This is a genomic window from Acidithiobacillus sp. IBUN Pt1247-S3, from assembly GCF_041146875.1.
Taxonomy (GTDB): Bacteria; Pseudomonadota; Gammaproteobacteria; order Acidithiobacillales; family Acidithiobacillaceae; genus Igneacidithiobacillus.
This window is the reverse complement of the sequence record NZ_JBFRXP010000005.1, coordinates 110219-159047: the sequence shown is the minus strand read 5'-3', so window position 1 is coordinate 159047 and position 48829 is coordinate 110219. Positions and strand designations below refer to the sequence as shown.

45 protein-coding genes (1 of these 45 only partly in view) are annotated in these 48829 nt (G+C 58.5%); 13 read left to right on the top strand and 32 right to left on the bottom strand.

All coding sequences use genetic code 11. From position 1 onward, the window contains the following. The first annotated feature begins 242 nt into the window (after positions 1-242). The gene (locus AB4090_RS05520; RefSeq protein WP_369572867.1) at positions 243-1664 is read left to right on the top strand and encodes a tyrosine-type recombinase/integrase; all 1422 of its coding nucleotides are present in this window, start codon (positions 243-245) and stop codon (positions 1662-1664) included. On the opposite strand, the gene AB4090_RS05515 is transcribed toward AB4090_RS05520, so the two are convergent. From AB4090_RS05515 to AB4090_RS05495, 5 genes are all read right to left on the bottom strand, one after another. Beyond that, on the bottom strand, positions 1642-2001 hold the full coding sequence (locus AB4090_RS05515; RefSeq protein WP_369572866.1) for an HU family DNA-binding protein: 360 nt from the start codon (positions 1999-2001) through the stop codon (positions 1642-1644). The two genes, AB4090_RS05520 and AB4090_RS05515, sit on opposite strands and share 23 nt — an antisense overlap. Before the next feature lie 48 nt (positions 2002-2049). Then, a complete protein-coding gene (locus AB4090_RS05510; protein ID WP_369572865.1) occupies positions 2050-4239 on the bottom strand; it encodes a DNA topoisomerase 3 in 2190 nt (729 codons plus the stop codon). 3 nt (positions 4240-4242) lie between these two features. Further along, positions 4243-5892, bottom strand: coding sequence for a hypothetical protein (locus AB4090_RS05505; RefSeq protein WP_369572864.1), 1650 nt, complete (start codon positions 5890-5892; stop codon positions 4243-4245). A 9-nt stretch (positions 5893-5901) separates the two neighbouring features. Then, positions 5902-6456, bottom strand: coding sequence for a hypothetical protein (locus AB4090_RS05500; RefSeq protein ID WP_369572863.1), 555 nt, complete (start codon positions 6454-6456; stop codon positions 5902-5904). Positions 6457-6628: 172 nt separating this feature from the next. Next, a complete protein-coding gene (locus tag AB4090_RS05495; RefSeq protein ID WP_369572862.1) occupies positions 6629-6856 on the bottom strand; it encodes a hypothetical protein in 228 nt (75 codons plus the stop codon). A 208-nt stretch (positions 6857-7064) separates the two neighbouring features. Here AB4090_RS05495 and AB4090_RS05490 point away from each other — a divergent pair, with 208 nt between their 5' ends. The 5 genes from AB4090_RS05490 to AB4090_RS05470 all read left to right on the top strand — a co-directional run bounded on the left by AB4090_RS05490 (position 7065) and on the right by AB4090_RS05470 (position 12774). Beyond that, on the top strand, positions 7065-7586 hold the full coding sequence (locus AB4090_RS05490; protein ID WP_369572861.1) for a hypothetical protein: 522 nt from the start codon (positions 7065-7067) through the stop codon (positions 7584-7586). Positions 7587-7589: 3 nt separating this feature from the next. Then, a complete protein-coding gene (locus AB4090_RS05485) occupies positions 7590-8123 on the top strand; it encodes a hypothetical protein (RefSeq protein ID WP_369572860.1) in 534 nt (177 codons plus the stop codon). 12 nt (positions 8124-8135) lie between these two features. Continuing rightward, entirely contained in the window at positions 8136-8591 is a 456-nt protein-coding gene (locus AB4090_RS05480) for a hypothetical protein (protein ID WP_369572859.1), read from the top strand. Further along, a complete protein-coding gene (locus AB4090_RS05475; RefSeq protein WP_369572858.1) occupies positions 8575-9861 on the top strand; it encodes a hypothetical protein in 1287 nt (428 codons plus the stop codon). The genes AB4090_RS05480 and AB4090_RS05475 overlap by 17 nt, the downstream gene beginning before the upstream one ends. 111 nt (positions 9862-9972) lie before the next feature. Then, positions 9973-12774, top strand: a complete 2802-nt coding sequence (locus tag AB4090_RS05470) for a type IV secretion system DNA-binding domain-containing protein (protein WP_369572857.1) — start codon at positions 9973-9975, stop codon at positions 12772-12774. Here the strand turns inward: AB4090_RS05470 and AB4090_RS05465 are convergent. Then, the gene (locus AB4090_RS05465) at positions 12771-15965 is read right to left on the bottom strand and encodes an LPD1 domain-containing protein (protein WP_369572856.1); all 3195 of its coding nucleotides are present in this window, start codon (positions 15963-15965) and stop codon (positions 12771-12773) included. The genes AB4090_RS05470 and AB4090_RS05465 overlap by 4 nt on opposite strands. Beyond that, positions 15949-16245, bottom strand: coding sequence for a hypothetical protein (locus AB4090_RS05460; protein WP_369572855.1), 297 nt, complete (start codon positions 16243-16245; stop codon positions 15949-15951). The genes AB4090_RS05465 and AB4090_RS05460 overlap by 17 nt, the downstream gene beginning before the upstream one ends. Before the next feature lie 236 nt (positions 16246-16481). Here AB4090_RS05460 and AB4090_RS05455 point away from each other — a divergent pair, with 236 nt between their 5' ends. The 4 genes from AB4090_RS05455 to AB4090_RS05440 are packed head-to-tail and all read left to right on the top strand — an operon-like array spanning position 16482 to position 20124. Next, on the top strand, positions 16482-16790 hold the full coding sequence (locus AB4090_RS05455) for a hypothetical protein (RefSeq protein ID WP_369572854.1): 309 nt from the start codon (positions 16482-16484) through the stop codon (positions 16788-16790). Next, a complete protein-coding gene (locus AB4090_RS05450) occupies positions 16790-18703 on the top strand; it encodes an AAA family ATPase (RefSeq protein WP_369572853.1) in 1914 nt (637 codons plus the stop codon). Before AB4090_RS05455 ends, AB4090_RS05450 begins: the two co-directional genes overlap by 1 nt. Beyond that, the gene (locus AB4090_RS05445) at positions 18703-19692 is read left to right on the top strand and encodes an exonuclease SbcCD subunit D (protein ID WP_369572852.1); all 990 of its coding nucleotides are present in this window, start codon (positions 18703-18705) and stop codon (positions 19690-19692) included. Before AB4090_RS05450 ends, AB4090_RS05445 begins: the two co-directional genes overlap by 1 nt. A gap of 18 nt (positions 19693-19710) precedes the next feature. After that, on the top strand, positions 19711-20124 hold the full coding sequence (locus AB4090_RS05440) for a hypothetical protein (protein ID WP_369572851.1): 414 nt from the start codon (positions 19711-19713) through the stop codon (positions 20122-20124). Here AB4090_RS05440 and AB4090_RS05435 read toward each other — a convergent pair. Together AB4090_RS05435 and AB4090_RS05430 are read right to left on the bottom strand one after the other, a co-directional pair. Then, positions 20116-21294, bottom strand: coding sequence for a phosphoribosyltransferase (locus AB4090_RS05435; protein ID WP_369572850.1), 1179 nt, complete (start codon positions 21292-21294; stop codon positions 20116-20118). The genes AB4090_RS05440 and AB4090_RS05435 overlap by 9 nt on opposite strands. Before the next feature lie 14 nt (positions 21295-21308). After that, a complete protein-coding gene (locus AB4090_RS05430) occupies positions 21309-23672 on the bottom strand; it encodes an ATP-dependent helicase (protein ID WP_369572849.1) in 2364 nt (787 codons plus the stop codon). Between the two features lie 220 nt (positions 23673-23892). Here AB4090_RS05430 and AB4090_RS05425 point away from each other — a divergent pair, with 220 nt between their 5' ends. After that, positions 23893-24336, top strand: a complete 444-nt coding sequence (locus AB4090_RS05425; protein WP_369572848.1) for a hypothetical protein — start codon at positions 23893-23895, stop codon at positions 24334-24336. A 72-nt stretch (positions 24337-24408) separates the two neighbouring features. On the opposite strand, the gene AB4090_RS05420 is transcribed toward AB4090_RS05425, so the two are convergent. From AB4090_RS05420 to AB4090_RS05310, 23 genes are all read right to left on the bottom strand, one after another. Further along, complete coding sequence (locus AB4090_RS05420; protein WP_369572847.1) at positions 24409-25278, bottom strand: hypothetical protein; 870 nt, start codon at positions 25276-25278, stop codon at positions 24409-24411. After that, the gene (locus tag AB4090_RS05415; RefSeq protein WP_369572846.1) at positions 25236-25814 is read right to left on the bottom strand and encodes a hypothetical protein; all 579 of its coding nucleotides are present in this window, start codon (positions 25812-25814) and stop codon (positions 25236-25238) included. The genes AB4090_RS05420 and AB4090_RS05415 overlap by 43 nt, the downstream gene beginning before the upstream one ends. A 186-nt stretch (positions 25815-26000) precedes the next feature. Continuing rightward, entirely contained in the window at positions 26001-26876 is an 876-nt protein-coding gene (locus AB4090_RS05410) for a hypothetical protein (RefSeq protein WP_369572845.1), read from the bottom strand. A 51-nt stretch (positions 26877-26927) separates the two neighbouring features. Next, a complete protein-coding gene (locus AB4090_RS05405; RefSeq protein ID WP_369572844.1) occupies positions 26928-27134 on the bottom strand; it encodes a DUF1289 domain-containing protein in 207 nt (68 codons plus the stop codon). A 14-nt stretch (positions 27135-27148) separates the two neighbouring features. Next, positions 27149-27619, bottom strand: coding sequence for a hypothetical protein (locus AB4090_RS05400; protein ID WP_369572843.1), 471 nt, complete (start codon positions 27617-27619; stop codon positions 27149-27151). After that, the gene (locus tag AB4090_RS05395) at positions 27616-27756 is read right to left on the bottom strand and encodes a hypothetical protein (protein ID WP_369572842.1); all 141 of its coding nucleotides are present in this window, start codon (positions 27754-27756) and stop codon (positions 27616-27618) included. Before AB4090_RS05395 ends, AB4090_RS05400 begins: the two co-directional genes overlap by 4 nt. An 18-nt stretch (positions 27757-27774) precedes the next feature. Then, the gene (locus AB4090_RS05390; protein ID WP_369572841.1) at positions 27775-28320 is read right to left on the bottom strand and encodes a hypothetical protein; all 546 of its coding nucleotides are present in this window, start codon (positions 28318-28320) and stop codon (positions 27775-27777) included. A gap of 107 nt (positions 28321-28427) precedes the next feature. Then, complete coding sequence (locus AB4090_RS05385; protein ID WP_369572840.1) at positions 28428-29999, bottom strand: Fic family protein; 1572 nt, start codon at positions 29997-29999, stop codon at positions 28428-28430. 65 nt (positions 30000-30064) lie between these two features. Beyond that, positions 30065-31462 (bottom strand): metallophosphoesterase, encoded by a 1398-nt coding sequence (locus AB4090_RS05380; protein WP_369572839.1) that lies wholly within the window; start codon positions 31460-31462, stop codon positions 30065-30067. Beyond that, positions 31453-31776 (bottom strand): helix-turn-helix transcriptional regulator, encoded by a 324-nt coding sequence (locus AB4090_RS05375; protein WP_369572838.1) that lies wholly within the window; start codon positions 31774-31776, stop codon positions 31453-31455. The genes AB4090_RS05380 and AB4090_RS05375 overlap by 10 nt, the downstream gene beginning before the upstream one ends. A gap of 73 nt (positions 31777-31849) precedes the next feature. After that, positions 31850-32884: a hypothetical protein gene (locus AB4090_RS05370; RefSeq protein ID WP_369572837.1), complete on the bottom strand. Its 1035-nt coding sequence runs from the start codon at positions 32882-32884 to the stop codon at positions 31850-31852. Positions 32885-33033: 149 nt separating this feature from the next. Further along, complete coding sequence (locus AB4090_RS05365; protein ID WP_369572836.1) at positions 33034-33300, bottom strand: hypothetical protein; 267 nt, start codon at positions 33298-33300, stop codon at positions 33034-33036. Beyond that, positions 33294-33620, bottom strand: a complete 327-nt coding sequence (locus AB4090_RS05360; protein ID WP_369572835.1) for a hypothetical protein — start codon at positions 33618-33620, stop codon at positions 33294-33296. The genes AB4090_RS05365 and AB4090_RS05360 overlap by 7 nt, the downstream gene beginning before the upstream one ends. Further along, a complete protein-coding gene (dnaB, locus tag AB4090_RS05355; protein ID WP_369572834.1) occupies positions 33607-35046 on the bottom strand; it encodes a replicative DNA helicase in 1440 nt (479 codons plus the stop codon). The genes AB4090_RS05360 and dnaB overlap by 14 nt, the downstream gene beginning before the upstream one ends. Before the next feature lie 2 nt (positions 35047-35048). Continuing rightward, positions 35049-36878, bottom strand: a complete 1830-nt coding sequence (gene recJ, locus AB4090_RS05350; protein WP_369572833.1) for a single-stranded-DNA-specific exonuclease RecJ — start codon at positions 36876-36878, stop codon at positions 35049-35051. Positions 36879-36907: 29 nt separating this feature from the next. Then, positions 36908-37507, bottom strand: coding sequence for a hypothetical protein (locus tag AB4090_RS05345; RefSeq protein ID WP_369572832.1), 600 nt, complete (start codon positions 37505-37507; stop codon positions 36908-36910). A gap of 2 nt (positions 37508-37509) precedes the next feature. Next, the gene (locus tag AB4090_RS05340) at positions 37510-37698 is read right to left on the bottom strand and encodes a hypothetical protein (RefSeq protein ID WP_369572831.1); all 189 of its coding nucleotides are present in this window, start codon (positions 37696-37698) and stop codon (positions 37510-37512) included. A gap of 33 nt (positions 37699-37731) precedes the next feature. Next, positions 37732-38208 carry an endonuclease domain-containing protein gene (locus AB4090_RS05335; protein ID WP_369572830.1) on the bottom strand — a complete coding sequence of 159 codons (477 nt, stop codon included), beginning with the start codon at positions 38206-38208 and terminating at the stop codon, positions 37732-37734. Further along, on the bottom strand, positions 38208-38666 hold the full coding sequence (locus AB4090_RS05330; RefSeq protein WP_369572829.1) for a hypothetical protein: 459 nt from the start codon (positions 38664-38666) through the stop codon (positions 38208-38210). The genes AB4090_RS05335 and AB4090_RS05330 overlap by 1 nt, the downstream gene beginning before the upstream one ends. A 48-nt stretch (positions 38667-38714) precedes the next feature. Then, complete coding sequence (locus tag AB4090_RS05325) at positions 38715-45425, bottom strand: N-6 DNA methylase (protein ID WP_369572828.1); 6711 nt, start codon at positions 45423-45425, stop codon at positions 38715-38717. A 302-nt stretch (positions 45426-45727) separates the two neighbouring features. After that, complete coding sequence (locus AB4090_RS05320) at positions 45728-46549, bottom strand: hypothetical protein (protein ID WP_369572827.1); 822 nt, start codon at positions 46547-46549, stop codon at positions 45728-45730. Then, positions 46546-47232, bottom strand: coding sequence for an EAL domain-containing protein (locus tag AB4090_RS05315; RefSeq protein ID WP_369572826.1), 687 nt, complete (start codon positions 47230-47232; stop codon positions 46546-46548). Before AB4090_RS05315 ends, AB4090_RS05320 begins: the two co-directional genes overlap by 4 nt. Next, complete coding sequence (locus tag AB4090_RS05310) at positions 47229-48068, bottom strand: hypothetical protein (RefSeq protein WP_369572825.1); 840 nt, start codon at positions 48066-48068, stop codon at positions 47229-47231. Before AB4090_RS05310 ends, AB4090_RS05315 begins: the two co-directional genes overlap by 4 nt. A gap of 250 nt (positions 48069-48318) precedes the next feature. On the opposite strand from AB4090_RS05310, the gene AB4090_RS05305 reads away from it, so the two are divergent. Then, on the top strand, positions 48319-48621 hold the full coding sequence (locus AB4090_RS05305; protein WP_369572824.1) for a hypothetical protein: 303 nt from the start codon (positions 48319-48321) through the stop codon (positions 48619-48621). Then, positions 48618-48829: the beginning of a hypothetical protein gene (locus AB4090_RS05300; protein ID WP_369572823.1), read on the top strand. The gene runs 544 nt beyond the window's last position; the window shows 212 of its 756 coding nt (coding positions 1-212); it begins with the start codon at positions 48618-48620; the stop codon falls past the right edge of the window. Before AB4090_RS05305 ends, AB4090_RS05300 begins: the two co-directional genes overlap by 4 nt.

Here is a 48829-nt window from a genome sequence, read left to right as displayed (position 1 = left end):
GTCCAATCCATCATCGGGGCAATAGAGAGAGTTTTTTTCATACTTTCCCTTTATTTTCTCAGCAGATAACAAAACACCTGCTCATCCTCTGAGGCAACGCGGATAACGCCATGCTGTATTGCATCTTGACGCGATTGGCAACGTGGGATACCGTCACGTTGCCACGTTGCAGCGGTTTGGCAACGGCGCTGCAATTTTTGGCAACGTGACCTCGCGCTTCACAACACCCAGGGAGAGCTTTCATGGCGTCCATTATGCAACGGAAAAAAAAGGATGGAACCCCGTACTACACGGCCACGGTTCGTGCCCGCCACCAGGGCGAAGTGGTCCATTCCGAGTCACGCAGCTTTCCGCACCGATATGAAGCGGAAACCTGGGCTGCGCAACGCGAGCGGGAACTGGCGTATCTGCCTTCCAGCGCGCCCACCAACCAACCGGCGACCCACTCTCCGGTGCATGGCAGACAGAGAACGGCAACGTCCTTGCGGACGGCGACGTCTTCGCAGACGGCAACGCCCTCGCAAGTGGCGCCCAGATGGGGAATGGAACAGGCGGAGCATGCCACACGGGGAACCTCCAGCGCTGCCAGCACACGAAAAAAGCCCAGGGCATCGATGGGCTCGCCATCCGCACACATCCTGCATCACGTCCCCCTGCTGGAAGACCTCATTCACCGGTATATCGTGGAATACGATCAGACGGCTCCCCTGGGGCGCACCAAGCGATACGACCTCGTCAGCCTGTCACGCTCCAGGCTGGCGCAGATTCCTGCCGATCTGATTCGCACCGATCATGTCATCGCCCACGTTCGCGAACGCCGTGCCTTGTCGGTTTCCGGCGCTACGGTGAAAAATGACCTGATCTGGCTGAACGCCATCTTTCGCTATGCCCGCTTTGCCTGGAATGTTCCGGTAGACCCCCAGGTCATCCAGCAATCCATGGAAATCTGCCGGGTTGAACGCCTGACGCACCGGGCCAAAAAGCGGTATCGCCGGCCATCGCGGGAAGAAATGGAAATCCTTGGCTCCGATTTTCTGCAGCAGGCTGCCAGAAGAGGCGGTACCCCTCTGTATCTTCTGACGTGGTTTGCGATTTACTCCTGTCGCAGGCTGTCGGAAATCTGCCGTATGCGCCTGCCGGACTTTGATGAAGAGAATCTGGTATGGAAGGTGGACGACCTGAAACATCCGGAAGGGTCAGCCGGAAACGAAAAATGGGCCTGGATCACCCCGGAAGCCTTGCCGGTCATTCATGCGGCCATTCGGGACATTCCCAGGAAAGGACAGGAGGATCGCCTGTTCCCGGTAGACTCCAAAACCGTTTCGACCCTATGGACGAAGAAAATGCGAATGCTGGGGATAGAAGACCTGCACTTCCACGATCTGCGCCATGAAGGCTGTTCGCGCCTGGCCGATGCCGGATGGACCATTCCCGAGATCCAGAAAGTCAGCCTGCATGAGTCCTGGGCCAGCCTGCAGATCTATGTGAACACTTCCCAAACCTCGCCCAGAAACAGCAAGGCGCTGGGAAAGCCGAAACCTCTTGCCGATATTCCGCACTTCGACCCTGCGGCCTGGGAAGCCGCGATATCCACAAGGGCGGGCCGGGAAAGCACGCCGGCGGCAGAACGGATCCTCCGCTTCACGCGGAAGGAGAACCGCTAGCCGGGGTTTCTTCCGCTTCCGCATCCATCGGTGACAGCGGCTCGTCCGGCACAAACTTGATCCGCCAGGAGGACGGAATCAGCACCGTCTCTTCGCGATATCGGTTGTACCCCAGGCGAGGCTTCCAGAGTTTCCACCGGAAAACCCCCATCCCCGGAATCTGCACGGATTTTCTGCCAATCAGGGCCGTGATGACCGCAACCACCCCGGTGTGAAAACCGGATAAAACCGACTCCACATCCAGATGGTTTTTCTGGCAGTATTCACGGATGATGTCCTCCGCATGCACGAGCCGATGCACTTGCATCGATGCGCTTTTCCCCTTTTTTTTCTCCATCAACAAAACGATGCTCCTTTACTGTACGTTATAGGATATGCTATCACGTTATTTTTTATCAGACCAAAGTGCGCCCAGCTTTTCCGGGTTTTCCCGATCCGCCCACCAGTTTTTCCGGCATTTCTGGCAGGAGAAATAGGGATGATCGTTCTTCGTGAACTTCCGCAAGGTTGCCGCGGAGCACTTCGGACAGGCAGGTCCGTCCCCCGCGATACCAGGAGTGGCCGGTGAATCTCCGAACGGCTGTCCCGGATGCCCCTCCCGGTCGGAGAGCAGCCCGTGCTTTTCCTCTGGATTGTCACAACGCCAGTAGAATTTTCCCCGGTTCTTCTGCGACTCCAGGCGCCGCACCCGGAAGGAGTCCGCACAGAGGGGGCAGGGTTCGACACGCTGATCGGGAAACACGTCATCCCGCACCACCCCCAGTTGTTTTTTCACGAAAACCCGGATGCCTTTCTCGAAGTCTTCCAGACTGATTTTCCCCTGGGCAATCTGGTTCAGAATCTCTTCCCAACGGGCAGTGGTCACGGGGTCGGAAAGATCCGGGCTCATCCGGTCAATCAGGGATCGTCCCATGGGCGTCGAGATCAACTGTTTCCCCTTCCGCTGCAGGTATTGCTGTTCCAGCAGCTTTTCCACGATGGCCGCGCGCGTCGCCTCCGTGCCAATGCCCGCGTTCTCTTTCAACAGGGCGCGCATTCGCTCATCGGTCACAAACCGATGCACCTGGCTCATCGCCTCGATCAGCGTGCCATCGGTGAAGCGGGACGGCGGGCGGGTCTGCTGCGCCCGCAGTGCAAAGCGGGATACCGGCACCTGCATCCCCGCTTTCCAGTCCGGGAGTGATCCTGCGGTGTCCTCCTCGTCCTCTGCCGCATCGGAGCCCGCACCATGCAAGACTTTCCAGCCCTCTTCCCGCACCTTTCGTCCGGATGCCTTCCAGACCCCGTCCACCTCACGATGCCGCAGAACCGCGCTTTGCGCCTGATACTGGAAGGACGGAAGAAACAGTCCCAGATACGATTGCACCACCAGATCGTAAACCTTCCCCTCATCCGGGCTGAGAGATGCCTGTGCGCCCGTAGGCGCAATGGCATGGTGCGCCGTGACCTTTCCGGTATTCCAGGCGACATGCTTTTGCTGCGGGAGCAACCGGGATTGGGCGATATCCGGAATCCGTCCCTGCTTTTTCAGAGAATCGAGAACCCGTTGCGCATCCCCCAACTGCTCTTCCGGCAGATATCGGCAATCTGTGCGCGGGTAGCTCGTCATCTTTTTTTCATATAACGCCTGCGCGATGTCCAGCACCTGTTTTGCGGAAAACCCGAACCGTGCAGAGGCCGCTTTCTGCAGGGACGACAGGTTGTAGGGCAATGGCGCCGCCTGCGATTTTTCCTGGTTCTCGAATCGTTCCACCTGCAGATGCAGATCCCGCCCCGCCTGTTGCACCGTCTTTTCCGCCAGCGCAGGGTCCACCAGCCGTCCTTCCGCATCGAAAGACGGGGTTTCGCGCAAGGCATCCGGCGCCTGCCAGACTGCCTTCCAGGCGTCTTTCTCCCCCAGGCCCTCTACCGCGTAGAAATCCTGTGGGCGAAACTGTTCAATCTCCCGATCCCGGCGCACCACAAGGGATAGAGTGGGCGTCTGCACGCGGCCCACGGACAGCGTATGATAATTGCGCAGGCTCCATGCACGGGTCAGGTTCATGCCCACGAGCCAGTCTGCGCGGGAGCGCGCCTCCGCCGCCTGCGACAGGAGATGATATTCGCCATTGTCACGCAGATTCGCGAACGCCTTGCGCACGGATTCCCCATCCATGGATGCGAGCCAGACCCGCTCCACCTTCCCGGTATACCCAAAATGCTGCAGGATTTCATCGATGATGATCTGCCCTTCCCGGTCCGGGTCTCCCGCATGGACCACCAGCGTTGCCTGACGCAACAGCTTGCCGATTTTGGACAATTGCTCCTTGACCTTGCCAACCGGGTGCTTTTTCCAGTCCTGCGGGAAAATCGGCAGATCTTCCCAGCGCCAGCCTTTTTGCTCCTTGCCATTTTCGTCAACCCGTTTGGGCAGATACTCGTCCGGTTCCGCCTGCTCCAGAATATGGCCAACCGCATAGGTGATGGTGTACCCGCCGGATACCCAGCTTCCCTCCGGTCCCCGTCTGGGGTCTGCAGCCACTCCTTCGGCAATGGCTTTTGCCAAGGAAGGTTTTTCCGCGATGACCAGGCGCATCGTTTATACCGCCTCCTGTTCGCAGGTTTTTTCACTAACCCGATGCTGGTGCTCTTCTTCCAGGAAATCCGGCATTGGCGGGAAATCCGCCCGGAAGGATTTACGTAACCCTGTCTCTTCCCGCAGCAATTGTTCAGGCTGGATGATCTTGCCTGCGATGACCAGGGTTTCTTCCGCTACGGAGTGCATTGCCGCATCGATCTGCGAGACGGTTTTTGCCTGAAGCACGATGTCCGGTAACGCCTGCCGCGCGACTTCGCGCAACAGGCTCTCTGTAACGGCATTCTGCATGGGATTTTCCTGAAGCCCGGAAAACAGCACCTTTCCGGCACCCCATCTGGCTTGCTGGTGCATCTGCCGCGCCTGCGCATCCACCCAGGCACGCAGCCCGCCAGGACGCTCCCGCAGTCTGTCCAGCAAGTCGAGCTTCGCCCCGCCCCAGACCGGCGCCAGCCCCTGCAGAATCGCGGTGCGGGTCTTGATTGCCACACTTTTCCCCATGCCACTTTCTCCAGGAGACGGGTCTTCCTGCAAAAGGATCTCCCGCTGCTGACGGACACGCAGTTTCGCCAACCGCACGTTCTCCACGGTTTTCGGGTGCGCCCAGAAATCCTCCATGGCCTGGTTCATCGCAGGGTTTTCAGGGTCGCCGTCCGAACGGTACGGGCGAGTCGCCCGCAGCAGGTTATCCGACAGCTTCCGAATGCCTTCCCGCAGCAAATCTCCGCTTTCCCGCAGCACCGTTGACACCACTTGCGCGAATTCCGTCGGGTCTTTTGGCGAATTCCCCTCCGGGAACCAGGAGGCGACCGTGCCGACCTGTTGTTTCCAGATTTCCTGCTGATGCTGCAGGAATTTTTGCGGGTCCGGGAGTACCCATTGGCGAATCTTCGGTGATTCGTCCTCCAGCCTGTTGATATACTGGTGCAGAAGGGCAAACTGCGTGGCGACAGCGAAATGCAGCATTTCCCGTGCTTTCCGTCCTTCCGGGGCACGGTCCCAAAAAGCAAGCTCCACAGGAGCGTGCTCCTTATCCATCCACTGGTCCGCCAGCTTCCATGAAATCGCCAATTGCTGCGGACTGATCCCCGATAACCTGGACAGGAAGTATGGTTTGCCGGAAGAGTCGGAATTTTCCGGCAGCAGTGCCTGGAATGCCCGATCCAGGTGAGCGCAACGACGACCGGCGCCTTCCGGATCTTCCAGCAGATCCTTCGCCAGATACCGGAGATTTTCCACCGGAATCATGGCCTGTTCCGTGTTCGTCGAGAAACGGGAAAGCGCTGTGGAAGCCGCGCCGGTTTCCTGCCATTCCGGGTGGTCCTGCAAGGCGGGAAACAGTCCCGCCACAGCCTCGATGGAAAAACTTTGTGATATGCTCAATGTTTTCTGAACCAGCGACGCTTCCCGCACGATCAGGCTGGAAGCGTCGTTGACCGCACGCAACACTTCGTCAGACTGCGCAAGGAAGCCTGGCTTCTTCGCGATCGACGACAGCACGGGAATCAGGATGCGCACGCCGTTCCATGCGGTGCCGTGAACCGGTGCCCTGTTTTCCTGTGGAGCCTGCACTGCCGCGGGCAACGCTGCCGCCGGATCCTCCATGGAGGTGGATTCATCGGCAACGATGCGGGTTTTTGCGGTATACGCCATGATGCACTCCTAGTGTATGCGAAAATCGGAATCCGGCCCCAGAGATCCCGGCTCCGGAGAGTCCGGTTGGCGGTCTTCTTCCGGATACAGGAATTCTGACGGGGTATCGTCGAACAGATGACTGACGCGCAGCCCGCGGAACATCTCCGGCAGTTGCCCGGAATCCAGCAGGGCAAGCGGGTCGGCAGGATGCTCCCAGGCATCCAGGATATTTTCCTGGCGGTCCAGCAAAGGGAGGGATGCCTGCAGAATGGACAGCAACAGCATCTTTTTGTGCAGATCCATCGGCAGGATTTCGGCGCGCACTCCCAGGATGCCGTGGTCGTCCGGATGAATGCGGACACTTTCCCGGTACAGGTCTTCCCGACCCAGGGCGCGGGCCAGCTCGAACCCCTGCCGGAGGATGACCGGCAACAGCCCGTCCCGCAGCGCAACGAAATCCGCCGGAACCGGATCGCCGTCCGCCTTCCAGGGCGCAGCCCCCTCCTGCAGGCGAACGAGATACATCGCCTGCAAAAGGTTGGGGATATCATGCACCTGCAATGCTGCCTGTTCTGTCTCCATCCGGGTTCACCCTGCAATACGTCAATGGATATACGATAGCAGTTTTACCGCCGACACCAAAACGGACAGAACATCAGGCACGGCGGGGGACTTCCCCGGGATCTGGTTTGCGTGGGAAGTCCCGCCGTTCAGGGCGGCTTGAGCACCACGCCGGTCAGTCTTGTCGTGCGGATCATGATTGCAAATCCTTATTTGCAGTGATCTTCACATAATGCGTCCAAACATAATAGAGCGCGTCGTCGAGATTATCGCAGGTTGCCGCCGTGCGCGGTGAACCGGACATCAACTTTTCCTGAACGAGCCAGCCTGCCTCATTTTTAGTCACCCACACCTTTTCATTCGGTTCGTCGATCAGCTTCATGCTGATGACATCCACTGCTTCGCGTTTCTGCTTCTTCATCTCTCATCTCCAGAGAAGCGCGGCAGGCACCTTCGCCTGCCGCTTCTTGCCTTCTCAACAGCTAGCAGCAGATTGTCAAAAAAACGGAGAAAGGCAGTGGCAACGGGAACAGGAAAGACCTCCCGCAGGCTTTTCGCGGTTTCGTCTGTTGCCGTGCAATCTGTTATAGTATCTTTGTTTCCGTTCTTTGCAGAGAAGAGAGTGCCCTATGGAAATCCAGTCCGCCGTTTCCCCGCTGGGGAGTCCCTTATCGATCCCCGATCCCTTTCCCCGTGCGGAATCCCAGGCTCCGGGCGCGGAACGCTCGCAGGACCTGAACCTTTCCCCGACGCCAACCCTGCAGGAGGGAGAGATGGACCTGGAAGCCTTGCGCAAGAAGCGGGAGCAGGAGGAATCGCGCAAACGGCAGGAGCAGATGGTTGCCCTGTCGGCCCGCGAGGAGAAAGAGGAAGAGCGGACCCGGGAGAACCGTTTCCGCCTGCTTTCCGCGCAGGCGTTGCCGGAAGTGGCGCGGGTACTGCGGAATCGGGAGCAACAGGGCAACCCGATGGACAATATCGAGGAAAGCAAGCAGATGATGAGTTTCCTGCTGGACGGGGGGATCAGCGCCGGACTGGAGGGCGCCCTGACCTCTGGCGCGGAAGAGGAAGGACGGGAATCTCCCTCCTCTCCGGACTCCCAGCCGGAACCGGCGGCAGACCCGCTGCAACTGAACGTCCCTCGGAGGTAAGCCATGTTTTCCATCGAGCGGATACCGGAAACGCAATGGCCCATTTTCCACACCGCCGCACTGGTGGACGGACAGTCCTGGCTGCAATCCCTGCAGCGGGTGGAGGGTGTTGATGTCGTGCAGGAGGATGGGCGCGGACACTGGCGGTTGTCCCCCCGCATCGGCTCCCGGTATTTCGGGGTGATGGAAAGCACGGAGGGGGAAACGCTCTGGGCGGCGCAACATCCGGAATGGATACCGGAGGATGCGGAATCCGAGGAAACCCGTCTGGAACCCTGGGCTGCGTCCCTGCCGCTGTCCTGGTTTGCGCTGATTCCCTGGAAGGCGCAGTGGCTGGAGGCGCGGCGTCCCCTTTCTTTCCTTCGGCTCGCGCTGGAAGCCGTGCCGCTGTCAGACCATCGCTCTCCACGCTTCTCCCTGGAAATCCCGGTTGCCCGATCCGTTTTCGAGCATCTGCGGAATACCCCGTTGCAGGAAATCCGCAGTGCGGTAGGCAATCCCCTGCAGGTTCCCCTGCTGGGTTTTCATTTTCTCTGATCCGGAAAACCAATGTCTGGCACACGAAAAAAAACCCTGATTTCAGAAACGGTACGGCAGGCAAAAACCATCTTTCGCATCCTGTCCGGGTCCGCGGCATTCTCTTTCTTCTGGAAGGTAATCCGAAAGTCTTTTTCCGAAACCTGGAAACCGGCGGACGAGAAGGGATACTGGACTGCCGCGCTGCCGATGGAAACGCGCAAACGCATGGCTTCCCGTATCGTACTGGAAGGGTCGATCTATGCGGTCATTGGCGGCGTTCTGGGGTTGGACGCCATGGTGACGGCGGCGTTGCATCCCTCCACCCTGTTTTTCTGGATTCCCCTGGGGGTTCTCGCCTGGGTGATCGGTATTTCGGTTCTGCTGGTGGATCTCTGGAAACGGCACATTCTTCTGTCCGGGGACCGGGTGCCGTTCCGATCCTGGCTGCGCAAAGAGTTCGGGAGAAAAGATGCCGGCGGGAAGTAATGCGGGTGGCGCCGGCAGTCATGATTCCGAAAACAACGCCATCCTCATTGGCGTTGTGGTGGCCGCGCTGTTTTTTGGCATCCCGCTGTTCTATGCGTGGCACCGGGGCAGCATCAACCAGATCCTGTTCTGGGTGGCCCAGTTCGAGCTGCTGGCCGTAGCCGCGCCCTGGTGGAGCCATACCGGAGGTGAACTCTGGAATTTTCTGACGCACTCCCGCCCCCAGGCGGTTTCCTGGCAACAGATGGAAACGATCCTGACCATTGCCGGTGGATACTTCCGTTTCTTGCTGGTTCCTCTCCTGCTGTTGTCCGCGTGGCTGTTTTATCGCCGGGTTGGCTGGATCGAGAAGTACACCCGCATCTTCACCATGGAATCCCTGCTGGACCGCAACGCCAGAATCGTCCCCTCTCTACTTCCCGTCGCCCGAAGAAAGCGTCGCATTTCCGAAGAGCCTACCGGAAGTGGCCCCTGGCGGGTGGCGGAATCCCCCATGCTGTTTGCCCTGCGACACCAGATCATCGTGGACCGGGAGGAAAACCCGGTACCGGAATCCTGGTGTTACGGGCAGGATGGCATGCCGCGGGGCGTTCCGAAAATTCCGGATGGCGGCATGGTGTTCCTGGACCGGCGGGCCAAGGAGGTTCTGGTGTCCCGCATGGGACCACCGGCACCGACGAATCTGCGGGCTTTCCGGCAACTTCCCGCCTATTACCGCGGACTGGCTGGCGCGTTTTGCGCCTTTGGTCTGGGCAAGCGGGAAGAGGGACAGCAGATCCTGGACGCCATGAGCATCAGCTTCTCCGAGGAAGAAGCCCTGGAGGCGCAGGATGCGCATGGGGTTGCCGGGCATTTCCCGATCAACATCTCCACTGCGGATGCCTGGGTCATCCGTGCGCTGAAACCCCGTCCAGACGAGGAAAACAGCACGGAGGCCGATCTGTCCCGCCAGATTCGGCGGGCGATCGCAAAACACGAGTCCTTCCTGTACGTCTGGCTGGGTGCCCTGCTGGAAGTTGCCCGGTTCAACGGAGGGGTGCTTCCCGCATACGAATTTCTCTGGTTGCGTCCGACCAATCGGGAACTCTGGTATTTCCTGACTTCCCTGGGCGGCAACTCGGTGTTCACCGAGGGAGCGGCTGCCTGGGATCACTACCGTGCGGAAAATGTGGGGGGGAAAACCATTCTGTATACCGCTTTTGTGGACGAGTCCGTCAAGGCGCTGAAAGGCGCCATCATGGACGAAGGCTGGTTTGACGAAAATGAGTAAAAGATGACGCAAGTGCAAGTGCAAATGTATGCGGTGGATGTCATCGCACATGCTTTGGGGCCTCTGGATGAGGCAATAAGAATGGGCTGGATACCGGGGAAGCCATAACCGATGCCACAACCAGATTTCCGGGTACAGGGTGATGAGCAGTTCATCGAAGCGAAGAAGCTGCGTCGGCACATCACCCCCATGCACACCGAGGTTGCGAACCTGGTGCTGTCCCCACTGGGCGCCAGCGTTTCCGTCGCCATGCTGGGTGCGGTATCCGCCGTTTTCCCGATATTGTGCATGCCCTCCGCCCTGCTGAGCGTTGGGCTGATGGGAATCACCGCGCTGCGGCCTTCCGTGCGTCGGGCGACCTTGCCCCTGCGCCTGCCGGCGGAAGAGGCGGGGCGCACGGATTATAATGCGCCAACCGCGCAACATCGGGGGTTCCGGGAGGCGGATGGCAGCGTCATCCTGGGAAATGTCTGGGGGGCGAGAAAGGAAATCTGGGCATCCTTTGGTGATTTGCTGACGCATTGTCTGGTGTTGGGCGGAACGGGCGCGGGAAAGACGGAGCAGTTGTTGAGCATGGTCTACAACGCGCTGGCGATGGGGGGCGGTTCGGTGTATGTGGATCCCAAGGGCGGTCCGAAACTCTTGGCCCAGCACTGGACCATGCTGCGGCTTCTGGGGCGGGATGATGACCTGCGGGTGCTCAATTTTGCGCTGGGCACCAGTGATCTGAAAAAATCCCCGGTCATCCGTTCCAATACCATGCAGCCATTTGCTTTTGGCAAGGCATCGTCTCTCAAGGAGATTCCGCTGTCCCTCATGGCCAGTGGGGGCAGCGGCAACGGTGGAAGCATTTTCGAGAGCAACGCCAAAACGCTCATTACGGCGCTGGTCATGCTGTTGGTGGATCTTCGCAACATGGGAGAAATTTCATTTTCCATCAACGACATGCGTAAATATATCCAGCCTGACGCCTTCATTGAACTGGCGAAACGCAAGGACACCAGCAAGGAAACGCAGGAAGCCGCCATCAACTTTCTGTTGTCCATGGGCTGGAAGCCCAACGAAAAAGATCCGTCCAAATGGGGGGATTTCAGCCGGCAGTATTCCTATGCGCAGAATTACTTCCTGGATCTGCTGTCCACGCTGTCCGACACCTATCGTCACGTATTCAACGTCCCGGTCGGGGACATCCACATGCCGGATGTGATTTTCCAGCGGCGATGTCTTGTCGCCATCGTCCCAGCGCTGGAAAAGTCCAAGGCGGAACTCAACAGCCTGGGCAGGATCACCCTGATGCTGTTGCGGTTGGGTGTGGCTGCCGGCCTTGGCGAAGGCGATGTCATGGGCAGATGGCGCAAGCTGGTGGACCTTTCCCTTTCAGCCGCACGGGTTCCGGCATTCCTCTTCATCGATGAATATGCCGCCATCAACGTGGAGGGATTTGCCGAAGTGTTCACCCAGGGCCGCGGGCTGGGTGTCTCCGCGACAGTCGGGTCACAAGACTGGGCGGGCATCAAGAAGGCCAATGAGGCGGAAGCGCAACAGATCGTCGCAAACACAAAGTTCAAGTTCATCATGACGACGGATGACCCCAACGACACCCGGCAACTGGTCGAAAGCCTGTCTGGAGACGCGCTGGAAATGCAGTCGCAAGCGTATTCGCAACAGTTGCTGAACTATTACGATACGCAATCGGCCACCGCCCAACGGACCAAGCGTACCGACCAGAAAGATTTCGCTGCCCAGGTGGAAGGCGAGTGGCACCTGTTCTACAAAGAGAAAATTATCCGCGGGTTCAGCTTTTTCGCCGGCGGCGTTCCAAAGAACAAGGAATCCGCCAGTTTCGTGCATCATTTTCTCATGGCAAAACTGCCTGGCAAAAACGCCATCTCCCTGCGTTTCGGCGATCTGAAAAAGACCATGGACGAGTGGAAGCGGAAAATCCGGGAAGCCGGCAGCACCGCTTTCGAGATTCCGGAAAACCCGGCGGAACACCAGAAGGATTTTGCGGGCTTTCTGCCCATGGCCGCGCTCTTTTACTGGGTGCTGCGGAATCCGGACGCCGGCAGAGCCTGGGCCGAAAGGCAGCGGCGCGATCTGGCCTGCGCCGCCGTTTATGCCTGGATGCAGCAGGACGCCTTTGCCCTTTCCCGGCAGATGCTGGAAGAGAAAAAGGCGCAGATGGGCAAGGAGACCGCTGCGACACGGAAAAGTGACGCGACGCCTTCCGTTGAGGCATCCGCAAAGACAGTCACAGAGTCAGACAAAGCCGTTCCGGAAGGGGTCGAGCCGGAGTCCATCAACGAACCGTCCGCAGGGGTTGCCGAGAACGGGAGCACGCCACCACAGGAAGCCGCTCCCACACCCACGGCACAGGACAGAGCGGAGCCGGATGCGGAAGACGTGGACTGGGAGGATGACCCTCTGGCAGCGATGGAACGGCAATCCGGGCTGGTGACGACAGCGGAGGTTTCCGCGGAAACGGAAACCAGGGAGACGCAGGAGGAGGCGTCTCCCTCCGATGCGGGAGGCGAGGAGACGGTTCCTGTAGAGGGCGCAGATGCAAAAACCCGTCCAGAACCTGCTGTCAGCACGCCTTCGGAGCCTTCGGAGAAACATCCCGATCTCCCGGAAGAAGCCCCGAAAGAAGACGGGATTTCCGCCCTCTCCAGGGCGCTTTTCTCCACGGTGGAAGAGCAGGTGGAAAGTGGGGCGGAAACCTGGCAAAACGCCGCACGTATCCTGGGCGCCACGGAAGAGGATGCGCAGGCCCTGCCGAAACGCATGGTCGATGAAGTCAGGAAGTCCATGCAGCGCCCGCCGTACCCGGTTCCCCCCAAGCCCGAAAAGAAATCCGCCAGTGAACTGCGGCCACTGGCGGAGCGTTGGGTGCAGCGGATCAAGGGAACCTAAGACAGTAAGGCATCCTCCGCTGCCGCTTTTGCTGCGACGGGTTCCTCCTCTTCCGCGAAAGCTACCGGCATCTCCTGAACCGCGCGGGACAGATGTTCCCGCAGTTCCGGCATCACCTTTTCTTCCCAGACATCACGGAAGTTCTGCCTCTCAGCCCCCTGCGGGTCGGAATCAGCGCGGTATTTCTGCGTATCGGCATACAGTCCGGGAGCGTTTTTCGTCAGCCAGGTATTGGTGATCCCCGCCTCCTGCAGCCGGTCATACCCAAACGCCGCAACTGCACGCGCAATCAGCTCCTGTGGGCGCTTCCAGTATTCTCCCAAAACGCTGGCGTTCTGATAAAAAAGAGTGCCTTGCCGATCCCTCGCCTGAAAATGATGAGGCCGTATCGCAAGAGACAGATCGTCTTTATTGTTGAAGATTTCTTTTGTATACGATTTCCAGATGTTTCTCTGGATGGCTTTTGCCCAGGCGGCGGCAGCCCGTGTAGTCATCGATACGGACTCGCCTGACAGGTCGACAGAAGACAGGTTTCCGCGTTCCGGGGCTTCCACACCACCGGAAAGCGCCGTTTCGCACCAGCGCAAATCTTCTCCGTCTTTGGAAGGGTGGACTTTGTAGTTTGTCTTCAGATACTGAAATGGTTTGACGAAATTCCGGGAAGCCGTTTCCAGAACCTTGCTGGCGTCTTCCCGTGTCTGAACCTTTTCGATTTCCTGGTCCACTTCCGCCATTTTCTCCGATACCCATCTCGCGGCTTGCTCCATGAACACGCGACGCTCGCGCTGTGCCTGTTCTTCCCTCTTTTCACGCGGCAGGTCGCGATTCATGGTGAAAATCTGATTCTGGATCTGGTATTCCCACTCCGAAGCGGTGTCTTTCCCCAGCAATCCTTTCCAGATTTTTTCCCGCAACGCTTCCCATCCCGTCCGCAGGTCGAACATCACACCTTCCCGGCTTTCCCGCAGGGAAGCACTGGCGGCGTTTCCTTCCAGGGTTTTTGTGTACCGGCTCAACAGCGAACCGGCGATTTCGCTGGACAACAACAGGCTGCCAGGGGTGTCTTCCGCTGCGAGAAAGGCGTCCGCCGCGTGGGTCCATTCATGCAGGAAAGCTCCGGCGCCCTTGGTTTTCGTCATGTTGATGACATATTGGGCAGACTCGAAATGTGCGGCTGCACGGCCTTTTCCTCTGGCTCCCAACGCCAGCGCCAGGGGCTGGCGCGCCACATCCGCCAGAGGATCGTGGATCCTTCTGGGCAGAGACACCATCCTGGCGTCCGGCAAATCCCAGAGCGTCTGGAGATCCGCGCAAGCGTCGAAGGCGGCATTCAGGTGTACCTGGCGGTCTTTCTGGGTCATCCAGTTGCCATACTGCACCGCACGGAATCCGAAAGTATCACACAGTTCCGCTTCGCTGACGTCGCGGTCTCCGCGATCCGTCGGGGATGACGCGCTGCGGTAGGATTGGATATCGGATTCTTTGGGCAGATCCCGTAATCCAGGTTTCCAGCGCAGAAAATCCGGTTCTCTCGATACCCCTTCTTCCTCTCCGGGAGCCTCTGCCTCACCGGTTTCCGGCAAGACTTCCGGGATGCTGGTTTCCTGCACCGGAGATTCCGCCGCCCGCGCAAGGGCGACTTCTCCAGCGATATCGCAGCAATCCAGCATCATCTGGTATTGCAGCACCCGGATGCTCCGGCTTTTCTCCCGCCAGTCGTACTTTTCCGCCGCATCGGCAGAGACCTTGTACGGGAAAAGCGTCCAGGAATCCCAGGGTGCTCTCCAGCAATGCCAGGGATTTTTCACCCCTTCCGCAAGGTTGTCGATGATGTCCTCCGCTCTCCTTTTTGCCTCGGCCAGGAGTTCTTCGGTTTCCGGTCGCTTGACACGTATTTCCAGCGCCGCTTTCTCCATCTCGAAAAACTCCGGGAAATGCTGTTCCATACGGGTTTTGGCTGTCTTCAGATAGGTTTCCCTTGCATTCTCGTCAGGCAAGCGGCGCCAGGCCGTATTCCCCAACAGTGCGCGAAATTTGCCATCCATGCTGTGTTTCGACAGGTTTGCGTCAAACAGGGAGATGATTCCGGTATCCGGGTTGCGCAACCAATCCCGATCCTCCTCGTACAAAGGATGATATACGTCGTCATACCAGGAGGTTCTGGGAATGAGCCGTCTGGACACACTCGTTCCGGAAACCCCTTCCAGCGCGGAAAACAGGGCATCACCATCGGGATTTTCCGGCAACGCATCCACCCGCTTCCGGATTTCCTTCAGGATGTGCGCGTACCGGTCGATCCGGGTTGCCAATACCACTCCGGCGGGGCGATCGCTTTTCCGTCCATCCCAGGGGAGGGTTTTCACCGATGCCGGAAGGGTTTCCAGTAGCGTGGCGCGGAGCATCTGCCGGACGGTGGCCGGATACTCTGGCTGCGTCTTTTTCTCTTCCACCCAGTCCGCCAGAAACAGATCGCGGCGGGTTTCCTTTGCCAGGGCCTCCAGGGTTTCCCTGGAAAACTGAAACCGTCCATCATCCCCCATGGTATCCAGTATTGCGTTATAGTTTTCCTCCCATTTTTCATAGGCGGACTTCCGTGATCCCGGAACATATTCCCCGTAATCCTCCCGTTTTTCCGCGGACTGCCGCTCTTCCTGCTGCTGCTCCAGATCTTCCTGCAGCGCGCGCGGACTCATGGACAGGGCAAACAGGGGGAGGACCATACGTTCCTCGATCTCCCGCCCTTCACGCAGCATCGCCCGCGCATCCGAAGACTCGCCCGCCGCCTGATCTTCATTGGCATACACCTCTGCCGGATGATCGACAGGGCTGAACCCCCACGGAGAACGCAGGGGGAGCGAAAACAACGCCGCGGTATCCGGCACGAAGGGCAGGAAACTGGCGCTATTCCGATCCCGGAACAGGGCGTTGGGGAACGCCTCCAGCCATTCCCTCCGGCCCGGCAGGGATTCTGTCGCGAGATCCCTTTCCAGTATCCATCCTGGGATGCCACCCGATTGCGTGAATGATTCATCCTTGCGAAACTTCCGGGCAAACGGCTGGGATTCCCATTCCGGGTCGACCCCGACCTGCGGAAAGATGGGCAACAGCAGATAGCGCCGCTTCCCCTCCTCGTCCGGGCCAAAACGCCAGAAGGAAAGATTGTGTGCGGAGAGATCAACCCACTGTGCCATTGGCCACCTCCTGCAAGACGCGCTCCTGATCATCGAGCCGGAAGATCAGGCGATCCTGCCAGACCAGGCGGGCTACCCGGCCATCGAGATGAAATCCGGCATCCAGTTCTTTCGGGTCGTCCGCCTGCAGGTGAAACACCAGCCCTCTCCGGGCCTGCGGGTCGAATACCGCCAGCCAGTCGGGATGGTCCTCGCGGAACCCCCATTCCAGAGGGATGCCCAGCTTCGGGGAAAAGGATGCCGGCGCGTGAAACTGACGGAAGCGGTCTTCGATGCTCATGATGAAACTCCATGGAACGAACGCAATAACAAATATGATAGCAAGTATAGCATTGCTTCCATGCTCACCAAAACACCCTCTTGGGCACTCGGGCGTGCCTGAATGGAACCGCGCAAAATTCCACTGTATTTTGCAGATTGACACCCCACTGGAACGACATTCGGTTCCACGACAGTTGACATGCTTGCATAATAACGCTATATTATATTGTATCTTGATAGGAAAGAGGGTATCCCATGTCCACTCCGAAAATCTCCGAACTGCTGGAACAACACAAGTCGCTGGAACAACGTGCGGAAACTCTGCGCGTGCAGATAGCGAAGCTGGAAGCGCGGCGGGATGGAGAAAAGCGGCAGTACGAGGAACTGATGTCGCAACTGGAAGCGGAGTTCGGCACGCGCGACCTGGGGGAGATCAAGGAAAAGATCGATGCCGTCAAACAGTCCGTCGCGGCGGACCTCGCGCGGTTTGCACAGGAGTTGTCTGAAAAGGAGGCGCAGGTGCGGGCCACGCAACAGGCGCTGGACGAACTGGACGCCGCGTGATGATCGGCGTCGGACAGGTTTTGCAGCAGGCGCTGCGTCTGCATGGCCGTCGTGATGCGCTGTTGCAGGAAGATCGGCGTATCCGGCAGGAAGCCGGCATCTGCCGCGCCAGACAGGACAGAAAGGAATCGGTGGAAGCCGTGCTGGACGCGCTGGAGCAACGGTTCCACGAGAAAAGCATGGGGTTGCTGGAAACCCTGTTGACCGCCTTTCTGAACGACGTGCTGCCGCGCGATGCCGCGGATGACCAGAAAGTCACGATGGAACTGGAGCATCTGCGCGGACTCCCCGCCTTGCAGGTACAGGTGTGTCAGGGTGGCTTGCCGGAAGACGCGCTGCGCGGTCGTGGCGGGTCGGTGGCCAATGTTCTTTCCGCGGGTCTGCGCTTTATCGCCGTGGCCCGGTCTTCCGGGATGCGCGGATCGCTGTTGGGCATGCGCCCGTTTCTGGTGCTGGATGAAGCCGATTGCTGGCTGTCCCCCTCGCGGGTCGGAGACTTTGCGCGGGTCATCCAGCAGCTGTCCCGTGACCTGGGCCTCCAGGTGCTGATCATCAGCCATCACGACAGCCACCTGTTTTCGGGGTTTCCGATCTTCCTGTCCAGGGAAACGGGAACGGATGGGTATCCGTCCGCGCAGGTACAACATCCACCCCTCATGGCAAAGAAAAACGTCGAGACGCCGAAAGGCGAATGGGCGCCCGTGCGGGAAATCTCCCTGCGGAACTTCCTGTCCCACGAGGATACCGTCATTCCCCTGACCCCTGGGGTCACGGTGTTGACCGGGGAGAACGACGTGGGCAAGAGCGCCGTCACCCAGGCCATCCGGGCGGTGGCCTACAACGATGCCGGCGATGGCATGATTCGCCATGGCGCGGAGAAAGCCACGATCACGATCCGCTTTGCCGACGATACCGCCATTCAGTGGGAGCGGGTGCGCAAGGGTAGCCCCAAGGTCATCTATCGCAAGCTGAAAGGCGATCAGGTGGAACAGGAAACCCCATCCGCGCGGGAAGTGCCGGAATGGGTCACACAGATGCTGGGCATCCGCTTGCAGGACGATCTGGACGTACAGGTGAGCGACCAGAAATCTCCGGTGTTCCTCTTGCAGGAATCTCCGGCCAAACGGGCGCAGATTCTGGATATCGGACGCGAGTCGCAATACTTGCGCAAAATGCGGGAAAGCTGGAAACGCCAGGTGGATGAGGACCGGCGTACCATTCGTGCCGGAGAAAAGCGTCTGCAGGCGGTGGAAACGGCGTTGTCCCATCTGCAGGATCTCCCCGAACTCGTGGAACAGTTGACCGTACTGGAACGGCAGTCGCAGTCTTTGCAGAAGCAGCAGGAAGACCTGCTGCGGCGGGAGCGGCAATGGTTGCCCTGTGATCAGGCGCAGAAGCGGTTACAGGCTTTCTCCCTGCCAGACAGCCGGGTTGTCCTGCCCGCCGGGAAAGAGGAACTGCATCGTCTGCAGGCTTTCCTTCCACAACAGACGCAGGCGGCGCGGCTGCACAAGCGTCTGCGGGTAGGGATTCCCGATGCCAGCCTTTCCCGTCTGCCGGATGCCCAGACCATGGAAAACCTGCGCCGGTTGCCGGAATCCATTCGGATGGCCAAACAGATCCTCCAGTTGCAGGAGAAGCGCCGCCGGCTGAAGATTCCCCAGAGCCTGCGGACGGAATGTCTGAAAGAAGCACAAGGGAAGCTGCAGGAATTGTCCGGCATGTCCGGGCTGGGTCAGCAGGCTGCGGGGTTCCTGCAACGATTGCGGGAAACACGCGGAGCAGAACAGGAAGCCCGGCAGAAACTGTCCAGGATACAGCAGCAAAAGAAGTCTCTCCTGGGGAATCAGGAGAACTGCCCGGTTTGTGGCGGCTCCCTGCCGCCTGTCCATGACCATCCGGAGGTGGCCTGATGTTGTCGAATCCACAAGGTTTGCTGTTCATCGGTGATCCGCATCTGTCTTCCGTTCGCCCCGGGCGACGGCTGGACAATGATTTCGCCGGCACGGTGCTGGATGCGCTGGATCAGTCCCTGACCCTCGCGCGGGAGCACCAGTGGCAACCGATCATTCTGGGCGACCTGTTTGACCGGGCTCCAGACAATGGCCTGTCGATGTTGAGCCGGTTATTCTGGCTCCTGCGGCGTCACCTGCAAAAGGATGGCCTGCTGCCCTGGTGCCTGGTGGGCAATCATGACCTGCGTGACGGACTTCTGGGTGATGACACGGCACTGGGTTGCGTGCGGGCCTCCGGTCTGCTGCGGGTGCTGGAAACGCGGGAAGCCCCGGAACCGGTGCATCTTCCCGGTCTTGCGTGGGTGTTGCCGTTGTCCTACGCCTCCTCCATCGATACCCTGGCGCCGATGGCAACGCTTTGCAAACAGCAGGAAAACCTGCCGGTCATCGCGTTGACCCACCAGGATCTGGCGTTTCCTGGCATGTACCCGCAAGCGCAACCTCTGATTTCGATTCCCGGCGTGGACCTGGTGGTCAACGGACACATGCACAAGCCGCAACCCTGGGTGCGCAAGGAAAATACCCTGTGGTGCAATCCCGGCAACATCACGCGGATGAGCATCGATTGCGAGGAGCAGGAACCCGCTGTCTGGTCCTGGCCCGCAAAGAAAGAAGGTCTGGAGCGGCACGTCTTGCGTCACGAGAAAAAAATCTTCGACCGTACAGGAATGCGCACTCAGCCCGATGAGGGAGCGTTGCGGGAGGCTCTGGCAACACCAGCGGGAATCCCGGAAAGCCAGTTTTCCGACCTGTTGAAGCAGCAGGACTTCGGCGCCATGACCGAAGATGCGGCTATTCTGCAAGAAGAACTGGAAGCGGTCCTGCAGGAAAGAAAGGTGGACCCGGTCGTGTCAGAGATCCTTCGCCAGATGGCGCTTGGTCTCTGACGGTCAGGAAATCCGGGTATGGGATCGACGATTACCAGGGAAGGACTGGACGCCTGCTCCCTGGAAGAGTTCTCCGGGGAAATCCTGTCAGGTTCCCTTGTGGAGTTGCAGGCAGAAGCGCAGGCTGCACGGGAAGAGCGGGTCGAAGCGGAACGGGTGGATGCGGAACGCTGTGCCGCATGGCTGGCGGAAGCCTTTTCGGACCTGGCGCCGAAAAAGGCCCGTCCGCGCAGGTCTCCCGGCCCCAAGGTTCCCGTAACGCTGGAAAACGTAGGGAAATCATTGGACTATTCTGGTCCGATGTACGCCATGTCCCGAAAGCTGGGATTGCGTGATGAACGGGAAGTGCGGGAGTACCTCCGCGCGCATCCATATTGCCGGATGAAACAGATTTTCCGGGAAAGCATTCTGTCGTTACCGGAATCACTCTGAAAGAAACAGAAATTCTTCAGACGGGGTGCTGGACAGATCTCCCCGCAATGTCTGTTCCACCTGTTGCCGGATATCCCGGAATATCGTGCGGATCTGTGCAGGCTGCGCCTGCAGGGAATCGTCCATCTCCTCCAGCAAGGCGGAGAGGCAGGATACGGAGGAGCAGGACTCCAGGGTGGCCTGCCGGAAGGACGGATGCAGAAGAATGGCACCTACCTGCTGGATGTCCTGCATACAGCAGGGTGTATCACTGTCAAAGCGGGACAAAAAAGAAGCCGCATAGGAAAACATGCGGCTGTGTGGGTTGCTCTGCACCAGATGCTCGGCCCATCGATGAAAGGGGGAAAACTTCCCTCCTTCGTCCCGGTTTACCCGTGCTGCATATCCGCTTCCCGGTCCATCGGAAACCACTGGTCTTCCGGCACGTTCCGGTATGCGCGTGCTCCCCAGTCTATCGAAATACGCATCTCTTGCAGAAGCGAAGCGACTTCGGATCTCGTCAACCGATCGCGCTTTCCGGAGATGCCCGGCTTCGCCGTGGGTAATACAGTCGATTTCATACCCAAAATTCTCCATCCAGATTGTATCAATATCGGGAATCGCGTTTCGGATAGTATACACCCATTCCGGGTTCGGCGCAATGCGCAGCCCATCGGGATGAGCGGATAATGCCAGTATCCCGAACACTTGCGCGCCCTGCCCAATGCAATGCCCGCGCAGGTTCGCCAGGGTTGCGCCCATGGTAAAGGTGTCATCGATCAACAGATATTCCCGGCCCGCATCCACCTCTCCCGCATATTCCGGTTGAACCGTCAGACGATGATTGGCGCGCGACCCGGTGCGAAACGCTTTGTTTGCCTGATAGACACGGGTTTCCACCGGACAGCCGATGCGTGCGGCAATCGCGGCTGCGGCCATGGCCGGGATTTTGTTTGCCCCCTGCTCTTCCATCGCCAGTACCGGCAACAGGCAAGGGTTGCCAGCTCCCTGTACCCGTTTCTCGATCTCCTGCAGGAAGGACTTGCGCAGAATGCGCAGAACCAGTTCCCACGCAGCCTGATCATCTCCAGACTTCGCCGCCGCATATTCGGGGTTTTCCTTGACCGTACCCAGCCCGGCATTGGCAATGACGGACTGACTGCCAGCATCCCATGGAAATCTTTGTGGCACGGGGCTTCTCCTTTCTAGTTGGCAAGAAACAACGACTCTTCGTTATCCTCCGAAATCCATTCCGGCGCATTTTCCAGAAACGGTATCTCATCCAGATACCCAGGCATGCTTTTCATGTCCGGGACAGTGGTATCCAGCACATCCGCAGATTCCATCAGTCCATCGACGGATGCCGCAAAACCGGCACCGTCAGAGGGCAACCGCTTCCCCGGCGCCTCCCGTGTCTGTTTCGGATCCTGCCCCATGGGTCGCGCATCAGGCGAGGCGCCCAACGCGGATTCCGGTATCGCATCGACGAGCCTCTCCGGTCGGTCCTTTTCCAGCAGGGCCTCCGGTATTTCTTCCAGAAACCTGGTCAACGGGTAATCGCCGTCATACCCGGAGAAGGTCTGCCGCTGGCGGGCACCGGTCAGGAAGAGGGCCTGCTTCGCGCGGGTGGTCGCGACATAAAACAGACGACGCTCCTCTTCCAGATTTTCACAGTCTCCATCCGGATCCTGATCCTTGCGGGACGGGAAAATGCCCTCATTGCAGCCCAGCACGAACACGACCGGATACTCCAGACCCTTGGCCTTGTGAATGGTTAAAAAAGACACCTGATGCGGGACATCCGGGTCATCACTGTCGGTTCCGGCCAGCGCCACCTGGGAAAGGAACTCCCGCAAGGGATCGTTCTCTTCCAACCCATCGTCACTGGAAGGATCCTGTCCGGCCAGGCAGGATTCCGCCCAGCGCGCTTCCTGATTGACTGCCGCCTGCAACAAGGTTTCCAGATTCGCGATACGCGCCTCGCCATTCTCCTGGGATTCCGTCCAATCCCATAAGGACGGCTTTTGTTTGTCGCCAACCAGCAAGGGGCGCTGCAGAACCGCCTGCACGAAGTCCGGGAAAGGAATCTCGTCCTTCTCTGCCCGGAGCCGGTTCACTTTCGCCAGGAACGCCGTTGTCGCCGGAGTCGACGGCATCTGGCACAACGCTTCCCAACAGGAAACCCCGCGCAGGTCGGACTCCTCCTCCATGGCCTGAATTACCTTGGGACCGATACCGGAGGGTGGATGCTGCAGCGCGCGCAACAGCGCGCCATCATTGTCCGGGTTGTCGATGCAGCGTAACCAGGCCATGGCATCCCGGACCTCCGCGGTTTCCTGAAAACTGGTGTCTCCCACCATCCGGGCCGGAATGCCGCGACTTACCAGCTCCTGCAGGGTCTTTTGCGCAACGGATTTCGCCCGGTACAACACCGCGATGCCGGATGGGCTCCCCCGTCGCTTGCGGACCAGCGATTCCACCTGGTTGGCAACCCATCGAGCTTCCTCTTTCTCGGTGTCTCCCTGAAACACGCCAATGGGTAGCCGGTCCTCCCGTTGCGTGCGCAGCACTTTTTCTTCCCGGTCCGGATTGTTGCGAATAACGGCATTCGCTGCTTCCAGAATGACCGGCGAAGACCGGTAGTTATGCTCCAGCAGATACACGCCCATCTTTCGTTCCCGCCCGAAGGCCCGCATCAGATCCGGACGGGAGCCGCGCCAGCCATAGATGGACTGATCTTCATCCCCAACCAGAAACAGCCGTGCCTGCGCGCCATCTGCAGATGACCCGGCCAACAGGGAGATCCAGCGGACCTGCTCGGCATTCACATCCTGAAATTCATCTACCAGCAGATGCTGGATACGCCCCCGTTCCTTTTGCAACAGATCGGGGCGGTCCTGAAACAGGGTGTTGACACGAGTGATGAGGTCGTCGAAATCGAAAAGGCCCAGACGGGCCTTCTCCTTCTCGTACTGCCCGTATATGGCGAGGGCCTGCCGCACATCCGCCTTGACGTTGCCGGGAATCGGGTCCGGCGGAGGATACTTTCCCGCCTGTTTCCAGCCACCGATCTTGCGCAGGGCGAACCCTGCTAAGTCCCGTTCCGTCTGTCGCTGCCGCTGCAGGCGCTTACGGTTCTCCGGCGTTTTTCTCGCCTCGCCCAGGCGCTTCTCCAGCAACCGGCTGTCGTTCTCGCCATACAGTCTCTGCACGACCCGCAAGAGCAATCCTTCCTGTTCCTTGCGGTCGAGGATGGACAAGGTCGGCGGTAATCCCATTTCCTCCCGGTGTCGCAAGAGGATCCGGCGCCCCAGCGCATGAAAGGTGCCCATCTGAATCCGCCTGGCGGCATCTTCCCCCAGCAGATCAAAGAGACGGTTGCGCATCTCCTGCGCAGCCTTGTTGGTGAACGTCACCGCCAGGATCTTCCAGGGTTGCACCCCGTTTTGTACCAGGTAGGCGATCCGTTGCGTCAAAACGGTGGTTTTCCCGCTTCCCGCGCCGGCGATGATTTGCGCATCCTCGTTCAGCCAGGAAGTGACTGCGGCTTTCTGTTGCGAGTTGAGCATGTCCGAATCTCCTTGCATTACCCCAATACTATACCGATTGGCGTTTTTTCCGAAACTTCCAGAAACCGTTCACGGTTGCCTTTCTCGCGGAAAACCTGTATACTAACGCCATACTATACCGTATACCGTCTGATTGCGAATCAACCAGCAGGGTTCCGCAGGAACCAGATTTCAGCGATCCAGGTCAAACAGCAAAGCAAACAGGAAAAACCAGACTGTCATGCCTCAAAAGGTCAAAAAGATCCGTATTTTTCTCGGTCGCGTAATTCTCGTTTTTTCCCTGATGGGACCAGAGATCGCGCAGGCTTCTCCGCAATTCTCCTGTCTGGGAGCCACACTGGGCCAGACACAGGAAAACGGCATGGTCGCCGTTCATCTGAAGATGCAGGGAAAGAACCCTGAAGCCCACCCCATTCACCTGGAGTACGGAGTGCTGGACCTGCGTGTGGACCATGCCCCCTTCGGCAAGGCGCACCTGTCTTCACTGGTGTTCCCTGCCCATCATGTGATGGATTTTCCGGTGACGGTCCTGGTCCCGGCAGAACGGCTGTTCTCCCTGTCCTGGAAATTTCTCACCGGGCAACCTCTGCATTGGCATGCTACGGGGACCGTTCAGGTGGATCACCTTCCCCTACTGGTCAACCAACAGGGGAATACGGACTGAGGGGGAAATAACCGAACTGATGCGCTGTGGAATTGCGGCTGGAGAAATCGGTGCCTGAAGAGCCTGGACAGTTCAGCCCAGAGAGGACTGTTCCAGAATTCCGGTCATTTGCCGAAGGAATCCCCGCACCTTTTCCATGTTTTCCTGGCCCCGCAGCTTCTGGTTGATCCCGGACATTTCGGTTTCGACGCGCTGGATGCTTTCCCGTACTTCCCGAATGTCCGCCAGCATCGCAATCCGGTCTTCCTGCTGTTTTTCCTGCAGGGATAACAACCGCAACAGGAGATGCAGCATGCCCCCCGACTGTTCCGCAAATTCCTTCCGCAGGCCCTGAATTTCCGCCAGAACCTGCTGGGATTCCGTGACCTGCGCGATTTCCGGGCTGACGGCAGGCGTCTGGGCTTCCTCAACGGTTTCCCCGGATACCGGAGGCTCGTCTTTCCGTCCGCAAGAGTCCGCCGCTGGCAGGCTCTGGCTTTCCGCTGCTTCTTCCTGTGAGAAAAACCGGACTTTTCCAGCATTGCCCAGGACAAAGACGCTGTCGGGAATCGGATGATCGTCCGTCTTGCGCAGCAGGTTTTTGGCGACAGCCTTTGCCAGTCCGTCCATCAACTGCTTGCGGCTGAAACGTCCCTGAAAATGTTCCAGCAATGCAGAAAATGAAATTTTCTTCTGGTCATGAATGAGTTCCAGAATCTCCCGCGTCAAACCCGTGGAAGCGTAGGAGGCTTTTTCTTGCATGACCGCTTTCTCCTTTTTCCGGTTTCCTGTTGCACGCTTCCGTTCCGTGGTGGAACCGGAAGAATTGCCCAATAACACGGCCCAACTGTTCGCCGGGCGTGGCGGCGGTTCTTCCCCACGACGGCAGATCGGCGGCACCTTCTCAAACAGCCCGCCAATCACCTTCCCGTCAAATCGTGGCGCCTTGATTTCTTCTGCCATACGAAACGAAAACTCCTGATAACAAGACCTCTATAGTGTACGATATGGCGTTCTTTTTCGCAACAGCACAAGACACGGCGCCCGGATTGCATCGCCGGAGGTTGCCCGTGCCCAACGAGTTCCAGCATATTTTCTTCACCTGTTTCCCGACAACGTCCAGAGGATGCCTGGCTGGCGCCGGGAGAACGGGCGCAGGGGGCTTGTCGGTCATCAAACCGATCAAGGACAACGATGATGAGCAGCACCACTAATGGGACAACCATAAACAGCGCAAAGGGAGTCGCTTCATACCAATGCGCACTACCCAACATCAACGCCAGCGACAACAACAATCCCGGCCACATCATAGTAAACATTGCCGTAACAAAAAAATCCAGATCGTTCTCTTCCAGTTTGCAAAGACGCAAAAGCCTGTAGGTTACACGAACCTCAACCACATAGACGGCAAAGGTGAAAAGGACGGCCAGCACTGCTGTTTGAATAACTGTCGTACCCTCTGGCATAAGGTCATTCAATCGGGATAACAGAATCGTCACTGGAACACCTCACTTATCGGAAACCACGAACCACGTCTCTACATAGTGGCCGTATAAATTTCGCCAATCCGCCGTCCCGCTGGATGTTCCGGATCTCGGGCGATCTGGATCACCACGTCCACAGCTTCCCGAATCAAGCTCTGTGTCGCGGACCTCGCCCACCAGAATCCTGATAAAGCGACCGGACTAGATGCCGATGGCAGACAATACCTTGAACGGCTTATGCCGCTGGCTCAGAAACTGGGCTTCCCATACCAGACGAGCGAGATAGGGAGACCGGCAGGGACAGATTTTCACGCCATTCGCCGCTGCCAACAGGTCAAAAGAGACATCCACCATGACCCAAGCAAAATAGGCCATGGCAAGCCCGACGATCGCTGCCAATGCGGCAGGTTGCCCATCTGGATAAAAGTGGTGATATGCCCATCCCGCCGCAGGCAACAGCAGTCTCAGGTATCGCCAAAACGAGAACGGCAGAGGGGTGTTTCCGCAAAGAGTTCGCCACTCCCCGAGTAAAACTATTTCTCCGTGTAGATCTTCTTGAATGACCTCCTGAGCAGATTTGATGGGAACCCTGATTTCCTGCGGCACCTGAAAAACGGAAAAAAGAAAGAGCAGGAAGCCCACCGCCAACAATAACCACAAAAGCCAGTCCACCACGGTACGCGGCCATGTACTTTCCGGAAACAGGGCCTCTGCCTCAAAGGTCAGAAACGCCAGCAATGACAGGAATGCGAGGCCCAATCCAATCCAGCCAGCCAAAGCTGCCGCCTTTTTCGTACCCCAGCGGTCCAAAGTCCACTGCTCCGCGAGTGTTCGGGCGTGAATCAGGTACTTCCACGATGGCTCAGCATCCGAGTCCGCCCACACATCCGGACTTTCCTTCGCATCCGGACTTTCCTTCGCATCCGGACTTTCCTTGGACGGCCAAGGCCAAACCATTCCGGACCCCGTGGAAATGAGAGATAACAGAAAGACAACCCCGGCAATCAGCGCCACCCAAACACCGGCCCTGCCAGATTCCATACAGATTACCAAAACGATCAGAGCAAAAAGCCACATTTTCAATCTCCCCTGTATCGTCGCACAAGCGCGATATCCCAGTATATTTCTTCAGGCGGTTTCCGCCGGAGAAGGTCCGGTTCCCGGATTGTCGCCCGCTTTCTCCAGACGCTGCCAGACCGCCTGCTTCTGCTCCTCACTGAACTGGTTCCAGAAGGTGACCTCCTCAAAAGTCCGTCCACAGGATTTACATACATCATCGCCCAGGGCGGTAGTGCAGAATCCGCGACACGGAGAATCCTTGCGGGTTACAGACATCAAACATTCTCCTGTTACCAGAACAACTCTATCTCACCGTTGCCGGATGGCTCCTGCTGCGCTTTTCTGTCTACCGCTTCCGGGATGCGGGGAACCTCTGGCGGCACCTTTTCTTCCGGGTCTTCCGAAAGCCAGTCAGGTTCCTCCAGACCAGCGGAGTCCACCGGTGAGGAGGTTTCCTCCATTGGTGGCGTTTTCCCATTGCCGGTAACACCTAAGGCAACCGGTGGCGCAACGCCCCCATCCTGCAGATCCTGTGCGGGCGGACATCGAACGAGATCCACGTCTTCCGCCAGCCGCTGAATCTCTGCCAGGCGGGGATGGATATCCACGGGAAGCAAGGTGGCCTTGACCATCTTTCGGGACCATTCCTTGCCCAAAAAATCCCCGCGCGTCATCGCCAGGAAATGTGCATGCCACGCAGCCCAGGCGTCCACCCACTCCGAAAGAGGGGCGGACAGATCCGGACTTTCAGGTAACATCACCGGCGATATCGCATGGAGATGTCCGCCAGTTTCTGACGCTGGCGCTCTGCCGCATTCTGATAAAACGCCAGCGATTCGGCTTCCGCCTTGCACATTCCGGCCCATATCTCCTCCTGGGTTGCGATGCTGACCGCCACCGGTTCAGGTGTACGTTCCTAAAATGCCGCCAACCGCATCAAGAACGACCAGAAGCCGTTCGCCACCCGTTCCATGTGCGCTGGCCACAGTTCCTTGACCCGCTGATTGATCCATGCGTCGATATAATCCATCCACGAATCATCATCCACGGCACTATTGACTTCCCAGTGTTGCAACTGCGACGGCAATTGAAGCGCATCTTCCGGGAACGGTTCATGGCTTCCCCGATATTCTGCGATTCCAGCCTCATCAGCACTCATCAGATCGTCATCGCCGGTCTGGCAAACGAAAGTCGCATTGTAAGGATCCACCGAAAAGGCATACAGCCGGAAATAACCATCCGTGGCGTCGATTACCGCCCCCAGGCCCAGACGCTCCACGAGTTCCGCGCTCAAGGAAATGTCCCATACCGAACCGCCGTGCCGGATACCATACTTGACCGCCATATCCATGGCGTCCGTTACCATGGATATCCCCAACCCAATCACGCCGGTTTCCCGCGCCACCCGGCGCTTCAGCGTCGCCGGCAGGTCCAAATCGATGTCATACTGATATTCCGGCATGGTTGATTTCTCCTTTCAGGATTGTTTCATATATAATATAGCGTTACTTGTTGCGCATGTCAATCGCAACCCGCTGCCCACTCCCGCGGTGACAGATATGCGTTTACCTACTCGCAACATGGAGTCACGTTCCTTATTTTAACATCCTCTTCGCCTTCAGCCGATGGCTGCATCTCTGGAGAGCAGAGTGCATCGGATCCCGTCTCTCGCCACGCTTGTTCGATCACCGCGAACGCCTCTTCTGGAACCTGACCGGAAAACTGCTTTCTTCGATTGTTGGAGATCCTGCCGTTTTGCTCCAGACAATGCCGGATCAGAAAAGATTGCACTGACTGACGCAGGTCTATCTGCTCCCTGACAACCTTCTCCATAGCGTCATACCTGGACAAAAATCGCGCTTCCGACAACAGGTCATGATCCCAGGACTCTTGTCCCATCTCCAGGCCAAACTGCACGGCCTTCGTCGCATCCCAATACCGATACAACGAGTCATCTTCTGCCAAAAACCGGAAAGAGAACTGATCCCCGTCAATCCAGCAAACTTCCCACATCCCCCTCGAAGGCGCGGAAAAACTTTGCAGTGCTGACAAATACCGGTTTTCGTTACGCTCCATGGCAATGGAAACCGGGAGAATCCACCCTTTCTCCAGAGCTTCCGATTGCGCCAGCGTCCGATGAAACAGATACCTGGATATTCTGCCATTGCCATCCCAAAAAGGATGCGCGTAGACAAAAGCAAAAGAAACAATGGAAGCGGCCACCAATGGATCGGTACGATTCCCCAGAGTATCCGCCAGAACCCCGATGTCCTGCATCAGCCTGGGCAGATATTCTGGACCCGGCGGGACGTACTGGACTCCCAAAGCCCCGCGCAGCCCGTTCTGCAACCAGTTTTGCCCAGTTCGCCACCCAGTTGCCCGATCCATGGGATGGTTCAGCAACCCCGATTGCAAAGCGCAAAGGGCATCCTCAGACCAGGGGGCCAACGGCTTCTGCAGGGAGGCCCACAACAGTTGCGCATACGCCAGGGATTTTGGCTCTGGCAGCCGCTCCCGTTCAATGGCAAACGAATGTTTCGTGTCACTCAGGTATGCCCAGGAAACCGTGCGCTCCAGCAAAACCGGATTCATGTTTGCCAGTGCATCCCGAACTTCCTGCAGCAAGTCTCGTTGCAACAACGACTGAATTTCCGGCGTCAGACGAACGGTAACGAGATAATCCAGCGTACCCAATCCATTTTGCTGGATGCGCCAGCGGTTGGATGGCCTTTCCGGATCGGCGACAAGGTATCGTCCCGGATCAAACAAGGGCGCAGAGGATGTGGTGACTGGCGGAATGTCCGTCATCTTCTCCCGGGTACAGTGTTCCCACAACAAACCCAGAATCCGCAACGGGCGGCTGTTTGGCTTCTCTCGCAAGGCATCACGTAAACTTGCCGGCGCAATCTTCCGGATCGCTTGCGACAACACCGACAGGTCGATCCCCTCGTGCTTGATGGCAAACTGCAAGTGTTCCAGCGGATCTTCGGATTTTGGCGCTACCCAAGGCGGAATACTCTTTCCCGCAACAGTCTCCCGAATTTCTCTCGCGGACGGCGCAAGAAAAGCTGGAGCCTGCACAGGAAGTACGTGCAAGTTCAGGTGCTCCCGCAGAAAGGCATACCCCAGCAGATCACGCATAAAATTCGCACGGTTCGCAGAAAAGTTGCAGAATGTTAGAAATCTTGCATAAAATGCGCAGCCAGTCAATCCGCAATAGTCTTGGTCCCTCTCAGGACCGCAACCCGGTATTCCCGTGCCCGGCCTTCATCCGGATAGCCCCAGGGATTGCAGAGCACCCGCGTTGCCCCCTGCAAGGGGGGCTTGCCCAGGCGATAATCCATCGGATCATGCACATGACCGTGAATCCAGACATCGGGCTTCCAGCGTTCAACATGGCGATCCAGATTCGAGCAGAAACCGCCTGATATGGGGCTTCCGGCAAACCGGGGATGCTGGCTCTGAAAACTGGGTGCGTGATGGGTGATGACCTCAGTCGGTCCGTCATGTGGATGGTTGGTGAATTGGTCTTCCAGCCAGGCGATGCTTTCCTGGTGGACCTTGAGGATGGCATCGGGGGTTATCAGGCTTCCATTCTCCCCCTCCTGGATCACCGCGAAATCAGACATCATGTGCTGACAGTTGCGCATCTGCTTCCCACCGGCGAAATCCGTCCAGAGGGTGGCGCCCAGGAAACGGACGCCGCCCAGAACCACTGCTTCGTTTTCCAGCAGGAACGCCCGACAGTCGTGGGCGATGGCCTCCCGGTACTTCTGCCGGTCATCGGGAAAGACCCCGTTATAATATTCGTGGTTGCCCAGCACGAAAATCACGGGGCCGTCGTAAGCCAGGCGCAGTTTGCGCAAAAACTCCGTGTAATCCTCCGGCATGGTGTCCACGTCGCCGGCCAGGACCAGCACGTCCACACCGGATAGACCGGTCAGCGTCAAGGGTGAACCAAACTCCAGGTGGAGGTCGGAGGCATAGGCGATGCGCATGAAATATTCCTTCGCCGAACAGCGCAAGGCAAATTCCTCAGCCAGCGCAATACCGGAATATCGTGGCTGTTCCAGTTTCAGGATATGCTGGTCAAATACGAAAGGCCCATATCCATCCTGCGCATCCACCACCAGCTTTGGCATCGCGCCGGACACCCCCAGGTGCTCTGGAGATACCTGTTCCAGAATGTCCTGCATCCAGCACCGGTGATCTTCGTGCAAGATGGCATCCCGCAAGGCATCCTCCATACGCGCAGGCTTCCGGGCACCGCCAAAGGTTACCCGCCCGACCGGATTGCGGCCCGCAACCTTCAGCAAGGCGAACGGATCAGAAAGATCCACTGCCTTGCCATAGGCGGAAACCAGTTGTTTGTAGACCCACCCTTCCGGCAGGGACACCTGAAACGCGGGAGGTACGTCAAACAGCCGGTCATACCGACCTCCAACCGGCATCGCCAGGGAAACCAGATCTTCTTCCAACGCCGAATCGACATACTGGAAATCATAGAGAACCTGCAAGCCACGCGGGGTCATCTCTCCGGTTTTGCGAAGATGCCCGGCCAGGCGATCCTGGCAGTACACCGCCATTTCATCGATCACGCGCATCGGTCGGCAGCCGCCAGCAGCAGGAGTTCCTGCAGGACCGGGAATCGCTTTTTCCGCAAGGACTGCAGCGCAAGATCGGAAACCGGCGCGTCCTGCGCCTGTGCGGGCTCCGCAAAGTCACTTTCGACACAGGAAACCTCCAGGCCCAGCACCTGCGCCAACCGCGTGAATTTCTCCAGCGACAGTCCATTGCCGTTTTCCAGCGCAATCAACGTGGCGCGGGAAATCCCCACGGCCAACGCCACCTCCGCCTGCGTCTTTCCCAACGCCCTGCGACGATCCCGCAACTGCTTTCCCAACGTCTGGATATCCATGACCGCACCCTCTTCTCTCACCTGCCAAACAGGGTACCACAACATCAGGAGAATGTCAAATTTTCTTTACATTTCATCTTTCTGTTTCAGATGAACCCAGGACGGTCTTGAGCGTCGCCCTGATGACTTTCTTGATTCCCCGCTTGACGTTGCCTTTCCCTAGCTTCAGAATAAACTCATGAAGTTCGGCGAATTCTTTGGGCGCGTAATTCCCAATCGCCCCTGACGGATAGCCTGCGCTAAGCGCGGCTTTAACATTGGCACAACCTGACCCAACCTTGCCGAATGCATTAATAGATTGATCTCGGACGCCCACAGGAGTGCGCAGGTCTTCCAGCGCTACCATAGCAGCCTGTGCAAGTGGCTTGAGCGGATCATCGTCGTTCCAATCCTTCACGTCGGCTGGGCGCATATAATAGGCTGGCCATGGCTCGATCTGAGCATAATCGTCGTGTAGGTTCTTGCAGAACTGTACGACACGATTCGCTAGCTCGTATGGACGATATCCGTTTTCGCCATAGGGAAAACAGAAATTAACGGCCTGCCGCCAATTTTCAGCATAAGGAACGTTAGGAATTAAGTTTTCGCCATAGGGAAAACAGAAATTAACGGCCTGCCGCCAATTTTCAGCATAAGGAACGTTAGGAATTAATACCGTGCGGAATTCCGTGTTGAAGATGTTGACCCACTCAGGCATCCAGTCAGGAAGCCCCTGTTTTTCCGCATAATCCAAAGACCGACCTTCCCAGGCCACGCGATCACGCTTCGCATAAGCCTTAATAGCCATGAATGTTCCTCGCTCCACCAGAAATTGCAGACTGATGACAGAAGTGTTCCCAACATACGGCGTAATTCTCAACACCATGTCCGGATGCGGGGTCGTGAGGCAGTATGAAACCAGTTCCTTGTAACCATCCCAGCCCCGGTCTGGGTAACCAAACCGTCGAAAGCAATAAGCAAACAGCTTCCCATACTCGATCTCATCCCCACAAACACTGGTGATGATGGGGTCGGACAAGCCCACCGCAGACTTCCCAGAGTCCATATAAGTCCTGAATTGGAGACCAAACCAGTCCTTGCCCGCCATATCCGCCTGTTCCATAGCCATCATCAACCTCCAAAAACAAAAATCGGGTATATCACGTCACGACAATGAACCTGCCGGAGCCACTCGACTGCGCACCAGCGTCAGTTCTCCAGTACCCTCCCTGTTACAACCAGCAGGCCATTCCTGCCACTCCTTGCCGTTCAAAAGGATTACGTCTTGGGTCCATCAGGAAACCATGTTTTGATAATTGCCGTAAAGTCGGTACTAACCAGGCCCAAGGTCTTCTTTGCTTGGGAATGGTCTGGTTTCCGACAGATCGCCGGCAGTGAGAATGCGTGCCCGAGTGGGTCAATACCACACTCTTCCAGAATTTTCCTGGCATTTTTCGATGCCGGAAATTTCCCATCATCCTTCATCACGATATGGTGCGCCGCGCATCCTTTACCAGGCTTCGGCTCTCCGGCGGCAGTTAGCACTGATGCCTCTCCAGATAAGCCCTGGCTTCACCGTCCACAGCCATCGTCGCCACGGCTCCACCCGCCAGCGCCAGGAACTGGTGGTCCTTCACCTCGTGGACGGCCACGCCTTCCGCAGCGATTCCCGCCACGACACCAGCCACTCCAGCTGCAGGCTGCCCATCTTGCCTGGCCTTTTCCTCTTCGTGGTGAGCAATGGCGCCACCGATCAACGCGCCCAGCAGCCCAGCCTGGGCCATCGGCGCAACCGCCATGAGTCCGGCCAGAAGGCAGGCGGCAACCCATCTGGAAGGTTGCGCCCGTTGGTCAAAACCCCACATACCCACCCCCGCCATACGGCTCTTCGTTGCTGCCAGGGCCGTTGGAAAACCTCGAATACTCTCCCGCAAACTCCAGCCGGACACTGCCCGTTGCGCCATTGCGCTGCTTGGCGACGATCACCTCCGCCAGCCCCTTGACCTCCTCCTTGTCCCGGTTGTACACCTCATCACGGTACAGCAGGAAAATCATGTCGGCATCCTGCTCGATGGAACCGGACTCCCGCAGGTCCGATAACAGCGGACGCTTTTCCGTCCGGCTTTCCACTCCACGATTCAACTGGGATAACGCAATCACCGGAACCTGCAGATCTTTCGCCAGCACCTTCAGCCCCCGGCTGATTTCCGCAATCTCCGACACCCGGTTGCCACGATGCCGTGCGCCGGCATTCATCAACTGCAGATAGTCCACGACAACCAGGGACAACTCCATCTTGCGCCGCACCTGCCGGAGCTTGGCCCGCATCTCCCCGATGGTCAGACTGGAAGACGTGTCCAGATACAGCGGCGCCGGGTTCAACAGGCCAACCGCGGTGCCAATCCTGGGCCAGTCGTCCTGCCCCAGTTGCCCGGAACGGATCCGCCCCTGCGGAATCCGCCCCAAAGAAGCGATGTGTCGCAGCAGCAGCTCCCGAACTGGCATTTCCATGCTGAATACCGCAACCCCTTTCTTTCGCTCACAGACCACATGCTCCACGATGTTCATCGCAAAGGCGGTTTTCCCCATGGCCGGGCGCCCGGCAATCACCAGCAACTGCTCGGGATGCAACCCGGAAGTCATCTCGTCCAGTTCCACAAACCCGGTAGGCAACCCGGTAACGGTTTCCTTCCTGCGCGAGGACTCCTCCATCTCGTCGATGAAATCCGGCAGAAAATCCCGAACCGGCTTCAGATCATCCATCCCGACCGCCTGACGGTCCATCAGAGCGGAAATGCGGTCCCCGGCCACCAGCACCAGGTCTTTCGCCGTGCGCCCCGCGGGAGACTCCGGCAATCCGGCAATCTCCCGTCCCGTCTCCGTCAGCGCACGCAACAAGGCATATTCCCGCACCTTTTTTGCATACTCTACCGCAGGCAGGAGCACCATTCCCTCCTGGGCCACCTCAATCAGATAGGTCAGCCCACCGATATCCGCCAGCGTTTCTTCCCGCTCCAGATATTCTCCTACCGTGAGCACGTCCACCGGCTGCCCCTCATTCAGCAGAGCCTCCATGGCGTCGAACAGCACCCGGTGCCGCTTCTCGAAAAAATCTTCCGCCGCCATGTACGGACGGGCATCCTCCCACTGTTCCGGCTCCACCAGCAAAACGGAAAACAGACAACGCTCCGCCTGGCGATACAGCAATGACCGATCCAGGGATAATGGTTCCCCGCCTTCTTCCTGGAAAAAGAGCGGAATTTCTTCTGAAAAATATGAAGGCATATCCATCATCACTTGCACGCCTCAAATTCATCCAGTTCCAGAAACTCGCCGCCAACCGGCACCCCGTCTTCCGGACATGCCGCCACCAAAGGTTCAGACGGAATCTCTGGAGCGACCGCAGGACCGATCTTCTGCACGATCCGCTGCACGGTTTCCTGACCACGCCAACGGTTGATCTGCAACTGATACGCTACCGTGTACCAACTGCCTGCCTGCAATTCCGACGCATCCGGCTCTCCACAACGGAACTGCAGGGCCAGATGCGATTCCCCCTCCGCCGTAGCCAGCGTCATCTTGCGCGTCTGTTTGTCCGCGCCGATCCGCTCCAGCGTCACCAGCCGGAAGGTTCCCTGGAACAACGGATCAGGGAACCCTTGCCCCCAGGGGCCAGCAGCTTCCAGCAGGGAAACATTTTCCAGCGTGCCCCAACCCGCAGGGATCTCCCCATCGGTCCAGACCACCTCCGTCAGCGCGCTATCGTCCACGAACGATTCCGCCAACCGCGCCGCTTCCCGCCGGAACCGTTCCGCCTGCTCCGCACGCAACCCCAGACCCGCGGCCATGGCGTGCCCGCCAAATTTGTCGATCATGCCGGGGAACAGCCCGTCCAACCGTGCCAGAAAGTCCCGGATATGCACACCGGGAACCGAACGCGCGGAGCCCCGCCATGCGCGCCCTTCTTCCGCTGGGGCAAAAACGATGGCCGGACGGTGACGCGATTCCCGAATGGCGCCCGCCACCAGCCCGACCACCCCTTCATGTCCCTGTTCGTCGAAAACCACGAGGATCTTTTCTTCTTCCGGCAGGCTCAACGTCTCCAGAATCTCTTGCGCGGACTGCAGACCCTCATGCTGCACCTCGCGCCGTTCCCGGTTGATGGCATCCAGCGTCTTCGCCTTCTCCAGGGCACGTTCCCCGTCCCTCTCCAGCAGCAGTTCCACCCCGATGCGCATGTCGTCCAGCCGCCCCGCGGCATTCAGGCGTGGACCCAGGCGAAACCCGAAATCCTGCGCGCTGACCGATTCCACCGCGCACCCGGACACGGTCATCAGTGCCCCGATTCCCGGCCTGGCGTTACCCTTGCGAATCTGCCGCAACCCCGCCGCCACCAGCCGGCGGTTGTTCGTATCCAGAGGCACCAGATCCGCCACGGTCCCCAGAGCCACCAGATCCAGCCATTGCATCGGCAGACGGGGTTCCGCGGGCAAGACGCCCGTTTTCGTCAACGACCGCCAGAGCGCCGCCATCAGATACCAGACGACCCCCACTCCGCAGAGTGTCTTTGCCGGGAACGGGCAACCCGGCTGATGGGGATTCACGATCCAGGGGGTGTCCGGCACAGCGTCTCCCGGCAGATGATGGTCGGTGACGATGACCTCCATGCCGTACTTCTTTGCGCTGGCAACCCCGGCGATTGCCGCAATGCCGTTATCCACGGTCAACAACAGGGCAGGACGGGGGCGCATCGGCGCCAGCACCTCTTCCACCAGCAGGGGAGACAACCCGTATCCATGGGCGAAACGGTTGGGGAGACGGTATTCCACCACCGCGCCAAACGCCCGCAATGCGGTGACCGCCAACGCCGTGGAAGTGGCACCATCCACATCCCAGTCCCCGACGACACAGATCAACTCCTTCTCCTGGATGGCCCGCTGCAGGCGCGCGACGGATTCCCGCAACCCCAGCAGGGACGGCGTCAGCAGTTTACCTACCCCCAGATCCAGATCGTCCGGCGCACGAATGCCCCGGCTCGCATACAGACGCGCCAACACGGGGTCCAGCCGCAAAGGCTGCAGGGCGGCCAGCGCCTCTGGGGAAACCGGACGGGATTGCAACATGACAGACTCCTGTACAGAGGGCGGAAACTTCAGGATTGCCGGAACATCGACTCCAGCACCACAGGGAAATCCAGCAGATGATCGATGACGGATGCAGGGTGTTGCGCAACTCCACGGTCAGCATAATTCCGGTTCAGATGCACCGCGCATGGCAACACCGATACCGCCGCATTCACATTTTCCGGCAGGTCATCCAGAAACGCAGTGGCCCGTAACCGCCGCAGCACCTCTGCACGATCCGCAGCGGTGGCCTGCGCGCCCAGACAGACAATCCGCCCTTCCGGAATGGCGCCTCCCAGGGAGAGCGCCCGGGCATACCCCCACTGCGGGTCCACGTTGGTTACCGCCCAGAGGGAAACCCCGACACGGTCCATCTCCGCGATGAAATCCCAGACATCCGGTTGTGGCGGCACCCTTTCCCACCAGGCGTCCCCGTGAAATACCTCCCATACCCGCGAGGCTTCCGGTTTCGTGAGACCGTACCGGGAAGACAGGAGATAGGCATCCGACTGCCGGACCATCTCCTTTTGCAGAACCATGCCGGCGCAGTCCCGCCACGCCTGCTGGAAATCCAGCAAAACCTCGTCAAGGTCGACAACGACAACCGGAGCACGGCTTCCTGACCGCATGCTCAGGCAACCTTGCTCTGGCGGTTCCGGGAATCTTCTTTCGGGAAAGAGACCTTGAGAACCGGGCCGATACGGGAAATCATTTCCACAAAATCCACGATTCGGGTCGAAGATGGGACAGAATACTGGGTAGAAATGTTACCCGGATACGTTACCCGCACCACAATTTCTGGAGATTGCATCACGATCACCCTGCATGAATGGCAAACAGGTATAATATAGCGTTACTTTTGAGGTTTTGTCAAGCCTGTTTCGGACGCCCCAGGCGCAGGCGCCCTGGCCCCGGACAACAATTCCCGGACCTCCCGCACGATGCGACCGGTATCCCGCAGATCGAGAATGCTGTAACGCAATACCCGCCAGCCCAGCAGTACCAGGAGATTCTGGCGTCGAAGGCCATCCCGGAAGCCAGACAGGGAAATCCCGTGGCTGCGATACCCGTCAAACTCGATGGCCACCTTCTGTTGGGGGAAGGCGTAATCGATGCGATATCGTCGCTCCGGGTGAAAACGGTACTCCGGGACCAGGGCAAACTCGGAAAGCTCCGTCTTCAGCAAAAGACCCAGATGCTCCGCCGGAGAAGGAGTCTTGCGCGCCGCGGCATTCGCAGTGGTGTTGGCGACCCCCCCGATGCCTGCGCCACCACAGGAATCCTTGATCCGGTCGCGCAAGTGCTCCGGGAAATGCGCCCACGTCGCCATCAGGAGGGCGATGACAACAGCGCGGTGCCGTCCAGAACGGAAAACAGGCGATCGGAAAACCCCTGCAGCCCTTTGATCGGTTCCTGCGCTTCCGTAACCGTCGGGATGTCCATCAATCCGACCCGATCCGCGTTTTTCAGGATGGCTTGTCCAAACTCTATCGCTGTCATCGAGTCCTGCAACTGTGGAAACAAAACGGAAAAACACCAGGAAAGGGGAATCACCCCTTCTTCCGGGTGCAGAAACCAGTATTCCGCCGATCCGTGAACGTCCAGCCCCTCCACCCACCTGCCTGCCCGATGTTCACTGACATCCTTCGCGGCCTGGATGATCATTCCACAAAGCAGCATCCGATCCGGACGGGATGCACGATCGCCGCCACCCCCCCAGGCAAACAGATATCGCAACCCGTCTTCATCCGCCTCTACCGTATCCCCATCCCGTAAGTCAAAGGCCATGTTTTTCCCGATCCGGCAAATAGTAACGCTAACATATCTTATATGGCGTTACTGTGCAACCGCGAACAACCCATCCTCCTCCCGTTTTTCCGGGGCTTCTGCCGGATCTTCCAGAAAGCCGTCCGCATCCGGGACGAAGAGTTCTCCACCCGCGAATGCCAGCAGCGCCTTTTCCCGGTGTTCGGCCCAGCGGGACAGGGATTCCCGAATGGAAAGCAGGGTGTCCAGCTTCCATTCCGCGGACTGGTTCTGTACGGAAAGAGCACCTGGCTGGCCACCCTCCTCCTCCGTCTCCAGTTTCCCGTCCGTCTCCGGTTTGGCCGCCACGGCGACAATCGTCTGCAATGCGGCAATCCGATCGTCCACCTTTTCGTATTTCCGGACACCACAACGCAACGCTTTTTCCAGGTCGGCAAGAACCCCCTCCTTCTGCGTCAGCGCTTCCTCCCGCTTTTCCAGTTCAGGCTGCAGGTCTGCCAGACGGGCGATTTCTTTCTGTATGGACGACATCTTTTCCTTTTCCCGCCGCAGCAGATAGCCGACCTCCTCCAGGGCGCTCAGGATATTTCCCGGCGCGGAACATAGAGATTTCCCAATCCGGGTGTACTGCGCTTTCTGTTCCGCCTGTTCCGCCTCCCGATTGTTCGCCAGAGCCAGTTCCGGGCGGAGAACTTCCGGTGCCCAGAAATCCAGGCGAAGCACGGAATCTTTATACAGCAGGTTGGTCACATCCCCGGAAACCTCCTTCTCCCTCGCCAGGGATTCCGGCAGGTGCCAGTGAAAAATAAGGGTGACAGCGCGGTCATCAAACTTCTCTTTCCGCCAATCCCCAATCTTTATCTCCCCCAGATCCTGACCAGACGGAGATTCCAGACGAAACCATCTCCGGTCCAACAAAGCATCAGAACAACGATTTTCCCAGACAGGTTTTCCCGATTCATCAGATTGAATTTCCGAACGCAGGGCATCGACCAGATGCCGGTGAAACCGCTCGCCAATCTCCCGGACCGGCAGCGATTCCTTTTTCCACCCCCCATCATCCGCTGGGAAAAACACCTGGAATTCCTTGTCTTTCCGACTTTCCTTCTTCGGCTTTTTGTCTGGAACTCCCGCGTCTTCCAGGTTTCCCTGTGCAATCTCTTCACCGGGCACGTCCTCAGCGTCGCCCCTGGCGCCGGAACGGTTTTGCCACTTCCGGTATTCCTTCATCCAGGCTTCTGTCGGATCCTTCATGGTTTCCAGCGCGGACTCCCACCGGTTACCAGATTCCAGCCGTTGCCGGACGGTTCTTTCCTGACGCTGAACGTCCGCCAGCACCGATTTCCTGCCGGCCACGTCCAGGGATTCCTGTTTGCACATCTGCGCAATCCGCACGCGATCAATCAGAACCTGGCTCCCAGACGCTTCCGCCTTCACCTTTGCCGGATCGAATGCCTGCGCCCCCGGATCTTCCAGCGAGCGAAGTTCGGATGCGGCATCCAGCGGCGCCCGTGACTGGTCGATGAACTGCTTCTTGAACTCCAGAATCTGCCAGCGTCCGGCGTCACCGGAAGATTCCGTGACGTAATAGCAAACGTGTACCGCAAACTTCTCCTCTCCATACTTCTCCAGCAGCTTGTTCCCCTGCCGGATGCCACGCCCATTCCGCTGCTCCAGGTCCAGGGGACGGTACGGCGCATCCAGATGGTGCATGCCGACCAGTCGATCCTGGACGTTCATCCCGGCGCCCATCTTGCTGCTGGACCCCACCAGAAAACGAACCCGGCCACTGCGCACCTTGCTGAACAGATCCTGTTTCTTGTCATCGGCAACATCATGGATGAAGACGATCTCCTCCGCCGGAACGCCTTTCCGCACCAGCATGTCACGCAATTCCGCATAGGCCGTCCAGACTTGCCGATCCCCAACGTCCCGCAAATCCTCCAGTTCCGCTGACGAATACGATTCCAGAATCTCCTCATACGCATCCCGGTCGGACGCCTCTTCCTCTGTCAGATCCCGGCGTTGTTGCGTCTCCTCCAGAACCTGCAGGGCATCCATGGCTTCCAGCGCCTTGCGATCCTTCCCCTGCGGTCCTTTGCCGGATTTCGGCGTGGAGAAATCCAGGAACACCAGTTGCGTGCCCCGGTCCTCCATCCAGTCCTGGTAAATGGAGAACATGCGGTTTGCCGCGCTGATCAGCTTCTGACCGTTTTCCTCGCCATCCGCATTCTGCATCTTGGTCAACGCGCGGGCATCCAGCCCGACCTTCATCAGTTCGCTGGCGAGCGACAGAATGTTGTCCTCCCCTTTCTTCGGTCGACGCGGCAGATGATCCAGCCGGTACAGGATGGACCCCTCGTTGTAGACCGGAAGTCCACCCGGCGTTTCCCCGACCTCCCTGCCGATGAGATCCTGCTGAGTCAACGTGGGCTGCACGGAGATGATTTCCGGAGCACCACCAGCCACCCTGGGTATGGGCAGATTTCCCATGCCGGCTTCCTCCATCATCCGCTGTACGTCGGCGATGGTGACGCTGTCCTTGAACCGGTTCAGCAGGCGCAACAGTTCCGGCCAGTTCTCAAACCGGCCCAGATACGCCCGCTCCTTGTACTCCCCGGTCAGGGTGAAGCCAAATTCCCGGATCACCGAGGCAAACGTGTCCTTCCAGGCATCGAAGGTGCGCAGTCCCAGATCTTCCAGCATCGATTCATCCAGGTACCGTTGCCAGATATACATCTCCGCCAGGGTGTTGGACAGCAGCGTCCCCGTCAGGAACGCCACGCCATCCTCGCGACCCCGAATCCGGTTGATCCCCTTCACTTTCATGTACAAATCCATCGCTCTCGCGGAACCTTCCGGATTTCCCATGCCGGAGACATTTTTCAGGTTGGTGTTGAACGAAAGATTCTTGAATTCCTGCACCTCATCCACAACCAGAAGATCAAAGCCCACATTGCCCATGTGCAGCAATCCGGTATCGGCTTTCTGTCTCGCCATCTTTTTCTCCAGACGAGAACGGAACGTGGCGATTTTGCGCTCCATCTGCTTGACGCTGCGACCATCTCCGATCTCTTTGTACTGTTCCATCGACTCCACATACAGGTCGATCTCGGATTGCAGGTATCTGAATTCATCTTCCGGATCCGCGGGAATCCGGGAGAAGAGACTGTGCGGCACGATGACCGCATCCCAGTCCCCGAAAGCCGCCCGCGCCAGAAATTCCTGGCGGGACTTCTTGCTGCGATCCCCTTCACGGGCAACCAGAACCCTGGCGTTGGGGTACAGGGTGAGGAACGCTTCCTCCCATTGCTCCACCAGATGCGATAACACAGGGATCAACGGCTTCTTGGCCCGCCCCGTTCTGCGCATTTCCATCACATAAGCAATTCCGGCAAAGGTCTTTCCTGCACCCACCGCGTGATCCATGATGAGATTGTTGCCGGCCAACCCTCGCCAGATGACGTTTTTTTGCTGCGGGCGCAGGGAAATCGCCCCGGACATCCCCGGCAAATCCAGATGCGACCCATCATAACGGGGCAGCACCTCGCCATTGAAACGGTCGTTATAGGCGGACTCCAGGGTATCCTGCGCCTCTGGGTGCGCACTCACCCACCGTTCCCATTCCTTCCGCAAATCCTCGCAACGGGAACGCAGCAACTCGGAGTCTCCCTCGTCCACCAGGATGTTCCCGTTGCGGTCGGTATAGCGGACGACCGGAGGCTTGTCGTTCAGCAGGGTATCCAGGATCAGTCGCGAATCCACCTTCCCGGTTCTGGAGCCGGAAGACCAGCGCAAATCCTGACTGCCGGCAGAACGGCTCTGCACCACCCATTTTCCGGAATTTTCCATATAATGCGCATGAATATCCGATTCAAAGGCTTCCTGGAAGAACTCCTCCCGTACCGGGGAAGGAACCCATGGCGTCCTCATCCGGAAGGAAATCCGCGAGAATGGGATTCTTGCCGGAATCACCCCTTCCAGGGCGGTAATCGTTTTTTCCCATTCGGCATGTTCCGCCGTCTCGGGTACCGTCGTCTCCTGCCGGTTCCTCGCGAGACGAATCCGATCCTCGATGCGCCCGGACAGCACCAGATCCCGCAGCGCCAGTTCCCCGGTTTCCGGGTCCAGCAAGACGCTGTCTCCCAAATCTTCCCGAACCCGTTGCCAAGCGGTCTCGTTATCCAGATCGGAGGGGAACCAGCCACCCCGCAACAGATCCAGCAGATATTCCTTGTCCACGGACTGACGGAGGGAAAGTGATATCCGCAAGGCATCGACTGGCGTGCCCGCCATGGCAGGCGCCTCGCTGGGGAACATCGTTCTCTCCCGGAAGATGTCCGCCTTTTCCGCCTTTTCCGGAGCGCGAGACATGCCGGTGCGGCGGGCAACCGCAGCGGATACTTCCGGCTCGTAGTCCTTTTCCAGGGCACGCAGGGAACCTGCAGCAGGGTCCAGGGCAAACAGCCGCGCATTGATTCTTCGATGCAGTAACCCATGCTTTTTGACGAAAGCGTCATACGTCTGGTTCAACTGCTCGCGTTTCTCTTCCACCTCCGTATCCGTCGCCTGCAGGGAAACCTGCAAATCCAACAGGGATTTCAGGGCATCACGAACCTCGCACATACCCATGATCCGCCGAATCCGGGAAGCCTGCAGCGTCATGCCGGAGTCCGGCAATCCATCATTGTCCTCCTCCCCGACATTCTCCTTGGCACGGTTGGACGGGCTGTTCCCCGGCATGATCGACAAATTTGGCGGGCACGCCATGGCCGCCAGTTCCGCGCCAAAATAATGGGATGTCTTCCGCAGCGCGAGATGCCGCACCCCCTGATCATCGTCGAACACAAACCAGGAGTTTTCCCCATGCCAGCGGGCCGCATCCTGCATGTTTCGCAACAACCGGGACTGGGGAGCATCCGCTTCCAGAAAAAGATTTCTGTCCAGAGAAGGCAAGGGCGGAAATGGCGGCACATCAACCTGCAAAAGCCGTTCGACAAACGATTTTGTCAGGGTGTCGGAAATGGCGTGCGACAGGATCTCCTGGGTGTCACTGCGCTCGTCCGGCAGAACCGCAGGTTCATTTGCCTGATACATGCCGCGGATCAGGTCCACTTTCCCCAGAATGGCTTCCGGATGCGTCCGGTAATACCGGCTTCCCGGGATCGGACGGCCATCCTCCGTGTGCGCCATATCCTCCACGGAAAACACCCAGTCAGGATAATCGGCGTCCTGCAAATCCTCGATATTTTCCGCCAGGGGCTCTGCACGGCGGGCAAACAGCAGGACGTCGGTCATCACCTGTGTTCCCGCGTTTTTCAGGAAAGCGGTGCGCGGCAGGCGCACGGCCCCCAGCAATTCCGCCCGCAAGGCAAAGGATTTGCGCCAGTCTTCCTGCTCCTGCGTACTGGAATCCAGCAGGTAACGGGAAACGACCATGGCCATCATTCCACCCGGGCGCAATTGATACAGGCTTTTCTCGAAGAAATAACTGTGAATGTTCGGCGCCTGGGCAGACCATTCCGGGTGAACCCGGTCAAAAACCTTCTGATCCCCAAAAGGCGGGTTCCCCACCACCAGGTCGAATCCATGACGATTCGCATCTTCCCCGGTCGCTGTATCCCGCAACACCGGGAACGATTCATACGTCTGCTGGTGAATGGTGGCGCGACCATGGCACCAGGAGGCGATGGCGGCAGTAACTCCGTCGACCTCGCAGCCCATCACCACCGCATCGTCCCGGAAACGTTCCGGGATACGCCCCAGGAATACCCCGGACCCGACCGATGGTTCCAGAATCATCAGGTCATCCCGCGACACGAGCGCGCTGGACGCCAGGGTATTCCAGATGCCATCCACGACTCCCATCGCGGTATAGTGCGCATCGAGCGTGGTGCGCCGCGCCATCTGGTATTCTTCCGGAGACAGAAGAGCCTCCAGATCCTCGCCCAACTTCCCGAATCCCTGCCCGAATTCCCCGGAGGAATCACGGAACATCTGCGGCAGACCACCCCAGCCGACAAAGCGGCTCAGGGTCTCCTGCCAGGCGATGGGAATGCGGTGCGGCTTCGCTGACTGGCTTTCCAGCGCCTTGATCAGCCGGATGGCCGCGAGATTGTTGCGCACCTTCCCCTTGTCGCCCACATACGCCTGTTGCTCAAACGCCTGTGCATCCAGCACCAGGTTTTCCGCAGGCTCCAACCGGGAGGCGGACACTTCCTCCAGGAATTCCGGATGACTGGCGACTTCCTCAACCGTGCGGCCATCCGTCTGCAGCCAGGAAAGGAAGTCACCATCGTTGTCAGGAGAATCTTCCGAAACGGACGAAGATTCAGCCCTCTCTTCTGTTGGCTCTGGCTCGGGTTCCTGTCGGGCTGCGTCCGGCAGGACACCCGCACCTTCCGTATCCGGTTCTCCGGCGACAGAAGGCTCAACCGAAACTTCCGGGGCCGGAGTTTCCGGATCCGAAAGATCCTCTGGCTCTAGCTCTGGTCGCGATCCCGCAACATCCGCAACCTCTCGCGGCTCACCTCCATCGACAGCCCGTACCGTTGATGCAGCGTCCGGTGCAGATCCGGGTCGTTGTCCGCCTCCGTCCGGGGCGTCTCGGACATCCGGTGCTCGAATGCCATCATCTCCAGAAAGCTCTTCTTTTCCTTCTCGTTCATGATCCACCTCTCCTGCATATTCCCACAGTCCCAACCCTGCTTCCAGACGCTCCCGGGATACCCAGGTCAGCGACAGGTCTTCCTGCAAATCCGCCAGATTCGCCCGGAACATCGTCCGATCCCGATTCGCCCGAAACCGGATGGGAAAAGCGTTTTCCAGCGTTGCGACAGAATCCCCGGAGTCAGTATAAACGAAAAGAGAATCATTTGCAAGTACCAGCTTGCTGTTTTGCGCAACCTCATCCGGAAGCGTTGCAAACCACGAGGGGGAAGGGATGAACATGGATGCACCTCTGTCATAGAATACGGTATCGCGTTACTTCCTGCAGACAGCATATCAGAAGTCGCATCCCCAAAAGAAAAAACCCACAGGCACTTCGCAAGCCTGTGGGAATACGCGCCACAACAAACAATCTAATCCTGGTTCAGCATTTCCGTTTCCGGCCCACGTCGCACAGGCAGTTCTTTTTCCTGATCCTCCTCCTCCAGAAAACCGGTTTCCCCTTCTTCCTGCAGCTGAAACCGCCCGTTTTCCATTTTCAGGGAGACCGGCTTCCCCACGGACCCTTCCGGAAGCGAGGAGATCGGGCAAACCACGAACTGTCCGGAAGAACGCTCCAGAATGATCCCTTCCGCCGTCTGGCTGCGCACGATTCCCGCCTCTTCCGGAAACGGTTCCTGCTCCACCAGGCCCAGCGTTGCGGCATCCGCCAGCGCATACTCCGATAATGGCCCATTCATCGACATCCGGATGCCCCGCAACCGCTGTTCCCTGGCAATGCCGGACAGGGTATCCAGGCTGCCGACCGCATACCCCAGGGCGTAGTCCTCCACGCCCGGATAGCGTTCCTGCACACCAGCCAGCAAATCCGCATGGAAGCTGGCATACTCCCCCACACGGGCAACCACAGCCTGCCACGCCTGAAACCGCGACGCTTCCGGTGGGTGCGCTTCCTGGGCATCCGTCACCTCAATCAGGTAGTCCCCCAGTTCGCTGGCCAGAATCTGGATTCTGCCGGCAGTCTCTTTCGCCGCACCGGAGACTGACGCATAAACCACCTGCCCGACCAGATGGACGATTTTATCGAAAATCTCTCTCAGATAGAATCCCACCTGCTGGGAAGTCGACTGCATTTCCCGCACAACATTCTCCGGTGTGCGCCGATCCCCGTTCACGGACTCAGACCACGCCTCCAACGCCCGCAACGATTCCTTCAACTGCTCCGACGCCGTCATTTTCCCACCTCCCTGACCGTATCAGCGGGAATGACCCGCTGGTTTTTCCAATAAAACCCCTGCCCGAATTCCGCACCCAGATCCCTCGCGAAGCGAAGCTGTCCCGGCGTCTCGATCCACTCGATGACGGTCCTGACCCCCAGGTTCTTCGCGGCACAGAGGGTCTGGTACAGGGTCTCCGCGGCCCATTCCTCCTTTTCCGCAAGGTGAAACCACGCACCATCGATCTTCAGCCAGTCCGGAGGAATCCTCGTCATCCGCCACAGCACGTCGAGGCCAACAGAACCACCATCATCCACCGCAATCTGTGTCCCGCACGATTGTCGCAAGCCACACAGGACATCCATGGTTTCCGCGTGATATGGCAGGGATTCCGTCCACTCCAGGACCAGGCGGATTCCCGCATCCCGGCATTGCCGTGCCAGCGAGGCAAACAGATGCCGCAACGTTGAATTGCCCAACTGATCCGAATTCCCGTTCACAAACAGGAAACCATCCCGCACCATGGGCGCCCGAAGATAGCCCGACAGGGATGCCAGCACCGGCACCCAACCGGAAATCACATCAGGCAACGCATGATCCAGCAGCCATTCCCGCCCGATCTCCTGCTCTTCCACCAGGGAAAAAATGGGCTCCTTGCGAAAGGCTATGCCGTCGACTTCCTCCGGAACCGGGGACCTCAAGCAAACACCTCATCCTGCACCAGGGAGCAGGACAGGATCGCCTCGGCGGGAATCCCCGCGGAAACCAGATGCGCAACCACCCGTTCCTCGTTTTCTTGCGCACGGATGTAGGAAAGATACTCCTCTTCTCCGGATAACAGGGCCATCCTGTCACTGTACACGAGCACCCCGGAACGCAGCCCGATCAACAGGTCCGGCGTCACCGGGATCGATGTCCGCACCAGCCAGGTGTTCATGTCCCGCGTCTGCCGGGAGAGCAGCACCCGCATCGAGTTTACCCAGACCGTGGTGACCATGTAAGCCAAACGTTGCATCAAAAGCAGGATTCGCGGGTCGGAGACGGCGCCCCGATGAAAAACCCGCAACGCGATGGAGAGCGATTCGATGCCGAAAGGCCCCGTGCCGGAATCCGAGAGAATCCAATCGAACAATACCCGGTCAGCCTGCCTGCGAACCTGGCAGGAGGGCTTGCCGTCATACGCCTCGGACACCAGGCGCTCCGTAGGGATGCCGTCATCGCCAGAGTGCAGCGATTCTACCGGCAGATACAGGCCCAACCGCAATTCCCCGGCCACGAGCAGCAGTCCGACGCCACCATTCACCGCAATCCCGGGGATTTTCCATTCGGCGTACCAGAGCCCCAGTTCCGCCTGTGTCGGCACCCGAACCAGATCCGGGATGCTGCCCAGCGACCATCCGCCAAACGTCTGGTGACGACGGATGATCCTTTCCATGCCGGAAAAGAGGAAATCGTAAAATTCCCCCAGGACGCCTTCCGGCGAACCATCGGGTTCGCACCCTGCAAAGGGGGCATCAGACAGCGACTTTTCAGACATGCTCCAAACCTTTTGTCGAACGTGAATACAACGCCATGCAATACAGTATAACGAATATGAGACGGCAAACAAAACGAACCATGGATGCACCGGGAAGAACGTCATGAAGGATGTCATACCGTTGGATGATTCGACAAAAACCCCGATTCGTGCTATGATTGCGTGAGAAAAAGAGAGCCAGGCGAGGTACAGCATTTTGTCGAATCACAGGGAAACGATCGAACGCCGAATAATGAAGGATTCCGGCATCATGATGCAGATGGTGAACTGCACGCGAAAGGGGATTCACCCATCCCTCTGGGAGGAACCGCTGGCGCAGGTGTTCGCCCAGGCGGTGCTGCCCAAAACGAATCCCCGCGCCCCCTTCCCCGGTATGGAAAACGGCAAGGGGCTGCTGCTGCTTTCCCGCGTCTGCGGACAACGGCCTTTTCTGGAAGGCATCCCCGACTGGATCCGGCAACGTGCCGCGCAACGCAACCCCGACCTGGAAACCGCGGCGGAGCGGGTCCGTCACGACTACCGGCGCTTCCATCCGCTGCGGAATGTGCGATGAAGCTGCTGGGCAGAGAAGACGCCACCCAGACCATCCGGCAACTGTACCAGGCATATGTCGATCAGTATCACCGGATACCCCGCATGCTGATCGCCGTCGGGGGCACCGCCATGGCCTACCACGACATGCGCAAGCTGTCGGAGGATATCGACCTCTATTGCCCGGAGGACGCCTTTCTGCCGCTTGCCGCGGAACTGGAAGCCGCCAG

What these genes read in the sequence shown, in the direction of transcription:
- AB4090_RS05520 (WP_369572867.1), top strand. Translation starts at nt 243, where the DNA reads ATGGCGTCCATTATGCAACGGAAAAAAAAGGATGGAACCCCGTACTAC.
- AB4090_RS05515 (WP_369572866.1), bottom strand. Translation starts at nt 2,001, where the DNA reads ATGGAGAAAAAAAAGGGGAAAAGCGCATCGATGCAAGTGCATCGGCTC.
- AB4090_RS05510 (WP_369572865.1), bottom strand. Translation starts at nt 4,239, where the DNA reads ATGCGCCTGGTCATCGCGGAAAAACCTTCCTTGGCAAAAGCCATTGCC.
- AB4090_RS05505 (WP_369572864.1), bottom strand. Translation starts at nt 5,892, where the DNA reads ATGGCGTATACCGCAAAAACCCGCATCGTTGCCGATGAATCCACCTCC.
- AB4090_RS05500 (WP_369572863.1), bottom strand. Translation starts at nt 6,456, where the DNA reads ATGGAGACAGAACAGGCAGCATTGCAGGTGCATGATATCCCCAACCTT.
- AB4090_RS05495 (WP_369572862.1), bottom strand. Translation starts at nt 6,856, where the DNA reads ATGAAGAAGCAGAAACGCGAAGCAGTGGATGTCATCAGCATGAAGCTG.
- AB4090_RS05490 (WP_369572861.1), top strand. Translation starts at nt 7,065, where the DNA reads ATGGAAATCCAGTCCGCCGTTTCCCCGCTGGGGAGTCCCTTATCGATC.
- AB4090_RS05485 (WP_369572860.1), top strand. Translation starts at nt 7,590, where the DNA reads ATGTTTTCCATCGAGCGGATACCGGAAACGCAATGGCCCATTTTCCAC.
- AB4090_RS05480 (WP_369572859.1), top strand. Translation starts at nt 8,136, where the DNA reads ATGTCTGGCACACGAAAAAAAACCCTGATTTCAGAAACGGTACGGCAG.
- AB4090_RS05475 (WP_369572858.1), top strand. Translation starts at nt 8,575, where the DNA reads ATGCCGGCGGGAAGTAATGCGGGTGGCGCCGGCAGTCATGATTCCGAA.
- AB4090_RS05470 (WP_369572857.1), top strand. Translation starts at nt 9,973, where the DNA reads ATGCCACAACCAGATTTCCGGGTACAGGGTGATGAGCAGTTCATCGAA.
- AB4090_RS05465 (WP_369572856.1), bottom strand. Translation starts at nt 15,965, where the DNA reads ATGGCACAGTGGGTTGATCTCTCCGCACACAATCTTTCCTTCTGGCGT.
- AB4090_RS05460 (WP_369572855.1), bottom strand. Translation starts at nt 16,245, where the DNA reads ATGAGCATCGAAGACCGCTTCCGTCAGTTTCACGCGCCGGCATCCTTT.
- AB4090_RS05455 (WP_369572854.1), top strand. Translation starts at nt 16,482, where the DNA reads ATGTCCACTCCGAAAATCTCCGAACTGCTGGAACAACACAAGTCGCTG.
- AB4090_RS05450 (WP_369572853.1), top strand. Translation starts at nt 16,790, where the DNA reads ATGATCGGCGTCGGACAGGTTTTGCAGCAGGCGCTGCGTCTGCATGGC.
- AB4090_RS05445 (WP_369572852.1), top strand. Translation starts at nt 18,703, where the DNA reads ATGTTGTCGAATCCACAAGGTTTGCTGTTCATCGGTGATCCGCATCTG.
- AB4090_RS05440 (WP_369572851.1), top strand. Translation starts at nt 19,711, where the DNA reads ATGGGATCGACGATTACCAGGGAAGGACTGGACGCCTGCTCCCTGGAA.
- AB4090_RS05430 (WP_369572849.1), bottom strand. Translation starts at nt 23,672, where the DNA reads ATGCTCAACTCGCAACAGAAAGCCGCAGTCACTTCCTGGCTGAACGAG.
- AB4090_RS05425 (WP_369572848.1), top strand. Translation starts at nt 23,893, where the DNA reads ATGCCTCAAAAGGTCAAAAAGATCCGTATTTTTCTCGGTCGCGTAATT.
- AB4090_RS05420 (WP_369572847.1), bottom strand. Translation starts at nt 25,278, where the DNA reads ATGGCAGAAGAAATCAAGGCGCCACGATTTGACGGGAAGGTGATTGGC.
- AB4090_RS05410 (WP_369572845.1), bottom strand. Translation starts at nt 26,876, where the DNA reads ATGTGGCTTTTTGCTCTGATCGTTTTGGTAATCTGTATGGAATCTGGC.
- AB4090_RS05405 (WP_369572844.1), bottom strand. Translation starts at nt 27,134, where the DNA reads ATGTCTGTAACCCGCAAGGATTCTCCGTGTCGCGGATTCTGCACTACC.
- AB4090_RS05390 (WP_369572841.1), bottom strand. Translation starts at nt 28,320, where the DNA reads ATGCCGGAATATCAGTATGACATCGATTTGGACCTGCCGGCGACGCTG.
- AB4090_RS05385 (WP_369572840.1), bottom strand. Translation starts at nt 29,999, where the DNA reads ATGCGTGATCTGCTGGGGTATGCCTTTCTGCGGGAGCACCTGAACTTG.
- AB4090_RS05380 (WP_369572839.1), bottom strand. Translation starts at nt 31,462, where the DNA reads ATGCGCGTGATCGATGAAATGGCGGTGTACTGCCAGGATCGCCTGGCC.
- AB4090_RS05375 (WP_369572838.1), bottom strand. Translation starts at nt 31,776, where the DNA reads ATGGATATCCAGACGTTGGGAAAGCAGTTGCGGGATCGTCGCAGGGCG.
- AB4090_RS05370 (WP_369572837.1), bottom strand. Translation starts at nt 32,884, where the DNA reads ATGGCTATGGAACAGGCGGATATGGCGGGCAAGGACTGGTTTGGTCTC.
- AB4090_RS05360 (WP_369572835.1), bottom strand. Translation starts at nt 33,620, where the DNA reads ATGTGGGGTTTTGACCAACGGGCGCAACCTTCCAGATGGGTTGCCGCC.
- dnaB (WP_369572834.1), bottom strand. Translation starts at nt 35,046, where the DNA reads ATGGATATGCCTTCATATTTTTCAGAAGAAATTCCGCTCTTTTTCCAG.
- recJ (WP_369572833.1), bottom strand. Translation starts at nt 36,878, where the DNA reads ATGTTGCAATCCCGTCCGGTTTCCCCAGAGGCGCTGGCCGCCCTGCAG.
- AB4090_RS05345 (WP_369572832.1), bottom strand. Translation starts at nt 37,507, where the DNA reads ATGCGGTCAGGAAGCCGTGCTCCGGTTGTCGTTGTCGACCTTGACGAG.
- AB4090_RS05335 (WP_369572830.1), bottom strand. Translation starts at nt 38,208, where the DNA reads ATGGCGACGTGGGCGCATTTCCCGGAGCACTTGCGCGACCGGATCAAG.
- AB4090_RS05330 (WP_369572829.1), bottom strand. Translation starts at nt 38,666, where the DNA reads ATGGCCTTTGACTTACGGGATGGGGATACGGTAGAGGCGGATGAAGAC.
- AB4090_RS05325 (WP_369572828.1), bottom strand. Translation starts at nt 45,425, where the DNA reads ATGTTCCGGGCGAATCTGGCGGATTTGCAGGAAGACCTGTCGCTGACC.
- AB4090_RS05320 (WP_369572827.1), bottom strand. Translation starts at nt 46,549, where the DNA reads ATGACGGCGTCGGAGCAGTTGAAGGAATCGTTGCGGGCGTTGGAGGCG.
- AB4090_RS05310 (WP_369572825.1), bottom strand. Translation starts at nt 48,068, where the DNA reads ATGTCTGAAAAGTCGCTGTCTGATGCCCCCTTTGCAGGGTGCGAACCC.
- AB4090_RS05305 (WP_369572824.1), top strand. Translation starts at nt 48,319, where the DNA reads ATGATGCAGATGGTGAACTGCACGCGAAAGGGGATTCACCCATCCCTC.